Consider the following 49,702-nt stretch of genomic DNA (forward strand, 5'->3'; position numbering starts at 1 on the left):
TCGGTGTCGAGGCGACAGGGCCGAACACCTCGCCCTGGTCGCGCAGGACGGCCAGATCCGCGATCGCCTCGCCGCCGTCAGCGAGCATCACCGCGCGATCAGTGGCGATCCGGCCCGGGTCATGACCGGTGCCGCGTGGCCGAAGCGGTCTCAACACGGTGGAGTACGCGCTGGTCAGTCCGGTGACATCGGCGAGATCAGCCAGCAACCGTGCCCCGGCATGCCCGACCACCCCCGCACCGTCGGCAGAGACATGAAGCCTGGGACGAGAACCGATACCCTGCACGCAGAAAGTGCCTTCCACCTGGACCGACAGAACCCCTCGACAAGGTTCATCGTCCCAGCTCAGAAGGCACTTTCGCGTTACCGCCCGTGATCCGGACGGACCGCAAGTGAAAACCCGAGGTTAGGGCCTGCGGATCATTAACTCGCTGTCTTGATCCCGAGCGGGACGGTGATCCCTACCGCGCTCGCGTGGTCGTAAAGGTGCTCCAGGGTGGTGAGTTGCTGGTCAGCGTGATGCATGATGTGTCCAGCCGTGCCGAGGAGTTGGCGGATGTCACGGATGCGCCGGTTGATGGTGAAGGGCGTGACGGTGAAGAGGCGGGCGACGGCGACCTGCGGGAGCCCGAGCCGGTAATGGAGGAGGGTGGCCAGGAGCCGGTCGGCGAGGCCGGTGGCCGCGCCGTTTGTCCAGGTGTGCTTCCCGCTGGTCCTCGTGGAGGGCGGTGAGTGTGGTGATCAGCGTGTCCCACTCCTCGGTCGGCATTCCGGTCAGGGCCGGGTGACACAGCCACGCAAGGTCGGGGCTGGGCTGGTCGAAGGGGTCCGGTACGTCACTGACCTGGTCATACGCCTCGGGCCGCAGCGTGTAGTTCCAGTCGCCGTGCCACTCGTGGCCGTGCAGGGGCAGGGCATCCATCTGCCTGTCGCCGATCCGGACTCCGGTCTCGTAGGCGGTGGTGTCGAGTTCGGCGTGCACCGTCAGCCCGGTGCCGGTGGTCGTCGCGGCGATGCTGTTCACGATGACTTCGTGGCTTGTCAGCGGCCTGCCGCGCCAGTTCATCGTGATGTGGGAGAACAGCCGGTGCTCCACCTTGTTCCATTTTGAAGTACCTGGCGGAAAGTGACAGACCGTGATTTCCAGGCGGGGGTCTCCAGGGCCAGAGCGGCCAGTTCGGCCTTCCAGGCGCGGGTGCGGTAGCCGTTCGAGCCACCCGCGTCCGCGGTGATCAGCAGCCGCCGGGAGTGCGGATAGGCGCCGCGCCCTTGGCTGTTCCACCAGCGGCGGATGGACTCCACGGCGAACGCGGCGGTGTCGTGGTCTGTGCCCACGCTGACCCATCCGGTGTTCGCTGCCAGATCGTAGATCCCGTACGGGATGGCCTTGCCCAGCTCCGGGTCCGGGAAGTCGTGAGTCCGTACCTGGACCGGTTCGCCCTCACGGTGCCACTCGGCGCCGGCGTTCTTGTAGTTGCCGACGACTTCCTTCTTCTTGGTGTCGACGCTGACCACAGGGTCTCCCGCAGCCTGGTGCTCCTTGGCCCGCTCGTTGATATAGCGGAACTGGCCGTCGCGGTCCGGGTGCTGCCTGCCCTCGACGGTCTTGGCGTTGCCCTGCAGGCTGAAACCTTCCTCGCGCAGCAGGTCGGCCACGGTCTCCGCTGAGATGCGGTGGCCCTGCCGGGTCAGCTCGCCGGCCAGGTGGCGGGTCGACTTCGTCGTCCAGCGCAGCGGCGACATCGGGTCACCCCGCATGTCCGGCTCGACGAGGGCCAGCAGGGCAGGCCGCAGTCCAGGATCGAGATCCACCGCACGCTTGCGGCCTCCGCCCTCCCGGCGGGCCCGGCCCAACGGGCCCACCCCGGACTCCAGTTCTGCCACTCCACGCGAGACAGTGCCCTCGCGCACCCCGGCCGCACGGGCCACTGCCCGGATCCCTCCATGCCCCAGCGACCGGGCCTCCGCCCCCATAGCCAACCGGCGCTGACGCTCGTCCAGATGCGGCAACAGCGCCTGGAATTTCGCCGCCAGCCCTGCCTCGGTCCCCTCCGACATCCCCATAGCACAACAGCGACGAGCAACGACGGAAGCAACGACTTGTTTCTCCGCAGGCCCTAACTGCATGGCGTTGGTTCTAGCTCCCCAGCGGGTGCAGGACGGTCCAAGAAGCCAACGCTGTCCGCCGAAGGACGGCAGAATCCGGGACACAGAATCAGAACTTCCGCCGAGTCCCGCATAGACAGCCAGATAGCGGCGGACCTCGTGCTCGTCCAGGCCGCGAAGGCTCTGCCGCTATCAAGCCCACCTGCCAAGGCTCTGAGTCGAACCTCATTCTGAAGCAATCAGCTGCTGGGCCTTTTGTGGGCGGGAGCGGGAGGTAGAGTCAGCCGTGCCCAGACGGCTTTGCCGCTGGTGCCGGAGGGTTTCCACCCCCACCCTTCGCTGAGTGCTTCGACGATGAGCAGTCCGCGGTGGCCCTCGGCCAGGGGGGCGGGCGGCGTCAGGCGCGGTCTGCGTTGGCTGGGGTCGTAGACCACGCAGAGCAGGCTGTGCGGGCGGCGGATGAGGGCCAGCCATGCGGCGGGGTGACTGCTGTCGGGCAGGGGAGTGCGGCGCCGTCCGTGGCGTACTGCGTTGGCGACGAGCTCGGATGCGATCTGCACGGCGTCCTCGCGTACCGGGTCCAGGTTCCAGCGACGGATGACGTCGGCGGTGAACTTCCGTGCCTCTCTCAGGCACAGGGTGTTTGTGCTGATGCGGTGGGCGGCAAAGGGCGGTGCCGCGAGAGCGAGGTGGGACGTGATCCCGGCGTTGCCGCGGGCACTGCCGTGCTGACGCTGATGTGTTCGGTTTTCCATGGGTGGGTTCCCCGTAAGTGAGCGTGTCTGCGGCTCATTGCATTTTGTCCCGCTACCTGTCGCGTTAATGCTCGTTCCTGAAAGGACGGCTGAAATTTCAGCGCCCCGGGCCGCACGAACGTTCCCAGCAGTGGGTGTGAGCGGCTGCGGCCGAGGGGTCGACAGGAGACGGAGTGGCTATGACGGTGCAGCTCAACGGTGTGAGCGCGGAGACGATCACGGGTGCGGTCTGGTGCAAGAGTGCGCGGAGCAACGCGGCCGGAAACTGTGTGGAAGTCGCCCGACTGGAGGGGGGAGAAATCGCCGTGCGCAACTCCCGCTTCCCCGCGGGGCCGGCTCTGGTCTACACGTCGGCCGAGATGGCGTCGTTTCTCCTGGGCGTGAAGGACGGTGAATTCGACTTCGCCCTGTAGCGCTTTGTGAGGCTCCGGCCAATGCATGCCACCAGTTTGTCAGGCTGACATACTGGCGTCCCGAACAAGGAGGCTCAGGGGAGGTAATCGGCATGACTGGCCAGCACAGGGAAATCCGCTCCATACGGGGTTTCGCGCCCCGCCCCCACCTCGGTGCGGCAGCCCACCGCAGAGCCCTCGGCGAGCACCTGCGACGCTGCCGCACCGGCATCGGGATGACCGGGAAGACAGCGGCCCGCCACATCGGAACGTCCGGCCCGACCGTGAGCCGGCTGGAGAAGGGCGAGAGGACCGAGAACACCGGTCACCACGCCACAGCCCTGCTGCGCCTGTGCGGAGTCACCGACAGCCAGGAACTCGCCCACGCACGGACGATCGCGGCTCAGGGCGAGCAGCCGGACGCCTGGGAGGCGTACGGCAATTCCATCGCCCGCTGGGTGCAGCCCCTGCTCGCCCTCGAGCCGGCCGCTCAGCGGATCATGTCCTACGAGCCACAGCTCGTCCCGGGCTGGCTGCAGACCCCCGAGTACGCCCAACTCGTCATCCGTGCAGGCTTCCCGGACCTGTCGCACGCGGAAGTCGAAGCCCGGGCCAGAGCCCGGGCCAACCGCTTGAGCATGTTCCACCGCGACCAGGACCCGCCAGCCCTGATCGCGATCATGGATGAAGACGTGCTGCGCCGCCCGGTGGGCAGCCCGGGCGTGATGCACCGGCAGATCCAGCACCTGATCCAGCTGCTCAAGAGTGACCTGCGGCACCGCATCAGCCTCCACATCGCTCCTCTGTCGATGGGAATGACCGGCGCCGTGGGGCATCCGATCGTGCATCTGCGGTTCGCCGATGCCCTGCTGTCCGACTTCGTCTACCTCGAGCAGAGTGAAGGCGCCCGCTGCGTGGAGGGTGAGGGCGAGGCGGAACGGTACCTGTCGCGTGTCACCAGGCTCTCCGGCATGGCGAACCCTGCCGACCTCACCCTGACCCAGCTGGAGGACCGACTCGACGAGCTGGCCACCGGCCGCCAATGACATGGCCGGGGCCGGTTCAGGGAACCAGGCCGGCCCCGCCGAACTCCTCCCACTCAAAGCTCCGCTGGGGTGGAACGGCAGGCATGGCGGCAGGGCGCCACTGTGAGACTTCCACGAGGCCCGGCTCGACAACAGCCAGCCCGCTGTCCTCGAAGTAGCTCTCGACGTCAGCCCGGGTGCGCACCCGGCCCCAGTGCCCCTGGGTCTCACGGTCCATGAACGAGGAAACGTCGTCACGGATCCGCTCGCTCTGGCTGACCAACTGGCAGATGACCATCACGCTGCCGCTGGCCAGCTTGCTCCGGACCCTGCGGATGAGTTCAACGGGCCGGTCCGTATCGGGAATGCAGTGCAGAACCGAAACGAACAGCGCACCGACAGGCTCCCGGAAATCAATGAGCTGCCGCACCGGCTCACTGTCGAAGATCTGCTGGGTGTCGCGCATGTCCGCCTGCAGGACCGCGGTTCGGTCGTCGGTTTCCAGGAGCGCCCCGCCCACACTGCGCACGATCGGGTCGTTGTCCACGTACACGACCCGGGAGGTAGCGTCGACGCGCTGCGCGATCTGGTGCACGTTGTCCTGCGTCGGCAGACCCGACCCGTGGTCGATGAACTGACGGATGCAGTGCTCCTCGGCGAGGGCTTGTACCACCCGCTGAAGAAAGGCCCGGTTGTTCAGGGCGAGGTCTTTCATGCTCGGGACCTGTTGTAAGAGGTGATTGCACGCAGCACGGTCGGCCGCGAAATTGTCCTTGCCGTCCAGGAGGTGGTCGTACATGCGTGCGACGCTCGGAGTCCGGACGTCCACGCCGTACGGAAGCTGGCTCTCGGCCGCCATCATCTTCCTCGTAAGAGTTCACGGCGTGGCCGGGTCGGCCACGCACCGGAAGAGAGATAGCGTAGTGAAATTTCAGAGTGCGCACGAGACCATAATCGGCTGAGAAGCAGACGCACCACTTCCCCATTCTTCTAGGCAGCATCGCAGGGCTGCTGAGCCCCGCAGCAGGCGTCGGCCGGGCGGGCAGCCGAGTGCAGTGCGACGAGGAATTCCCCACGCGTCAGCCCCATGAGGTCGGAGGCTTGGCCGATATCCATCCTGAGATGGTCCCGCAGCACATGTGCGTCGCTGTTGCAGATCCGGTCTCCGGAGCAGGGAGTTGCGGAGTCGTCCGCGTCATCCACGCAGGCGGTCAGCAGGCGCCAGGCCATCGCAGCAGGATGGGAGCAGCCCAGCGTGGCGGACCAGTGAACCGCGAGCGCGGTGAGGGAGTCCTCCACTACCCGCTCCGCGAGCTCGTGCGTGCCCAGCCTCGCCGTGGCATAGGCGACGTAGCCAGCTCTGTACAGGTCACGGAAGGCGCGGTAGGTGATCACCATGGTCCGGCCATCACCGGCCTCGTACAGGGGAAGGGGGTGTGATGCAGTTGCAGGTCTCTGAGATGTCATCATCCTGGGCCGTCCCCACACTCAGATGGTGGTCTCGCTGGCCAGGTCACTGACACGGGGGTCATCCGTCATCAGGAAGCTGTAGTGGATCGCCTCCCACAGCGGCTTGAAGTCTGCGGCCTGACCACCCAGTGCGGTGACCAGCGCCCCCACAACTTCCCATTCCGGGACCGCATCCCCTTGCAGTACCTGGGCAACGACCTGCGCCGGCACCCACCCGTGACTGCGCCGGTGAATCTCCTCAGGTGTGGGCCGTGCAGCTGCCAGGTGTAGTCCCCGCAATGCGGCCTTCAGCGAGGCGATGCACTCCGTCACGGTCTGCCGCGCAGGCTGCTCGATTCCGTGAGCCGCCTCGCACAACAGCCTCAACTCCCCGGGTTCGTGGCCCAGGATGCTGCACAGATGACACACCAGGTCCCACGAGGGAAGGCGTTCCCCTGACAGGATCCTGGAGATGAAGGAAGGGGAGAGCATGGTGCGGTCCGCGATGACACGGATACTGATGCCGCTCTTGCGCTGCAGGTAGGAAAGCGCCGCAGCGAGCCGCTGACGTGCGGTGGCCGCCATCGGCCTCACCATCTCCCGCCCCTCAACCTGCTGGAGCCACGACACAGACCGAGGCGAGGGAAGCGGCGCAGCTCTCTGAGCGATGGCACGGTGATCCAGCAACCGCCGCACCCGGTCCGGACTCCACTTGGTGCGGGCCGTCTCAGCAGTGACGATAACCGCCTGCGCGATGTCGTCCCATTTAGCTCCCCGGGCGCGGTTCGCCCCGACCTCGGCCGCCAGAAAATAGTCGATCTCCTGCTGGACGGCGCGGGCACGCTGCACCAGCTCTCCGAGACCCTCATCCGCATACGTCGCCTCCAGCAAGAGGCCAGCCAGCCGGTGAGCCTCAGCGGCGATCTCAGACCCCAAAGACCCCCTGACCTGGCCGACGGTCGGCCGCTCCCGGTCCCGCTGCCTCTGCGCCTGACGCCGGTGCCCCTCGTCACAGTAGGACCGGCGCCTCCCTGGGCCACTGACGGATGGAAGCGGAGCCCCGCAGAAACCACACACACGACTCGCAACGTCTTTTGCCACCGCATCCTCCTTCGCGCTGATCGCCGCCACCGGCATGCCCGCTGAAGAGTTGCCGCCGGGCTCGATTACTCCCCTCCTTGAGAGGAACCTTTCGCTGCGCCGGCCGTGGCTCCTGCCTGCCTGGTGGCTACTTGGAGGCACCGGCCGGGCAGCCCTCAGTCGGCGCGAGCCCACAGCCAGGAGAACCGCGAATCACGGCAAGCCCAGGCAATCACTCCGGACCCTCCCAGTGCGTACGCCGCCGCCCAGGCCTCTTCAGCCGGGCCGAGAAGGAGAGCCGCCAGCGCAAAGACCCCCCCGAGATTCAGCGTGACAACGCAGGCACGGAGCCGTGCGAAACCCGACCCGCCGACGCTACCGTTAGCACCACCCCGAGACGCCACGGCGCCGCGGAACGCATATCGAGAAGGCATGAGATTCCTCCAGGGGAACTCGTAACTGAACGAATGCGGCAGGGGGCTTGGTTCCTAGGTTTGCGGCCGGGCCCAGGCCCCCTCCTGACCGCGACATTAGCCCGGCCGAAGCCCCAAGCGCCACGCACTCATGCCGTAATCCGATATATCTACCCGCCCCCATGGTGCGAAACGTTCATCAATTCGATTCTGGCACTCCGCTGCTCACCGGGCTGCTACTGGAGGCTATTTGAATGCGCGAATCATGGCAGGACGTGGCCCTTGTTGATCGAAACTGATCAGGGATGCGAAACCTGCTGGATGATCCGGTTCTCTGGAATTTCAGTTCGACGCCAGCCTCCCCGTCGACTGAACAAAAGACTGCCCGTCATGCATCTCTGAAGGCGTCCCCACCGGTGGCGGCTCGGCCATGGTGCGTACCTGGTCGACGAGAGGGGCGAGGTGTGCTCCTGGGTGAACACGCAGGACGAAGCGCTTCGCGAACTGGTCACTCCCGGTTTCGGGAATGCAATAGATTACCGAGAGCTACCCCGGCAGACTTCGAACCATTGAGCCTTTTCCAATCTGGCGGTCGTGACCGTGTGTTGGACGGTCCTGCACAACGACGAAGCTCCTGGGAGACAGGTCGACCAAGATCACCCGTGTCTGCCTGGAGCTTCGCGTGCTCGTCTACCCATCCACGATTGACCTGTCCAACCGCACCTTGCGGTCCCTGACCGGTCGGCTGAAGGTCAGGCGGCAGGAGACCGGGACGCGCTGGCGGCGCCTTCCCGCCTCACGACAGCCTTGCTCGCCCTGGCCCACCTGCGGTGCGGTGACACCTACGCCCAGCCGGCCGCCGGGTTTGCCATCGGAATCGCGACTGTCTACTGCTACATACGTGAAGCCGTCGACGCCCGACGACGGCCCCGACAAGTTTCCGGGCCGTCGTCGTGCACCCCCAGCTCAGCGGATTGCTTGGTTGACGCCTCTATCGCCGAGGTCGTGACGCTCGCTTCTGTCGTCGCCCTGATCTCCACCTGCCTACGGGCGCTCCAGGCCCAGCAACTTCAGCAGGTCAGCCGCCACAACTCGGTAGGCGTTGCCAAGACGCAGCACCTTGACCGGCCTACATGCGGGCAGAGGCTATCGGGGACGGCACCTTCATGGGAATCCCGCGCGAGGCGGCGTCGGCCCGCTGAGATCGGGATGCCGCTGATCACCGAATCCGGGACGGCCCTGGGACGGGGCCCTGAGGACGCAGGCGGCCCGGGCGGCTGTGTCATGCTCCTTCCAACTCCCCATGACATATCGGCGATCATCCATCTGGCCGCGCCCTTCATGCGCCGACCCAGCAACCAACCGTATCGTCGGAAGCGAAGGCCGTTTCTGACAGGACAACGGCCGGCGGTCCCGCGACCCTTCGCGCGTGACGCGGGACCGCCGCACCCGCTGACCGCCCATTCGCTGCTCCGCAACCCCCTGACTGAGAGCCAAGGGCCGCGCCGAGCACGCCTATGATCGATGTATGCCGTCGCCCCTTCCCACGTCCCTTGCTGTGTCCGACGCCATCACCCACTACCGCCAGCTGCGCGAGCTGACCATCGACGAGCTGGCCTACGTGCTCTTGATGCTTGATCACCCGATCTCAGCCGACGCCCTCGCGGAGATGGAGCGATGTGCTTGCCCCGTGACCGTCGACGATCTCGTCGCGATCGCCTATGTGCTCGACACGACCCCCGCGGTGCTGCTGTCACATATCCCCATCGATGTGCCGGAACCCGAGGGGCCCCTCGCCACCGGGCTCCCAAGCGATGTCGACCAGACCGAGCTCCGTGCCTGGCTCGAAGGGAAGACCACTCTTGATCGCCAGTCGCGACTGAGCTGGTGGAAAGAGCGAGTCGCCCGTCTCCGGGTCCGTGCAGCACACCACGAAGAGCAGCTGCAGGGTGCGTACGCAGAACTGTGCGAGCTCGGCGACCCGGCAGACCAAGAAGCAGACGCCCCGCCCATGCAGCGTCTGCAGTGGCGCATTCAGGTCGTCGAACACGCGCTCAACCAGTCCGAGGTCGCGCTGGCACTGACTGAGCATCGGCTCGACAACCTCCGAGAAGGCGCCTGACAGCTGAGTCCGGGCTACTTCTGGGCCAGTCAAAGTCGCTTATCCATAAGCGAGTTTGACTGGCCTTCTGTTGTTTGGTGGTACATTCGGTACAGCAATCTGCAATACTGATAGTGCGTTTGTGAAAGCGTTCGCAAGTGCTGATGAACGAGAAGGAGGCTCGCAAGTCGAATCGGGTGGCTCTCAGAGGGCGATAAGGGCTGACTCGCCCTGGTTTACGGATCGCCCTGGAGGATCACATCGGGACTTACCAGACGGGACTCCCTCCAGTGAGGCGGGGAGTTAGCGGTCGAAGCCCGCCGGCGAGGCCGCCCGCGCGAATTCCGCAGGGGGCAGCCCGCCACCAGGAGGAACAGATCGGTACCAAGTTTGAGGAACTTGCTCTTATCGCCCTCTCAAGAGGGCTTGCTTCGGCTCCCGGGCGTGGTCGGGAGCTGGGATCTCGGGGGCGCAGTGTGGAACTGTGGAGCCGAGGCGCTGGTCCCTTGGAAGAGGACACCGCCTGGACACGCAGGACTGAACGAGTGCAAGCGCGGGCGATTATGACTGAAGGTCAGCCACAGATTCCCGATCAACCGACGCAGGCTATGCCGCCACGGCCGCAGGTTCCGCCCGTTGTCTCGGCCGAGCAGTGGTCCGCCAGGTTCCAACAGACGCATCACCGCGAGCCGACGATGGCTGAGTACCAGGCGGCCGTCCAGGACGGGTTGATTGCTCTTGAGCGCCTGCCTCGTGATCAGTCGATGCAGCAGATGGCCGATGGGGCCAAGCGGATCGCCAACAGCGAATAGCCGGTTGGGGTCAGTTCTGCGGAGGCTGGGCCGGCGGCATGCTCGGCATCGGCGGAATCGCAGAGGACTGACGTGTTGGGAGCGGAACAAACGAAGGAAGAACACCATGAACGACACCAGGACCGCACGTGCGACGCGGACCAGGATCGCCGTGTCCGCCGCGGCCCTGGCTGCGGGCGCTCTCATGCTCACCGCCTGCAGCGGGAGCAGCGATACTGCTTCCTCGCAGAGCCCCAGCAGCAGCCAGGCCTCCAGCCTCGACGGTGCCTACATCTCCATCACCGACGGAGCGCGCGGTGGCATTGCCGCCATCAAGGACAGCAAGATCACGTACATCAACGTCACCGCCAGCGACCAACAGTGCCAGCTGACCACGAAGGCCCTCGACGACATCAAGCACGGCTCGATCGTCAAGGATGGCCAGACCAACAAGGGCCAGTACCAGATTGTCTCGACCGGCACGATCAACGACGGCCGGAACAGCGTGCTCTGGGACGACGTCAACGGTTCTGACCAGACGGGTACTGAGCCGGGATCCGGCTCGATCTCGATGTCGGACAGCAGCATAACGCTCGGATACACCTTCGCGTACTCGATTGACCAGGTGCAGCTCATCCCTGCGGACAGCGATCAGGCCAAGGCATTGATGGCCAAGGACTGTGGCCAGCACAGCTGAGTACCGCGTCGCTCAGGCAGCACAGAACCCCGTGGACACGTTGCCCATGGGGTTCAGTCTTTCTCTGACGCCTAGGCCGTGTTTTGGAAGTGGGTTCCGCTCCTCGTCCCGCATCGCGATGATCTATGAGTGGGGCGAGGGGATCTTTCTGACGAGCAGTGGACCGTGCTGGAGCCGTTGCTGCCGGTGGCGATGCGGGGCAGGCCGTCGTTGGGTCGGCGGAAGCTGATCGACGGGATCCGGTGGCGGGTGCGGACCGGTGCTCCGTGGCGGGATCTGCCGCGGGAGTACGGGCCGTGGCAGACGGTCTATGGACTCTTCCGTCGCTGGCAGCGGACGGCATCTGGCCCGTGCTTCTGACCAGGCTGCAGGCCCGGGCGGACGTGGCCGGGCTCATCACGTGGGAAGTGAACGTCGACTCCACGATCTGCCGGGCCCATCAACACGCCGCAGGCGCCCGCCGCAACGGCCAGAACCAGAAGGAACCGCCGGGCGGGATGGGCATCGAGCCCGACGACCACGGCCTGGGTCGGTCCCGGGGAGGCTTCACCACTAAGATCCACCTGGCCTGCGAACAGGGACAGCGGCCGCTTTCCCTTCTGGTCACCGCCGGGCAGCGCGGCGACAGCCCGCAGTTCACGGCCGTCGTGGAAGGCATCCGGGTCCCTCGCGTCGGGCCGGGCCGTCCCCGCGTCCGTCCACTGCGGGTGAGGGGCGACAAGGCGTACTCGTCTCGCGCCAACCGGGCTTACCTGCGAAAGCGCGGGATCCGGTGCACGATCCCAGAGCCGGCCGACCAGGTCAGGAACCGCAAGCGACGCGGGAAGGCCGGTGGGCGGCCTCCGGCCTTCGACCGCGAGGACTACAAGGCCCGGCATGCGGTCGAGTGCGGGATCAACCGGCTCAAGCGGAACCGGGCGGTGGCCACCAGGTTCGACAAACTCGCGGTCCGCTTCGAGGCCACCGTCCTGATCGCCGTGATCGGCGAATGGCTGTGACCGGCAGAGCTGTCGCTCCCGCATGCCATGCTGACCGCGACCAGAGCGAGGGGAGACGAAGCAGATGGGTGCTCAGTACTACGGCGCCGACAGCGAGAACGGCGACCGCATCGACCACCCGTCCGAGGACGCGCTGTTCATGATGATCAGCGACTCCGACAACACCTTCGTCGTCCAGCCCGACGAGGACGACTCCGTCTGGTTCGCGTCCGTGGCCGTGCTGGACGAAGGCGGCTATGAGATCGTCCGCCGCGACACCACCCGAACCGAGCACGAGGTGACCGCCTCGACCAGCATCAACGACATCGCCCGCGACCTCACCGTCTGGATGGCCGCCCGAAACATCAGCGCTCGCTAGCCCCGGCCCCGCACCGGCGTCGAATCTCTGCGGCGTGCTCCCGCGCAGCGGCCGCCTCCGTTCTGGCCCTGACGCGATCAGCCTCGAAGGTCAGCACGCAGGCCAACGCTTCCAAGGCAGCGGCGACTTCCTCCCGCCAGTCAGCGAACTCGACGGAGTCCGCCGTGGGCGGCGGATGCGACTTCACAAAGCGGAGATGGCGCAAGGAGTGCTTCAGCACGGGGGCAACCACGAGGCTTCTTTCGATCGGAACGCGGTCGACCCCCATCGTGCACCAGTTTCAAAACACGGCCTAGTCCTGGAGCTGCTGCGCCTGGTACTCCTCGATCGTCTCCGGCGGTCGGCCGTACTTCGGCGCGTGCTGCTCGACGAAGTCCAGCTCGGCCCATGTTGCCGGCTGCCTGATCCGTGACCGGACCACCACGACGAACACCGTGGCGCTGGTGGCGATGTTGAACAGACACCACCCGGCCAGCAGCGCCGTGAGCATCACCGGTAGAGAGTCCTCGATCGCCATGCTGACCGGAACGACCAGAGCTGCGCCGTTGATCAGGAGACTGCCCACATACCCCTCAAAGGTGCCGGACAACTTCGCCAGAATCCGCGGCTCGTGGCGATGCCGTACAGCGCGCAGCATCTCGCCGACGAACACCACGGTGACCACGGCCGCCCCGGTGCTCACTGCCAGTTCGCGGATCCCGGTGATCCACCATCGCGCTGAGCGCCACCAGCTACGCGGGAACTCGCCGCGAAGTCTCGATCCGAGCTTCATGCTCTTCTCCTTCTCCTCCTGCCGCGCAAAAGACGACGCACCCGGTGAGGATGACCTTGGCGATCATCTTCACCGGGTGCGTCAACCCTCCACGCTCGCCCGATCAGTCCTGCGGGTTCCCGCGCCGGCCCCGGCGGGGACCACCGGCCGGCCGCTGCTGCGGCTCCGGAGCCTCCACGCTCTGCGGGGCCGGACCGACAGCCCGGTTCGGACGGGGACGAGGCCGCGGAGCCTGCCGCGGCGAAGGAGCCGGTACAGAAGCCGACGGCCGCTGCGCCTGAGCCTGCGGGGCGGGCTGCTGCCTCGGCGGCGTCGGCGTCGAGGCCTGGATCGAACCCGGCTGACACGCTGCCTGCGTCCGAGCCTGAGTCCGCCTACCAGGCGCAGCCGGAGTCTGACCCGAAGCCGGGGCTGCCACGGGACGAGGAGCTGAAGTAGGCGCAGGGCGGCTGGTCGACGTGCCAGCTCCCAGCTGCCTCGGGGCCGGGGTGCCGCCCTGAACAGAACGCGTCGGACACGTGCTCGGAGCGGCCGGCTGTCCGGGAACAGGAACGGGAACAAGACCAGGAGTAGCGCCGCCGCTAAAGCGCTGCGGTGCGGCCTGCTGGTTGCCACCCTGCTGGTTCTGCGCCCCCTGGGAACCCGTGCCGAAGTGCGTCGGGCCCTTCTGACCGGCGACAGCCTTACGGTCTGCGCTGGTCGGAACAGGGTCGGTGCTACCCGCACCGCTCTGGCCCTGAGCGCCACGGCGGGGGCTCGACAGATCCGTGGACGAGGCCAGAACTTCACCGGGGATGACCTTGTTGCCGTCCGAGGTGTACCCGAGGTTGGACAGGCCGCCCTGGTTGCTCAGATTCAGTGCCGTCTGCTTGTCCGAGTACGAGCTGCCGGCTCCGCCATTGGCCAACTGCAGTGAACTGCCCTTGTCCTCGGGTCCGTCACCCTGACCAGGCGCACCCTGAGCACCGGCGGGACCACTGCCGCCCGGCAGAGCCTTGACGCCGGCACCGCTGCCGCCGGGACCACCACCATCCAGCACTGGGCTGTCCGGTCCATCCTGGCCGTCACCCCCGAGGGCCAGATGCTGCTGACCAGCGGTCAGCGCCATGGTGTCACCGTTCGTGCCGCCGGCGTTCGTCGACGCCGTCTTGCCTGCGGGCTTGCCCGTGCTGGGGGACGCCGGGCCGCTGGTCCGGCTGTTGAACCCGTTGGCGAGCTTGTTGCCCATGGCCATACCCGCTCCAGCCCCTGCACCCGCGGCCAGAGCGGGCATCAGCCCGCCCTTGTCCGGCTTCGGCGTGCTGTTCGTCTCGAGGAACTTGTCCACGAGCTTGGTGACCACCTCGTCCATAGCCTGCAGCACAGTCTTGCGCACCCGTAGCAGGGCGAAGGTGATGCCCGTGATCACCAGCGAGGAGATCAGAGTGAGGATGACCACGATGATCCCGCCGAGCGCAGCGCTGCCCCACAAGCCGCCCGGGCTCATGAAACTCGACACGGGTCCGACCATGATGTCCGGTACCGAGATCAGGAACTCCGAGACGAACTGGTAGATGAACAGCGTGACGAGGACTTCCAGGATCAGCGCCGTGGAGTAGACGATCACTTTGGCGATCGCCTGCAGCGCGCCCAGCGTCGCGAACGGCACGGCGGCCACCAAGCCGAAGATCCGCTTGACCGAGCCTGCCAGCATGCCGATGGCGTACCAGAAGCCGAGCAGGACGATGGAGCCCAGGACCGTGGCCGCGTTGCTCCAGTACATGAACTTCGCCGGTCCCGTGCCCACCTGGCTGACGGCCATGTGGTTCTCGCGGGTGAACCCGCTGGTGGCGTTGTTCGACGAGTACATGGTCAGCGAGCTGGGGCTGAACCCGGTGTTGAGGTAGTTGTACGCCGCCAGGGGAGACAGGTTGCACGAAGAAGGCGTCTTGCCCACCGTGAAGCCGCAGCCGCTCTTCGTCCCGGACGTCGTGAAGACCGTCGAGTCCTTAGCAGGTCTGGACGAGCGCAGGCCCGTGCCGTCGGTCGAGAACACCGGGTGATCGACGGGCTTGGGGCCCCTCTCCTCACCGAACTGCTCCACGTCGCCGTAGCTGTTCTTGTCGACGAACCAGCTCTTCTTGACATCCGAGCTCTCGTCCAGTTGCGTGATCGAGCTCTTGATCCCCGACTCGAAGTCGGAGGCTGCTATCTCGCTGCTGGCGATGTACTTGCCGATGATCCCGAAGGTGGAGAACACAGCCTTGAAGTCGTCCGAGGCACTGCCGCCGGTAACGGAGACCGTGCCGTCCTTCCACGCAGACTCGGCGTCGTTGGCCTTCGTTCCGATACTGATGCCGTTGAACGTCGTCCCGTGGGACTGCTTGTTGATCGCCAGCGCGCTCGTGCGCACCGACATCATCGCGTCCGGGCTCGCCTGGTCGCCGTTCCAGGAAACAGTGGCCCGGTCCGGAATCCCGAGGCGGTCGTTCATCATCCATGCCTCGAAGTCGACGTAGGTGCTCAGCACGACGCGCGTCGGGCCGGCGTGCTGACCGAGAACGGAGTCGTCGAACTTTCCGAGCACGCTGGAGTACATCGAGCCGACGAGCGGCAGGCCGACGCCGATGAAGACGACGCGCACGATGAGCTTCTTGATTGCCGAGCCTCGGTCCATCTTCTTGAACAGGACCAGGCCGATGAGCAGGAAGCCGATGAAGATCGGCACGAGCGCCTGCCACGCGATGTCGACGAGCAGGCCGTACCAGCCGCTGATCCAGTGCTGCAGACCCGAGAGCGCTCCGCCTCCGGTATCACCTCCGGTCATACCCTCGGCAAGAGCCGGGCTGATCGCCGCCACCGCGCTGTAGAACCACATGAAGGGGTTGATGAGCTTCAGGAACTGGATGATGACGTAGAATAGCGTGCCGACCGCCAGCGCCAGGGCGTAGAGAACCCAGACGATCGACCCTCCGATTACGCTCACGATCTGGCCGCCGATACCTGAGGACATCGTGTCCAGGCCGAGGTCAGCGTTCGCCGCCCCGAAGTGCGCGTAGTCGAGCATGCCCGAGTACTTCGCGTTGCCCTTGTCATCCTTCGCGGCCAGGGTCTCGTAGGTCACGGTCTGCGAGGACCCTGACACCTCGGCGAAGAACCAGCCCACGATGTTGCCCAAGCTGAACTCCGGGTCGGCGTAGCCGAGCATGGAACCGCCCGAGGCCGGGCTGGACGTGACCGGCTTCCAGTTCTCGTGCATGCCCTTGTCGTTCTGCGGCGAGTTCTTCTCGCTGAAGTACGAGCTCGCGTTCGAGGTCAGCTGGTAGAGGCTGTAGTTGTCGCGCTCCTTCTTGTCATCCGCGGACGCCGGCGAAGAGGCCGCCATCATGAAGACCGGCACGAGCAGCGCCGCCAGGAGCACGAGAGCGAGCCCGCGTGTGAGCCGACCCGGGCGGGCTGCACCACCGCCGTGGCCGGCCCAGGCGCGCAGCCGCGCCACCGCCGTGATCGTCCTGTTCATCGTTGCTCCTCCACTCCTCGCCCTCGTATCACTGCTGACCCCGCTCATGTCTTGACCAGCTTCTTCGGCCTGGTCTTCTCTGCTGGGCGCCTTGCGCCGTTGTCGGGCTGCCGCAGGCTCTTGCCGTCGCTGCGCCTGCTCGCGTCGTCCTGGCCCGCGTCAGCCTCACCGTCGCCGCCCTCGCTGTGCTTCCGAACACTGGTCAGGTTCGCGCCCGGTGCCGGTGCGTCGCGCATGATCGTGTCCATCCGCGCCACCTCTTCGGCCCTGGCCGCCTCCAGGCGGACCCGCCTGCGCTGGGCCTCACGGTAGGGATTGATCCCCAGCGCCAGATCCAGGTGGAAGACCACGTTGGAGACGCCTCGGCGCAGGTACGTGAGGTTCTCGCCCTTGGTTGTAATGAGCTGGGCGAGATCCGGCGGGATCCGCTGGTGCAGCTGCTTCTGGTACTCCGCCACTGTTCCGTCGCGCATCGGGCCGAAGAGTGTGTAGTCCGCGGCGTCGAACTTGTTGAAGTCGCTGTCGGCCAGCATCTTGTCGACGTCGTTGTAGCTGTAGACCACCCGGCCGCCACGCTCGTGCATGTGGTCGAACTGATCCTGGATGTACCTCTTCACCCGGTCGTCGATGTGTTCGGTGCCATGGGTGATCACGGTGTCGCCGAGCCCCAGCTTGCCAACGGCGAAGCCGACGATGTTCACCAGCTGCGCCATCGCCACGCCCTTGCCGCGGCGCATGAGCCGCGAGAAGTCGTAGACCACGCGCCGGGAGTCCCGGACTCCGTCCACAGCCGAGGCCGTGTGGTTGTTGAAGAGGTCGCCGTTCGTGCTCAGCATCGCGTTGGCGATGCCCTTGAGCACGTTGTACGCGCGCAGCTGGTCCGCGTCGGTCCTACTGGAGTTCAGCAGTGCCTTGTGCGCGGTCGCCAGGTAGGAGACGAACATCTGAAGACGTGGCACCTGGGTATGCGGGATGTTCACCACACGCAGGCGGTGCCGCTGCTCTTTGGCGTTGTGCCGCCACATACCCTGCTCGATGTAGAAGTCCGTGGCGGTGTCTTCGAGGGCACTGCGGATGATCGAGCCGACGGCACCATCGGTGGTCTCGTAGAGCTGCTCGAACATCAGCTTGAGCTTCTCCATCTGGGCGGAGAAGAGCGTCAGTTCGTCCTCCTCCTCGCCGAACATCTCGAACATGTTCACATCGCCCTGGTTCAGGTCCACGCGCGATGTGAGCCGTTCGAACGCCGGGCCGAGCTTGTCGAGGTTCGCTCCGTCAAGGACGAGGTGGACGACCTGGCCGTTGTTCAGCAGCGTGGCCTGCGAGATCTTCGAGCACCACATGTTGGCCACCCGCTGGCGGTCGAGGTACTCGCTGAGCGTGGCGTCGGCGACGATCACGTGGTGCTCGTAGGCGTCGACGTCCATGAGCACGGCGCTGTTGTTGACGTCGCCGACCATGTAGCCGACGTACTCGCCGCCCTTGTCGTTGAGGCCGTTGGTCACCAGCGAGTACGAGCCGGCCAGCTCGGTCGAGGTGAAGTGGAAGCCCTTGCCCTTCTTCTTCTCGTTGTTCTTCCACAGGCCCGAGAGCTCCTGGCGCTGCTCGCCGGCATAGGGCGCAGCCTTCAGCGTGCCGAAGCGGTCGATGTACAGGCGCGTGACCCGGTCGACCGTGTCGTCCAGGGTCGCCAGGTCGGGGGCCTTGAGGAAGAGCCGGTTGTGCACGGAGAGATAGCTCGCGCCGTCCTGGAGCTCTCCGATCGTTACCCCGAGGTCACCGGAGATCTTTGCGGCCTTGCGCTTGGAGGAAGTCGTGCCCGTCTCCTCCTGCTCGCTGGCTTCGAGTCGTTCCAGCTTCTCCGACTGCTTCGTATACGAGTCGATCCACTTGTTGTCCATCCGCCTGACCTGCTCGAGCACGATCGCGGTGACCCGGTCGTCCAGGCCGTCCGGGATCCGGTCGATGCCCCAGAAGGCTGCGAAGTTGTCGTGCGCGGCGTCGTCGTGGAAGTACGCCAGGATGCAGGCGACCGAGCTGTCGACCTCGAAGTAGTCGGAACGGAAGAGGTACTTCTCCTTCGGCTTCAGCGCGAGCAGGTGCGGATAGGCGTCGAACGTGCCCTGGAGGTGCTTGACCTCCCGGCGGCGCTGCCACCAGTTCTTTCTCGGTTCAGAGGCCTCATCGGCCACGCCGTCAGCTGCCTCAGTGCCCCGCGCGCCCTCAGCCTCAGCAGCGCCGTCCGCGCGCGGGTCATCGACCACAGATTCCGCGGTGTCATACGTCCCGTCAGGCTTCTTCCCCGGGATGCCGAGCTGTGCCCGGACCTTTGTCATCAGCGCCATGGTGTCCTTCGTTCGTTCCTGGTCGTGTCGGTCGGCCTGACGCCGTTCAGTTCAGCGACACCTTGAGACTGGGCAGTTCGTCGTCGATGCCCTGGTAGAAGACCCGCAGCATCGGCTCCACCTCCTCGCGGTAGAGCCTCGCCGCCTCCTTGATCATGAAAGTGGAGCCGCCGACCTCGGCCTGGAGGACTTGGTGTCCCTTGCGCAGTGCATCGGCGTTCTTGCCCTTGAGCAGCAGGTACTGGTGGATCGAGGGGAACTTCCCGCCCACGTGCTGCGTGAGGATGTCGTACTGCTCGTTCTGCAGCTCGATCAGGTCGGGGTCACGGATCTCCAGCGCCTGGTTGCGCCGCTCCAGGTTCGCCACCTGGTGGTGGACCCGCTGCGGTTCCTTCGTCGTGATGAAGGTGTGCTCGCAGGTCGTCTCGACCTTGCGCCAGAAGGAGTCGACCCGGTTGAGGATCTCGGTCCGGTCCTCGTCGAAGAGCAGATAGCTCGCCGAGCCGACGACCAGGTAGACCCGGCCTTCGCCGCCGTCGGAGAAGTGGATCAGCCCGTCTTCGTCGACTCCGTCGATGCCGACGATCGAGTAGAAGTCCGTCGGGTTCGAGCTACGACGGGCGAGGACATGCCGGGCTTTGAAAGGTAGATACGCCAGGAAGGCCGGCACCCGCATGATGCGCAGCTCCTTCGTCTCCATCAGCCCACCGAAATAGACGATCGCCGCCAGTCCCCAGAGGACGAAGAACGTGATGGCGACTGGGCCCGAGCTCGCGACGAACGTCGACGTGCTGAACCACAGCAGAGCGAGGAAGCCGCCGCCGAAGAAGAGCAGCTGCTTGATCGGGGAGGGCTTCGCCGCCCAACCTCCCTTGCTCAGTGTGATCTCGTGATCGAGGAAGCTCCTGTTCAGCGAACTCGGCACCTTGTAGGACAGTTTCGCCATGAACCTCTCATCTCCCCTACGATCTCAATGACCAGTGATTGCCCTATCTAAAAGGGTCTCGTATGTGAGGTGTGTGAATGGCATCCTATCTTGGATAGGGCATTCGAATCGATAGCGAAAGGCTCTTGAGTGGCGACGTGTGGCGAGTTGAACTAACGGGTCCGCCGGATGGCTGACAGGCCAGTCGCGCCGCGGGAACTGAGGTGCTCAGCCCACCGCTACCGCTTCGAATCGCGGGACGTCGCCGTCCAGGTGAGCGCGGCCAATGCATCGACTCAATCGTCCTGGTCGAGAGTCATTTGGGGCGCCGGCGTCAAGGGGTGTGGCCGGCAACGGTGCCTGTTGGGGGTGCCGCGCATCCCTGGGGGCAGTCAGTGGTGGAGAGGCCCCGCCCCGCCCGGCTATGGCGGCCGCAGGTTCTAGCCGTGGGCGAAGCGACTCACCCCACCGAACTCCGAAGCCCCGACCCAATCGAAGATGATCACGGGGCGGCTGATCGCCTGGCGCGACTTCGACGCCCAGTACACCGCCGGCGCCCTCAGCCTCAGATGGCCCCGGCCTCCCTACCCGTTGCCTCCCTCGCTGTCCCTGGGGCGTTTGCCCGGTGGCGGGGTCGCGGCGATGAAGTCGGCGCTCAGCACGTCCGCGTAGGGGGCCAACTCCTCGTGGGAGGCCACCACGGCGCGCACGATCCGGTTGATCGTGTCGGAGCGGGCCAGGCGAGCACCCCGGGCCCGGTTGGAAGACCCGGTCAGCAGCGCGCCCCGAGAGAGGTAGGTGCCGCGGGCGGGGCTGATGATACGGCCGGTGAGCGGGTCGGGCTCATACGTCCCGGCGACGGTGCACCCCACGTAGGCGTCCAGCGCGCGGGCGGCGTCCCGGTTGACGGTGACGGTGGTCAAGGCGGTGTCTTCGGCGTTCTTGGGCCGCACCTTCCAGCTGGTTCGGAAGCCCTCGTTGACCCGGTCCTCCAGGTCGAGGGCCAGGATCGTGCCGGGGCGTAGCTTTTCGTGCCCGAAGTAGCTGTTGAGCAGTAGGTAGATCAGGGCCCGGTCGCGCAGTGCGTCGCGGCCGGTTAGACGGTCGGCGGCGTGCATCATCCACCTCGGGCCGTCGCCCCTCAAGCCGGTGCGCTTGGGGTCGGTCGGCACGGGGGCCCCGGCGAGACGGGCCCGGGTGAGTTCGGTGTCGACCCCGTCGGTGACGCCCAGAGCGAGCAGGTGCTGGTAGAAGCTCGTGACGGCGGAGACCATCACGGCCCGGGTGGCGAGGGCAGCGCTCTCGTGCTCGTCAGAGATCCACGCCCCGATATTGGCCCGTGCGCAGGAGTAGGGGTCGAGCCTGTCTCCAAGGTCGCACCAGTTGAGCCAGGCGGTGGTGTAGGTGCGGTAGTGGCGGCGGGCCTCGGTGGAGAAGCCGCCGGAGGACAGCTTGTAAGGGGACCCCTCGGCGGTCCAGGTGGCGAGCTGCCGGTAGGCGTCGTGGGCATCGTCGCACGGGGCCAGGCGCTCGGGTCCACAGTCCGTCGAGTGGCGGTGCGGGGCATTCGTCACCCCAGAACCCTAGCGATCCTAAGTGTGGTAACGGACCTCCCGGTGTGAGCTGAACGGCTCCGGTCATCGTCCCCATCGCCTCCTCATGCTGTCGCTGTCGCTGCCGTGAAAAGGCGGCAGCGGGCCCCGAGGTCCGGAACCCGCTGCCGCTTGTCAGTGCCCGTCCGGCATCACTCGAACGTCGGGACGATCTTCTTCTTGCCGCCTTCTGTCTTCCAGGAGATACGGGCGTCGAAGGTCTTGCCCTGGGCCGAGACGAAGCCTGTGCCGCGGATGGTCTTGCCGGCCGCCAGGTTCTTGCGCTGAGCGTCGGTGAAGGTCACCTGGCACCAGGACCGAGGCGGCTCGTCTCCGGAGCCGAAATCAGAGGTGATCTTCTTTGCCTTCGCATCCCAGCTGACCCTGCAGCCGAAGGTCTTGCCCGTCCGCGCGCTGACGAAGTCGTCGATCTCCAGCGACTGGCCTGCCAGAAGCGCTGTGACCTCCGCTGGCGTGAACGTCCGACCAGACCACTTCGTCGGCCTGTCCGGCACCTCCAGCTGGAACCCGACGAACTTGCGGCCCCTGAAGTCGCCGACGCCGAGCGCACCGGTGGCCATGAAGGGTTTGTCCTCCTTCGACCTCGCCTCGAACGAGATCGTCTCGCCCGCGAGCAGCTTCGCCACCTCGGCATCGCCGAACGTGTGGCCCGACCAAACCTTCTTGAAGGCGACCTTCTTCGGGCCACCCGGAGCGCCCTGCCACACACCCTCGGCGCGGGCGGCGCCGACCCGCTCCTTCAGGCCCAGCTCAGCGCGCATGGACGTGGCGTTCCGCGCCATCGTGGCGATGTCCTCGCGCACCCAGTCGGCGATGACAGCCAGGCGCTCTTCGGCAGTCGCCGTCCCGGCGGCGATGTCGCGCATGTCGGCGTAGACCTTCTCGGTGAGCCCGAGATCGCCGATGCGCGTGCCGGGCAGTAGCCTCCAACTCATCTCTCCGGCCTGCGCCAGCCTGAGCTTCCGGCCCTTCTCGGTCAGCAATGGGTACTTCGCCCGGTCGTTGATGACTTCCGAGTACGTCGACGTGCGGGTTGCGCCCGTACCCACGTCACGCTTCTCCAGCTGCTTCATCAGCCACTTCATCGTCGGGTGCTCCGGGCGCTTGTTCGCGCCCTCGAAGATGAACGGCTCAGCGTTCCGGCCCAGGCCCTTGCCGGAATCGTTCCCATCGTCCTCTGCCGGGCCGTCGCCGGCGTCCGGATCGAACACGGCCCTCCAGCCAGGGCTCGTGGGCACGTTGGCGATCCCGACGAAGTCCGGGTACTTCTCCACGTGGCCCTTCTGCTGCTCGTAGAGGTAGTCCTCGGCGACCATGGCCAGGTAGTTCTTCGCGAGCATCTCGTAGATGAGCCGTCCGGCCTTGCCGTACTTGCGCTCAACCTCGTCCAGCGACGAGGGCACCTTCGGTCCCGGACGGTTCGCGCCGTGAGCGCCCTGGGGCTTCACATGCGTGGGACGGGGCCGGCGGTGCGTCAGAAGCCTGGCGTCGACGCCGGCCACTGCAGCGATCTTGTCGACCAGTGGGGCGAGGTCCTTGAACTGCTCGGGCGTGATCGTCTTGTCCTCGGTGCGCGGATACGAGACGACCTGGTCCTCATACATCTTCTGGTATGTCGACAGCGTGAGGTTCGCCTTCACGCCCTTGCCGACGAGCATCGAGGACAGGGCCGCGAGGTCCAGGAGCTTCGGAGGGGCCGTCTTCTTGTCCGCCTTGCCGTCCAGCACGACGGGGGAGGGGCCATACTGCTGCGGCACCTGGCACCGCTGGTCGAACCGCGGCTCCTCCGGCTTCGTGTACAGCACGTCGTTCTCGTCACGGAACCGGCTCTGGAAGAACGACTTCTTGACGTAGCCCTCATAGGCCTTCTGCTGGTCGCCGACGAGAGAGACCATCGCCGACTTCAGCCGGCCCTGGCGCAGCACGAGATCCTGGCCGGACCGGCGCCCCATTGCTGTGGCGATACGCGTGAACTGCATCGAGAGGAAGTCCCACTGCGAGCGGTACAGCGCCTTGCGGTAGTCGCCCTCGTCCTTCATGGACTTCACCGGCCGGCGCTGCTCGAAAGCCTGCTGGATCGAGGCCTTCGACTCGTCGGTGAACTCCATGCGGCTGAACTGCTTCCCGTGGAAGCCGAGTTCGTCGATCGCCTCCCAGAAGAGCAGATCGCCCTCGCCGGACGGATCCAGATCCGTGGCGATGACGATCTCGTCGCCGCGACCGAGCGCGGCACGCAGGGTCTTGATGACGTCCCCGACGTTCTTTTGCGGCTCGCGCTTCCACGAGAGGTCCTGCGGGTTCCACGGCAGGTTTCCCAGGTCCCACTTCTGATAGCTGTCCGCGAGCGAGGAGTCCACCATCGAGTGCGGCTGGGTGAACTCGTAGAGATGGCCCCGCAGGTTCGTGACCTCATAGGCCATGCCCTTGTAGCTGCCCTTCGACCCGCCCAGTGCGCTGGCCATGTTCCTCGCCGCGCTCGGCTTCTCTGCGACCACGATCGCAACCATGCTGACTCCCTCTCGCCATTGGCTCATAAGTGAATGAGAGCTTACGTGAAAAGGTGAGTTGAATAGGAGTTGAATCGTAGTCGCAATCCCTGTCTGCCCGTGCCCCCGGCACCGGCGGCACGTGCCGCCAGTCCCAGATGTTCGGGTGCAGGGGTGGCCAGCACGCGGTGGTTGGGCCGGGTCGGGCTCGTCGTGTGCGCGGCGAAGGAGTAGTCGGGAGCATGGAGATGAACCAGCGCCTGGTCCAGGTGGTCGCGGTGCCACGTCGAAGGACCGGACAGGCCAGCCTCGACGTCGGTGAGCTGCTGCCACGCGAGCCTCAGGGCGTGCAGCCGGGCGAGGCCTCGGGGTGTTCGTGCCGCTGCCCGCACAACGGGCGGCTCGTGCTGATCGCCCGGCTGTACACCGGGAGGTAGAGGTAGTTCACCCAGTCGCTGAGGGCGGCGAGTTCGACGCTGTACGCCTCGCCGCCCAGGGCGAGGTGAACACCGAGGTGGGGCCGTCTGCCTGCTCGGAGTCCGTTTCCGTCGCCGGAGCGTCGTCATCCGGCCAGGGTGCAGCGGGTACGGGAGCAGGTTCGGAGCCGAGGCGGTCGAGGATGACGCAGTGCTGCCTGACCTCGGACATGGTCTTGGCGAGGGTGCTGGCGAGGTTGTCGAGGTTCTCGTCGGGGACGCGGAGTGGCTCCGGGGTGGGGGGTCTTGCTGGTATCGGACATGGGTGCGTGCTCCATCTCTGGGAAGGCGACATGCCGAGGAAGGTCCGGAGAAACCGCGAATTGGTCCGGCCGGGATATCCCGGTAATGGGGCCCGTCGTGCAGCAAAGGCAACGGGGGAAGCGTGGAGCCAGCAACTGCATTGCATTGCACGGGTGGCCTGTTGCGGCGCGAAGCCGTTGCCGAGCGCGGTGAGCTGAGCCGGTCGTCCGAGCCCCGGCGTGACGGTGACCCAGCCGGGCTCCAAGCCCTTTCGTCGGGGTGCTTTGGATGGCGTGCACTGTCGCGTTGCGGGTGGGCCGAGCGGGTGCACTACAGGTTCCGTCGGTGTATCGGGCATGTCGCAGCTCGCCGGAGTGTGGGTGAGTTGTCCCTCATGGGCGATGTGATGGAGGAGTTCCGGTCCTTCCCGGTGCGGCTCCCAGCGGGGTGACGTACTGGACGGTGGTCGACTCGTCTATTGAACCAGTGCCGGTGGCGGACGAGTTCTTGGTCAACGCCCGACTGGGGCGGGATCTGGCGGAGTCCACGACACAGGCGTACGCGACGTCGGTGGCCTTGTATCTGCGGTGGTGCGCGCGGACCGGGCTCGCCTGGGTGCAGGCCACGGCCCGACTGGGCCGCTTCGTGTACTGGCTGCAGCACGAGGACGGCGGCAGTCTGGTGCGGCTGGACGATCCGGTGCGGGGCGCGCGGCGGGTCAACACCGTACTCGCGGCGGTCCGGGAGTTCATCCGCTTCGCCGTGGCCACCGGCCAGGCCGATCCGGCCGCGCTGGAACCGTTGTACGACCTGGTCCCGGATTGGGACCTGCCCGCTGACGTGCGCGGGGAGGGCCCGGCCCGGCTGCGACCACGCGCCCGGCACGGGCTGCGCGAGCCGGACTCGCTCATCGATGCGGCGTCGCCCGAGGAGATCCTGGGACTGCTGCGGGCCTGCCGCAATGCCCGGGACCGGTTCATCGTGGTGGCGATGTGGTGCATGGGCCTGCGACGCGGCGAGTTGACCGGAGTCCGACGCGAGGACGTGCACTTCGTCGCGGACGCGTCCCGGCTGGGCTGCGGCATCTTCGGCGCGCACGTGCACGTACGGCGGCGGGAGAACGTCAACAAGGCATCGGCGAAGTCGCGTCGGCACCGGGCGGCGCCAGCCGACTGGCTCACCGTGCAGGCATACGATCGGTTCATGGTGGAGCGGGACGCCTGCCGGGCCGCTCAGGACAGCGACTTCCTGCTGGAGGCACTCTCGCGCCGGGCGGCCTTGGAGCGCAAGGTTCATCCGCACATGGCCCGGCACGTTGTCTTCGCTTAGATTCCGTGTAGCGATTAGCTCCAACTGGGCTGGTGGTCTGGGTTTTTGGGCTTTGCGCTGAGCCGTGTGGTGTTTCCACTGTCAGCGCCCATGATCTTGAGTTTCTTCTCGTCCCGGGGCTGGGAGCCCTGGGACGTCGAGCATCGGCCGTTGATCCCCGAAGGGATGCCCGTGCTCGTTGACGACAGTGCACCGAGCACAGCCTCGCTCCGTGCCGACAACGCCAACCTCGCTGAGCGCAACCGCCGACTCCAGCAGCACATCCATCTCCTAGAGGAACGGCTGTCCGTGCTCCTGGGTGAACAGGCTCACCAACGCAGCGGGCTGGGCGCGCCACCGGTCACGGCAGCGCTCGAACGCGAACTTGAGGACACACGGCAGCAGAACCTGGACATGCGACGCACCCTGGAAGAACGCGAGGAGGAGCTCGGCGCGGTCCGCGAGGCATACCGACGCCTCATGGCCGACCGAAATCGGGGAACTCCGCGATAACATGCTATCCGACCCCGCGGCCTCGGATCAGGAGGCGATAGGGCTGAGTCAGGAGACTGTTAGGGCCGGTGATGACACTTCGCGCGTGATCACGCAGCTCTTCGTGGGCGTGATGGAACGCTGTCGGTAGCGAGGAACCCGTGACCAGGCTGCGATAGAACCCGGAAGCGAACGCTGCCGCGCAGGAGTCTTCTACGGACCACAGCGCGGCCACTACGGCTTTGGCGCCGGCGGCGATGAGGGCTCCAGCGATGGTCGCCTCACCGGTCTTGGCCCATGGTCCGGGCGCGGCGGCGTCGCACGCGTTGATTACGACCAAATCGACGTGTGTGAAGTCCAGGCGCGCCAAGTTGTGTGCCGTGATGGGGGTGCGGCCAAGGTGTATGGCGTTCTCTCGCGGGTCGCGCCAGGACTGCGTTCCGTGGCCGATGACGTGGAGGACTTTGTATCGCTGAGCTGCCTGTTGAAGCGTGGTGAGATCTCCGACGTTGACGGATTCCACCTGGAGGCCAAGAGCAGCCGCGATGCTCTCGACCTCCCGCCGAGAGTGGTCGAGATTGGCCCCGCTGTCCACGATAGCGACGCGTGAGGCTTCCGAGATTCGAACATCGTGCATCTCGACTCGGGACAGGCCGGTGGAGCGCGGGTCGAGGCAGACACGGGCGGTGGTGCCGGATGCGACCGCATCAACGCTCAGCTCCCAAGGGATCTGGAACAGCGTGCCCACGCAGCAGATCATTTCGTCTTCGCGTACCTCGAGACAGGGCAGCTCACGGACAAGCTGTTGAGCCGCGTCGAGTTTGGCAGACGCGGCGTTGATCACGGTGGTTATGTTGGCGAACGCCTCCGCGTTCCTTCGCCGCCGCGTCACGTCGTTGAACGCCCGCACGATGGGAAAGAAGCCCGCAGCATCAAGCTGCCCTTCATTCACGAACAGTGCGTCACGGATACCGTCAGGACCCACAATGGACGCGAACGTCTGAGGCTGTCGCCAGAGCGCCTGGTGCAGATCAGCCGAGAAGCGTGCTGTTGTACTCGCAGGGGAGTCAGTGAGGTTGACCACCCATGCACCCGTAGCACCGGAAGCCACTGCCTTCAGCCCTGCCGAGACGGCAGGGCCCTGCGTTTTGAGCTCGCGCCATTCATAGGGATGGGCGAAGAAGAGCGGCAGCAGCGCCTGAACCCACTTCTGAGGATCGGTCCACCGCGCGGGGTCGAGGAGTGAGAACGTCAGGAGGTCATCCAGATCGGCGCTCCGGGCGGCGGTCTCCCGCCATCGGCTGGCTGCCGGCATGGTCGTTGCCAGGGATGCGAGAGTCGATCGGATGGTGGCCCAGCAGTTCTGCACCACGCCAGCGAGCCGCGGATCCTGCTTGGGGGCCGCGGCGAGGCTCAGCAGATCGCTGAGAAAGACGGTCTGCAGGTGCTCGTGCGACTCCAACTCAAGGAGCGCGGTGACGAGCCAATCCGGCCAACTCAAGGAAGACGGATCGAGTTCAGCAGCCCAGGCGGCGCTTCGCAGGACGAGGTGCCATGCTTCCTCGTACATTCCGGCGCCCACCGCTTGCCGCGCGAGGCGCACCATTTCCGTGATCGCGCCCATGGACATTCTCTGGTCGCGGCGGCGAACAGCCAGCCGATGCAGCGTGTCTAACCCGGCGATGTGCATATGCATCACGGCCCGTCGGTCAGCGCCGCGTTCGGCCGCCTGCCCCTCTGAGCCGATGATGTCCAGGCCCTGCCGCAGCCAGACCTCGGCTTCACCGGCGGAATACCCGCCGCAGCGTCCGCGCGCGGTCGCGCACAGCAGGCGTGCCACAAGATTGCCAGGCTTGCCGCCAACGGCTGGCGGTGCGAAGACGGTCACAAAGGACGCCAGCGACTCACTGCCGAACGTGTCAAGAAAGACCGGATGCAGGCCGGGATCGCCGATCGCTCGCGCGCGACTGCGGGCGTACTGGACCAGTCCCACTTCCAGCTCTTCCACACTCAGCGGAGGCCGCAGCCCGTGCATAAGCGCCACGCCCAAGGCCCCGAATTCTGCAACGCCCTCGGTCAGGCCTTTGCCTATCCGCCCGTTCAACAGGTCAAGGCACTGGCTCTCGGTGGCCACGCCGCATACGGCGGCCAATCTCTGTGGGAGCAGTGCCGCGACTTGATCGAGTAGGCGTCCGGCACCTCTTCGCTCCGCGGGTTCGATCAGCTGCAGAGGAGGCAGGCGACGCAACTGCGCCAGACACTCTGATACGTCACCGGCCAAGCAGTTCGCCCAGGCCGATTCCGCAAGGGACACCGCTTCACTCATGCGAGATCCGTCCTCGTGTCATCTGGGAACTCGGACGCTATGGAAGGATGATGCGGGAGGGAACCTCGGACAACGACGCGATGATCCGCTCCAGTTCGTCGGGCGCGACATCGGCGGGAACGTCGATCTTGCTTCCTGACGCGAGCTCGATCGAGATGCGCTGCCCTGTCCTGGTCGTGCTCATTTGAAGCAGACCCGCAACCAAGGCGGTCAGGGTCGAGCCGACTGCCCCGATCACTGCGACCAGGACTGCTGTGTCGACGGCACGGAACTGCAAGGTGGACGCACGAGACTCGACGCGCAGATCTTGTGTGGCGACGCCTCTGATGCTGAGCTCGCTCAGTACCTCGCCCGCCGTCCACGAGCCGGGTTCGATGATCACGAGTTGATCCTTTCGCAGCCCTGAGGCATTTTCGCATACGTCGTCGTGTGGCGTCCCTCAAATCATGTCAGTGGTAAATGATCTGATGTGGCGCCAAGTCGTCGACACCGATCTTGGTGAGCGCGGGTTCGTCGTTAACCCGCTGGAGTACGGCAGCATCCAGTCAAATTGGTCGGGTGTTGCTGAACGCATCAACTTGTCGCGTACGGGCCAGTTCCCGGCACCTGTCGGCCACTGAGAGGCGGACAAAACCACACGTCAGCCAGCCCATCGAAGGCAAAGACCCCGATAGAAAAGCCCTCCACCCACTCCACGAAGTCGGCACGGAGCCGTCCGGCGGCGCGGGGCGGGTGAACGCCTCCCATCGGGTGATGGCTGCGGAGTATGTACCCCATCGCCGGTCTGCTCCCCGGCTCCCGGCGCCGATTCCGTCCAGAGCGGCAGGACCACCGTCGGCAAGGCCTGACACCGACCCCTACCCCGGTCAATGCTCATCGGAATGTACGTGCCCCTGGCCCTGGTGCTCGGCGCGCCGGTCACCCTGCTGCTGCGCACCTTGCCCACAGCCCGGGCCCCGGGCGCTGACCAGCGTTCTGCACAGCCGCCCGGCCCGCGCGCTCGAATACCCGGTCACCGCCCTTGTCCTGAGCACCGGTACCCTCGCGGGTAGTTCACCCCGCTGTATAACGCGACCATGAACCAGCCGGTCCTGCACTGGCTGATGCACGTGCACTTCCTCTTGGCTGGCAGCTTGTTCGCCTGGGTCATCGCCGGCCCCGACCCTGCACCGGCCAGGCCCGGCGTCCCCACGCGGCTCGTCGTCCTCGGGATCGCGGTCGCCGCGCACGCCTCGATCGCCCAGCTGATCTACGGCGGCTTCCTCATCAACGTGCACGCACCCATCGATCAGGTCCAAGGTGGCGCGCAGATCATGTACTACTGCGGCGACATCGCCGAGCTTCTCCTCGCCGCAGCCCTCGTCGCCACCTGGCGTCCCACCCGGAACCGACAGCACGTCGCTGTAGCCAGCACAGCCGCGGGCTGACCTACCCCGTACAGCACCACCATGGGTTCAGGGAGCCGAGTACGGCACCGAGTGGTCGCAGAGGAGGCTGGCCTGGGTCTCGAGGCGGGCTGGGGCGAAGGTCTGGCCAGCCAAGTGTCGAGTGGGTCCGCGATGGCGTCCTCGCGGAGGTAGACGGTGGGTTGGTCAGGATGACGCGGACCGCGGTCTTGGACCAGGCGATTCCGGACCGGTGCCGGTTGCGCTGCGGGTCGGGCGGCGCTATTCGCCGGAGCCGACTCCGGTCCATACGGAGGCGTCGAGGTAGGTGCTGTCGGAGGTGACGAGGTCGTCGGTGATGGTCCAGATCGAGCACCAGTAGGTGCGGCGGGTCGAGCCGGACTCGGTGTCGGTGAAGGTGCAGGTGCCTTCGACGGTGACGGTGTCGTCGCCGGTGTGCAGGAGGCGGGTGATCGCGGCCTGGCGGTCGGGCGCGATGACGAGGACCTCGGATTCGACTTTGTGGAACTTGTCGCGGTCGGTGATGGCGAGAACGCCGTTGACCTTGATCCGGAGGTCGTCCGGGTAGCACTGGTCGATCATGGCGTGCACGTCGGTGTTGTAGAGGTGGATGAGGCGTTCGGCCATCGCTTCGTTGGCCTGCTGGGACATGGGTGTCTCCCTCGTCGGTCACGTGCGGCGGCCGGCCGCGTCGTCGCCTTCCGCGGGGGCGGGGTTGCCGAGGCACTGGCGCAGAGCGCCCGGCGTGTGGTGCGGAGTGTCGGACGCGATCGGAGAGTTGAGGGCGTCGCGGAGGTTGAGCGGGACGTGATGCCCAGTTTGGGGAGGGCGTGGTACAGGTGGTTGCCGATGATCCGCGTTGAGAGGTAAAGCCGTTGGCCGATCTGCTTGTTCGTCAGGCCATCGGCAGCGACCCTGACGATCTCGAGCTCCTGTGGCGTCAGCCGGGGCGCGTCGGCGGCCCGCAGCTCCACCTCGGCGCGGGATGCCCCGGGCAGTGCGCCGAGATCACGGAATGTCGTGAGCACGCTGCGCAGTTGGCGTTTGCGCTTCGCCCGTCGCGCGCAGGCGGCGCAGGTGTTCGCTGTAGGCGAGCTGCACCCGGGTGTGATCGAAGGATCAGCGCCCCGTGCCCGGTCATGCGAGGGCGACCTTGAAGAGCGCCCTCGCCCGTTCGCCAGGCGTGGCGAGCGCGGCCGCGGCGGCTGCCGAAAATTGCACATGGCGACGACGCCCCCTCCCCGAGTCGAAAAAGCCGGCGCCGCGACCTCGGCGACGAGACATGCTCAGTGATAGCCGGGTGACAACCAGTTGTCACTAAACCAGCGGCTTGTTGATCACGCAAGGGGCCGTTCGTCAGCGCCGTGAGCGGCTGTCGAGGCCGTGATCGAAGAACGCGATGGTAGTGCGGACGGTGTGGTTCTGGGCCTTCTGGGGGTGCTGTCCGGTGTTCGGTCCGTACTTGCTGGTGAGGTTCTTGCGGGTGCGGGCCTTCACTCGTTGCCGTCGGCGGGCGGGCAGGAGGCCGTCCAGGCACCCCGACCGATCCTGGTCGGCGGTGACGCAGGCCGAAACTATCAAGGCGGAGGATGTCCGGCCACCGCTGTCGCGACCTAGCATCCCGGTGCGGCGAAACAACACGCCTTACCGAGGGGGCAATTCGACGTGACGGCTTCGACTGAGTATTTCGAGAATTGGGTGTCGACGTACAACCCGGCCCCGAGCGCGGCGGTGCGCCTGGCCTGCCTGCCGCATGCTGGTGGCTCGGCGAGCTTTTTCTTCCCGCTGGCCAAGGCGTTCGGTCCCGACGTCGAGGTGATGGCGGTGCAGTATCCCGGCCGCCAAGCCCGGCGGAGCGAACCGGGCATCGACAACGTGCCCGAGTACGCGGACCGTATTTTCGCGGCGCTGCGGCAGCTGGCCGACCGGCCGCTGGCGTTGTTCGGCCACAGCATGGGCGCGGTGCTCGCCTACGAGGTGGCGCTGCGGATGCGGGAAGCGGGGCTGCCCGCGCCTGCGCGGTTGTTCGCCTCGGGCCGGCGCGCGCCCTCCCGGTACCGCGACGAGCAGGTGCACAAGGGCACGGACGCGCAGATCGTGGCGGAGCTGCAGGGCCTCGGTGGACCCAACCAGTCCATGCTCGCCGATCCGGAATTGCTCGCCCTGATCCTCCCGGCCGTGCGCGGCGACTATCGCGCCGTCGAACGCTATCGGCACGACCCCGATGCGCGCCTCGACTGCCCGGTGACGGTGCTCGTCGGCGACGAGGATCCTCGCGTCACCCTCGACGAGGCGCGGGCCTGGGCGGAGCACACCACCGGGCCGACGGAGCTGGAGGTGTTCGGCGGCGGGCACTTCTACCTCGTCGACCACGCCAAAGAAGTGATCGATCTCCTGGCGCGCCGACTGAACACGCGGGGAGCCGAGCCCATCCGCTGAGCACGCTCGCGGCCGACGTGCGAGCGCGGCCGGCCGCCGTGCCGATCCCGGGAGTTGATTCATGACGGACACGCGAACCAGCGCGCTGCTGGCCGTGCTGGCCAAGGGCGTGCGCACGATCGAGTTGGGACACCCGCTGTTCACCGGCATGCCCTGCTCCCCGAACCATCCGGGTTTCCGGATGACGCTGGCGCGCCGACACGGGGACCTGCGCCGGCCGGACGGCGGCTCGGCCAGCAGCGAGATGATCGTCACCGGCGGGCACGTGGGCACGCACATCGACGCGCTGTCGCACGTCAGTCACGACGGCAGGCTGCACGGTGGCGTGGACGCGGAGACGGCCCAGCGCGGCGGTGCGTTCACCGAACTCGGCGCCGAACAGATCCCGCCGCTCGTCGCGCGGGCGCTGCTGCTGGACGTTGCCGCAGTGCTCGGGGTGGACGTGCTCGAGCCCGGCTACGGCGTCACGCGGAAGGATCTGCTGGATGCTGCCGAGCGCGCCGGTGCCCTGCCCGGCCCCGGCGACGTCGTGCTCGTGCGGACCGGATGGGCGGCCCACTTCGCGAGCCCGGAGACCTACCTGGGTCACGCGACCGGCGTTCCCGGCGTGGCCGAGGACGCGGCCGAATGGCTGGCCGCGCAGGGCATCGTGGCCACCGGCGCCGACACGACGGCCTACGAGCGGATCCCGCCGGGCGAAGGCCACCGGACGCTGCCGGTGCACCGCCTGCTGCTGGTCGAGCACGGCATCTACCTGATGGAACACCTCAACCTAGAAGAGATTGCCGCGTCGGGTCTCACGGAGTTTCCCATCGTGGTTTCGCCGTTGCGCATCGTCGGTGGCACCGGTTCCCCGATCCGGCCGATCGCGGTGGTGGGCGCGTGACCCCGGCCGAACGGCTGGGCGCGCTGGCCGAGGCCGTCGCGAACGACGGACTGCCTGCCGACCGGCGGAGCAACGTCGCCGGCCGGGTCCTGGACCTGCTCGGCAACTGCCTCGCCGCGCTGTCGGAGCGGCCAGCCGAGGCCGTCGCGGCCACGGTGGGGGAGTGGGGCGGTTCGCCGCAGGCCACGGTGATCGGCTCGGCCACCCGCCTGCCCGCGCCGTCGGCCGCGCTGGTCAACGGCACGCTCGCGCACGCACTGGACTTCGACGACACACACCTGCCTTCGGTGCTGCACCCGTCGGCCGCGGTCGTGCCGGCGGCACTCGCCGTCGCGGAGCAGACCGACGCGTCCGGGCCCGCCTTCTGCGACGCCGTGGCCGTCGGGGTCGAGGTGACCTGCCGGCTGGGCATGGCCGGCTACGACGAGCAGAACGCGAACTCGGTGTTCTTCGACCGCGGCCAGCACGCCACCGCGATCTGCGGCACGGTCGGCGCCGCCGTCGCGGCCGGGATACTGCGTGGGCTGAGCGCCGCTCGGCTGACCTCGGCCATCGGCATCGCGTGCAGCATGGGATCCGGGATCATCGAGGCCAACCGGACGGGCGGCACGGTCAAACGGGTCCACTGCGGTTGGGCGGCGCACGCCGGGGTGGTGGCCGCGGCGCTCGCCAGGAACGGGATCACCGGGCCGCCGACCGTGCTGGAAGGCCGGTTCGGCCTGCTGCGTGCGTTCTGCGGCGACCGGTTCGACCTCGAAGCCGTGACCCGGGACCTCGGCGAGCGGTGGGAGAGCGACCGGATCTTCGTGAAACCCTATCCCTGCAACCACTTCACCCACGCCGGGGTGGAGGCCGCGTTGCGGATCCGGCGGCGCGATATCGATCCCGCCATCATCACCGAGCTCACCCTCGGCGTGCCCGAACCGGTGCTGCGCACCATCGCCGAGCCGATCGAGGACAAACGTCGGCCGCTGTCCGGTTACCACGGCGCGTTCAGCGGGCCGTATACGGTGGCCGCCGCGTTGCTCGGAGGTGGCGGCCTCGGCCTGTCCCACGCCGACTTCACCGACAACGCGGTGGCCGATCCGGCCCGCCTCGCGCTGGCCGCGAGGGTGACTCCGGTGGCCGACCCGGAGTGCACGCGGATCTTCCCGCACCAGTTCCCGTCCGTGCTCACCGTGCGGCTCGCCGACGGCACCGTGCTCGAGGAACGGGTCCGGCACAACCTGGGCGGCCCGGAAAATCCTTTGTCCGCCGCGGACTTGACGGCCAAGTTCCGCATGAACGCGCGGCGCGCGGTGGATGACGCGGTGGCCGGTGAACTCGCCGCCCTGGTGACAGGGCTGGCTTCGGACACCGGACCGGCGGCGATCACCGGCCTGCTGCGTTCGGCGACCTGATCCCGCCGGATTCCTGCGGCAGGCCGGGTGGTTCGAGGCGCGGGTCCGGGCTCTCTCGGGGCGGTGTCGTCGACCGGTGTTCCAGTTGCCGGGCCAGATCCTGCCAGAACAGCGAATACGCCCGGGCCAGCCTGGCCACGGGGACCGACCAGTGGTCGGGGATCGCGCAGACGACGTCGGACCGGGTGTTGAGCGCTTCCCGGTTGGCCCGCATCCAGCGGATCAGGAACCGCCCGCGGTCGTTGAGCCGGATCGAGGGATCCGCCATCAGGTCGGCCAGCACGGCCTCGGTGATCTTCTCAAGGTCGCTGGGCTCGGTGGGGTAAGGGGTCGCTGGTGCACCGGGCTCGCCGCCTCGGGCCTGGACCGGCGCCGGTTCCCGGCCCTCGGCAAGCCGGCGCCGCACGTCGAGCACGGTGTTCGGCGAGACTCCGGCCTCATGCGCGATTTCCCGCGCCGACGCGGTCGGGCGCTCGGCGAGCAGCCGACTGGCCCGCAGTCGCCCCTCGGCGGCGTTCACCGGTCGGACACGGCCGTCGCGGCCGACCCGGCTGCAGGAACGGGGCCCGGGTTCGGGAAGGTCGCGGCGCCGCGCCCGGACGGTCGACTCCGCCAGCCCGGTGACCCCGGCGATCATGCGGTTCGACCACCGTGGGTGGGTGCGCAGGATCCGTGTCGCGGCGGCGATTCGCTCCGCGCGCGAGAGCGGCAGCCCGTGTGCGGTGTTGAGCCGGACGGCCACGGCGAAAGCGTCGTCGTCCGAACCGTTGTACACAATGGCGGAAATGTGGTTCCGCTCCTGCGCCAAGGCCGCGCGGACGCGGTGGATTCCGTCGAGGACCCGGCCCGATTGTTCGTGCACGACGATCGGTGGCAGTTCTTCGGTGATCCCGGCGAGGATCTGCACGTGTTCGGTGTTCACCCGGTCTTGCCGTAAGGTGAAATTGAGGTTGAGTGAGCTGATGGGAATGCGGCGGACGGTGCTCGTGACCAGTTGGTCCGACAGCCAGGCAGCCGGTTCGGAGTCTGCGAAGGCCGGCGAATCGTCACCCGGCCAACAGGTCGTCTCGTCCTGGGACATGGGACTCCTGGTCGTGTCGGAGGGCCCGCGGTTCGCGCGTGATTCAGTGGACGTGGCGGTATTGCCAGCATATTTGCGCCACCGCGACCTGCCAACGCCTGCGAGGGCCCTGCGGCTCGAAACAGCCAGAACTGGTGATGTCGCCGCCGCCACTACCTGATCTGGTGGATTCGAACTCCGCGGGAGCTACGGGAGATAACCGGCTCGGTGTGCCGGACGTTCCGTTATGCCGGCGCCAGTGTTCAACTGCGCGGAAAACGCAGTCGAAAACCGCGCCCGAGAATGGCGCGGCGTGCACAACCTTGACCTTCCTTGGTGGGCTTACGTAATTTCGCTGTGATCCACCGATGCCCCAGAGGGGAGGGTCTGCATGGCGAGTCCGCGCGACAGAACCGAATGTGGCAGGTCGGCCGTGCCCGCTCCCGTGGCACCTCTGGCCGGGCTCACCGTGATCGACGCCTCCACGCTGTTCGCGGGACCGTTCGCGGCGAGATTGCTCGGGGACTTCGGCGCCGAGATCATCAAGGTGGAACAGCCCTCGGGTGATCCGCTGCGCCGCTTCGGCCATGCGCACGACGACGTCCCGCTGCTGTGGAAGGTGCTGAGCCGCAACAAGAAGAGCGTTGTGCTGGACCTGCGCGAGCCTGAGGACGCGCAGCGGTTCCGCCGGCTCGCCGCCGGGGCCGACGCCCTCATCGAGAACTTCCGGCCGGGCACCCTGGAACGCTGGGGCCTCGGCCCGGAGGTGCTCGCCGAGACCAACCCGCGGCTGGTGCTGGCCAGGGTCACCGCCTTCGGACAGGACGGCCCGTACGCACGCCGCCCCGGCTTCGGCACGCTGGCGGAAGCCATGAGCGGGCTGGCGGCGATGTCGGGTGAACCCGACGGGCCGCCCGCGCTCCCGGCGTTCCCGCTCGGCGATGCCATCGCCGGCCTGCACGCGGCCCTCGCGGTACTGATCGCGCTGCGCGCCCGCGACGTGATCGGCACCGGTCAGATCGCGGACATCGCCATCACCGAGACGCTCATCGGCTCACTGGGAGCCCAGCTCACCGTTTACGAACACCTCGGCCTCAAGCCCGAACGGGTCGGCAACCGGTCCAACAACAGCGCGCCTCGGGGCGTCTACCGTTGCGCGGACGACCGCTGGGTCGCCGTCTCCGCCCCGGCGCGCACGGTCGCCGAACGCGTCGTCCGGCTGGTCGGCCGCCCCGATCTGGGCGCTGAGCCGTGGTTCGCCACCGGAGTTGGCCGGGCCGAGCACCGCGAGCTGATCGACGACGCGATCCGGCCGTGGATCGCCGCCCGGTGCCGGGACGAGGTCGTGGACGCCTTCGAGGCGGCCGAAGCGGCCGTTGCTCCCATCTACGAGGTCGACGACGTGCTGGCCGATCCGCAGTTCCGGGCGCGCGGTCTCAGCGTGGACGTGCCCGACGCCGAGCTCGGCTCGGTGCGCATGCCTGGGGTCCCGTTCCGGCTGTCGGCCACTCCGGGCCGGATCGACTGGGCCGGTCCGCCGATCGGCGCCCACACCGAGGACGTGTGCGGCTCCGTCCGGTCCGCCCGCTCGACGGCCGGGGAGACCGGGTCATGACCGACGCCCACGGAAAGCACCGGGTGTTCCGCAGCTGCCTGTACGTGCCCGGCCACCACCCGGACCGGATCGCGCGCGCCTACGACACCGAGGCCGACGCGGTGATACTCGACCTGGAGGACGCCGTCCCGGGCCCGCGCAAGCCCGAGGCTCGCGAGATCGTCGCCGAGGCCATGGCCACGCTGGCCGCGAAGCCCACCTACGTGCGGGTCAACCCCATGTCGTCGGGCCTGTGCGAGGACGACATCCGCGCGGTCGCGGGTCCCGCGCTCGCCGGGGTGCGAGTGGCCAAAGTGGACTCGCCCGCCGACGTCCGGCGCGTCGCCGAGGTGCTGCGGGAGCTGGGACACCCGGCGAAGATCCATGTGCTCATCGAATCGGCTGTCGCGCTGGAACGCGCGTTCGCCCTGGCCACCGCGTCGCCCGAGGTGACGATGCTCGGCCTCGGCGAGTCCGATCTCCGGGTCGACCTCAGCACCACCGCCGAAGGGCCGACCATGGACACCTGCCGGGCCCGCGTGATCGTGGCCGCGCGTGCGGCCGGCCTGCCTAATCCGTGCCAGAGCGTCTACGCCGAGCCTCGCGATCTGCGCGGGCTGCTGGTCACCAGCAAGCACGGCCGCCGGCTCGGGTTCCTTGGTCGTATGGCGATCCACCCGGCGCAGATCCCCGTCATCCACGACGTCTACACCCCGACCACGAACGAGATCGACGACGCGCTGGAGATCTGCGCCGCCGTGGACCTCGCAGCGCTGGAGAGCAGGTCGATCACCATCACGTCGCAGGGGAAGATGGTCGGCCCGCCCGTGCTCGCCCGGGCGAAGCAGGTCCTGGAGCTGGCCACCGCGCTCAACCTGGTCACGGACGTCGCGTGGCCGGTGGAGCAGGCACGAACTTCGGAATCGGTGGATTACATCCGGAACAGCGGAGGTTCTTCATGACTGGCGTCCTGACCGACAAGCGGTGGGCGGTGCTGGACCCGGCTGTCCGCCCGACCGACCCCGAGGGATACCTCAGGACCGCTCTCGAATGGCACTTCGGCGCCGACACCGGCTCGCGGTTTTGGCTCGAGCGCGCCAAAGCCCTCGACTTCGACCCGATCCGCGACGTGCGCGGCTACGAGGACCTGACGTTGTTCCCCAACGTCGTCGACGAGCTGCGGGGGATTCCCGTCGAGGACCTCATCCCGCGCGGTTACGGCCCCCACCCGCCGGCGCCCAAGGTGTTCGAGACCGGCGGGACCACCGGCGCGCCCAAACGCGTGATCCTCATGCCCGACTGGTTCGAGAGCTCGATCGACCGGATGCTCGCCGGTCCCGTGTTCGCCGAGCGGGAACCCGGCAACATCCTCATCGCGACGCCGACCGGGCCGCACAAGATCGGCGGCCAGTACGACGACGTGGTGAAGAAGCAGAACACCATCAAGTTCTCCATCGACGTGGACCCGCGCTGGGTCAAGAAGCTGATCAGCCGCGGTGAGCAGGACCAGGTGAAGTCCTATGTGGACCACGTGCTGGACCAGATCGAGCACGTGCTCGAAACCCAGCACGTCGGCCTCGTGGTGATCACCCCGCCGATCCTGCGCGCATGTGCCGGCCGTCCCCGCCTCGTCGAGCTCATCAACGCCAAGGTGGCCGTGGTGTTCTGGGGCGGCGCGCACATGACCGCCGACGAGCGGTTCGAACTGTCGCGCGTGCATTTCCCGCAGGTGCGCATGGTGAGCCGGTACAACAGCGCCATGATCCTGGAAGGGGCGGCCGAACGCACCGGGACCGGCGCAGGCGACCAGGTGATCTACGACCCGTACACCCCGGTCGTGATGTTCCGGGTCGTCGACCCCGAGACCGGGGAGACCGTGGACTACGGCCGGCGCGGCCAGGTCGTGATGAGCCACGTCAGCAAGGGCGTGTTCCTGCCCAACAACCTCGAGCGGGACTCGGCGATCCGGGTCCGCGGCCCGGAAGGGCAGTTCGGCGATTCGGTGGCCGATCCCCGGCCGGTCGAGAAGTTCGGCGGTGAACGGGTGATCGAGGGCATCTACTGAGTCGGCCGACGTTTACCGAAAGGACGAAAGAGGGATGTCGATTCTGCTGAACGCGGAACCCGGAGTGTCGCGCGCGCCGGACGAGGAGCCGTGGCTGCACGAGCTGACCGTGTCGGAGGCGGCCGAGATCGACAAAGCGTTCGCCACGCTGCTCGCGAGCGGCAAGTCCGACTTCGCCGCCGGCGAGGCCGATTTCCCGTTGCCGAGGGTGGGGCCGAAACTGCGGCGCATCCTGCGGTCGATGGAGGACGAGCCGGGTTTCGCGCTGGTTCGCGGGATCCCGGTCGCCGGGAAGAGCGAGGACGAGGTCCGCCGCCTGTACTGGGGGCTCGGCATGTACCTCGGGGTGCCGCTCATCCAGAACAACTCCGACTCGCACATGGTCGACATCCGCGACGAGGGCCGCGCGGGCCGGCTGCGGGTGCACAGCTCGAACCAGCACATCGGGTTCCACATCGACTCGACGGACATCGTCGGGTTGCTGTGCCGGCGAGCCGCCGCCCGCGGCGGTACCAGCCTCGTCGTGAGTGCCGAAGCGGTGCGGCGGGAGATCTCGTGGGTGTACCCCGACCTGCTGCCCGCGCTGTACGAACCGCTTCCGTTCGCCGACGTCGCCTCGCCGGACGAGCACCACCCCGATTTCTTCCTGTGCCCGGTGTTCGGCCGTCACGAGGGGCGGACCACGACGCGGTTCTACCTCCGCCGGATCCTGCGCAGCCAGGACAACCCCGCGGCGCCGCGGCTGACCGACCGGCAGCGGCGCGCCGTCGAGGCGGTCGAGGAGATCGCGGCCCGGCCGGACCTGGTCACCGCCATGGAGTTCCAGCCGGGGGATCTGCAGCTGATCAACAACCACCTGGTGCTGCACGGCCGGACGAGGTTCGACAGCGAAGAGGCGGACACCGGGCGGCACCTGCTGCGCATGTGGTGGTCGGTGCCGTCGAGCAGGCCGCTGCCGCCGGAGTTCGAGGCCGCTTGGGGCACCAGGGAACCCGGCACGCTGCGGGGCGCGGCTCGGCGCTGGCAGCTGCACGGGGAGTTCGGCGAGTTCCAGCGGAGGCAGGCCGACGAGTTCGGGGTCGTCATCCCCGCCTGACTGTCCACAACGGCCGGCCGAAATGACAAAGCGGCGGCCGGCCCGGGTGACTCCGGTCCGACCGCCGCTCGGAAACGCACTCTCCCCCCCCCCCGACATTTCATGAAAGCATCCTCATGGCTCAGCAGATCACCGCGAACCAGAAAATACTCGACTACGTGCGGGCCACTTCCCTGCGTGACGACCAGGTGCTCGCCGGGCTCCGGGCCGAGACGGCGACGGTGCCGGCGGCACAGGCGCTGCAGGTGATGCCCGAGGAGGGACAGCTGCTCGCCCTGCTCGTCGGCCTCACCGGCGCCCGCGCCGTGCTGGAGATCGGCACCTTCACCGGCTACAGCACGCTGTGCATGGCGCGCGCCCTGCCGACCGACGGGCGGCTGGTGACCTGCGACATCGCGGCGAAGTGGCCCGACATGGGCAGGCCGTTCTGGGAGAGGGCGGGGGTGGCGGACCTGATCGAGGTGCGGGTCGGCGACGCCCGTGCCACGCTCGCGGCGCTGCGTGAGGAGGGCGCCGAGTTCGATTTCGTGTTCGTCGACGCCGACAAGTCCGGATATCTCCACTACTACGAGGAATCGCTACCCCTGCTGCGCCCGGGCGGACTGATTGTGGTGGACAACACGTTGTTCTTCGGCCGGGTCGCCGATCCGGCCGTGACGGACATCGACACCGTTTCGGTGCGCGAATTGAACACCCGGCTGCACACCGACGAACGAGTCGAAATCTGCTTGCTGCCGATGGCGGACGGAATCACGCTCGTCAGAAAAAAGTGAGTGGAAGCGCGCCAGGTTGCCGGGTGGTGTCATTCAGTCGATTCCCAGAACTCACACATGCGTCACTTTTCCGGGAAAAATAGGGGGCATTCAGGGGGAGCGCCACACTCGCGGATCATGCTGAAGACGAGGGAAGAGAAACAGGGCGGGACGGTCTATTGACCGAGCGTTCCCAGTGGAGGAAACATATGTTGCGCGAAGAGGTCGAAGACTTCTCGCTCGCCGTTCTCGGCGCGGGCACGATGGGTCTGGGGATCAGCGCGCTCGCCGTGGGGCACGGCGTACCGGTCACACTCGTGGAGACCGACGCGGCGAGAGCCCGGCAGGCGCCGGCCGCGGTTACCGTGCAATTGCGCATGGCCCAGCTGATGAACGCGCTGCCGGCGGACCGCGAGCGCGGCGAGCTGACCGTCACCGGGTCGCTCGTCGGCGCGGCCGGTGCCACGGCGGTGATCGAAGCCATCACCGAGGATCTGACGCTCAAGACGAAAGTGCTCGCGGAGACCGCCGCACTGACCGGCGCCGAGGTACCGCTGGTCTCGAACACGTCCTCGATCCCGATCGATGAGCTGGCCGGACACCTGCCGGACGCGGCGCGGTTGATCGGCACCCACTTCATGAACCCGCCGTACCTGATCTCGACGGTCGAGGTCGTCAGGGGCGCGAGCACCGGCGAGGCGACGCTTTCCGCAGTCACCCGGCTGCTCGGCGCCTTGGCGCGCAAACCGGTCGTGGTCCGGGACGGGCCAGGTTTCGTGACCAGCCGCATCCTGCACCCGATGATCAACGACGCGGCCCGCGTCGTGCAGGAGGGCACCGCCACGGCCGAAGCCGTGGACACCTTGATGCGCGAATGCCTCGGACACCGGACCGGTCCGCTGAGCACGGCGGACCTCATCGGCCTGGACAACCTGGCCGACTCGCTGCGGGTGCTGGCCGAGCGCACCGGCGATCACCGGGCGGCACCTTGCGAGCTGCTGCTCGACAAGGTCCGCGACGGTCACCTCGGCCGTAAGACGGGCCGCGGTTTCTACGACTACGGGAAGGCACAACCGTGAAGACATCCTCCGAGCCGGTGGCCGAGCACCTGCAGGCGTTCCTCGCTGAGCGCACCAGGCAGACCTGGGCGCGGGACACGGACCTCTTCGCCACCGGCGGCCTGTCGTCCATGTTCGCCATGGAGCTCGTGGTGCACCTGGAGTCCACTTTCGACATCGTGATCGCCGGTCCGGATCTCGCACTGGACAACTTCCGCACCGTCGACGCCATGACCGCGCTGGTGCTGCGGCTGCGGGAAGCCGAGCGGTGAGCGACGACCTGGCCGGGCTCGTCGCCGACCGGGTGGGCGACCGCGCGGCGGGCTGGGACGTCGCTGGCGAGCTGCCCCGCGACCTGCTGGCCGAGCTGGGCGGGCTGGGCGTGCTGTGTGCCCAGGTCGGCGTCGAGCACGGCGGCGCGGGACTGGACAGCCGGGCCAACGGCGAGCTGACCGCCGCGGTCGGCGAGCTGTGCGGTTCGCTGCGCAGCGTCATGACCTCGCAGGGCATGGCCGCGTGGGCGATCCGCCGACTGGGTACCGCCGGGCAGCGCGACCACTTCCTGCGCCGGCTGACCTCGGGGGAGCTGGCCGCCGTCGGGTTCAGCGAACCGGGCGCGGGCAGCGACCTCGCCGCGATGACCACCACGATCACCGACGGCGGGTCCGGCGAAGTCGTGGTCTCCGGCCGCAAGGTGTGGGTCACCGCTGCCCACTACGCCGATCTGCTCCTCGTGTTCGGCGGCTACCGGGGCGGCACCACCGCCGTGGTGGTGCCCGCGGACACGCCGGGCGTGCGGGTCGAGCGAGTGCCGCACCCCAGCGGGTGCCGTGCGGCCGGGCACGCCGGCTTGGTCCTCGACCACGTCCGCGTGCCGGCCGACCACGTGCTGGGCGGGGTCGGGCTGTCGTTCCCGCTGGTCGTCACGGCGGCGCTGACCTACGGCCGGATGTCCGTCGCCTGGGGCTGTGTCGGCATCCTGCGTGCGTGCCTGGCGGCGGCCGTCGAGCACACCGGCCGCCGCGAGCAGTTCGGAACTCCACTCGCCGGGCATCAGCTCGTCGGCCGGCTGCTCGCCGAACTGTACGTCGGCGAGCAGATCGCGACCCGCGCCTGTGAGCACGCCAGCGCGTCGTGGGACGAGGGCGCGCCCGAGGTTGCCACCGACGCGGTACAGGCCAAGTACGTTGCCTCCCGCGAGGCCACCGTCGGGGCCTCCCGCGCGGTCCAGCTCCTTGCGTCCGCCGCCGCGTCCGACGGCCACGTGGTGGCCCGCGCGTACCGGGACGCGAAGCTGATGGAGGTCATCGAAGGCACCACCGAGATCTGCCAGCTCCTGCTCGCCGAATACGTGCGGGGCCGGGCGGGCACAGTGAGGGGACGGCAATGACCGCGACGCCGATGGTGAAGTGCCTGATCTGGGACTTGGACGACACGCTGTGGCGCGGCACCCTGCTCGAGGATGACGGCGTGCGGCCGTTCGAGTGGGTGCGGGAGGTGATCACCACCCTCGACGGACGGGGTGTTCTGCAGTCCGTCGCCAGCAAGAACGACCACGACCACGCCTGGTCGAGGCTGGAGGAGTTCGGGCTGGCTGAGTACTTCGTGGTGCCGCACATCGGCTGGGGCCCGAAGTCGGAGTCGGTGCGCGCCGTCGCCGAGCGGCTTAACTTCGCGCACAACACGATCGCCTTCATCGACGACAACCCGGTCGAGCGTGCCGAGGTGGCACATCATCTGGCCGACGTGCGGTGTTACCCGGCCGAGGAGGCCACGGGGCTGGTCCGGCGGCCGGAGTTCAGTCCCGCCGTCGTCACCGTCGACTCCCGCCGGCGGCGGCAGATGTACCGCGCCGGGTTCGAGCGTGAGGCCAGCCGGGCGGAGTTCACCGGCCCCGACGAGGAATTCCTGCGCACGCTCGACCTGGAGATGACCATCGGGCGCGCCACCGAGCAGGAGCTGTCCCGCGTCGCGGAACTGACCCTGCGCACCAGCCAGATGAACGCCACCGGCGTGCACTACGACGACGCGACGCTGCGCGGTCTGCTTGCCGATCCCGGCCACGAGGTCCTGGTGGTGACGATGGCGGACCGGTTCGGTCCGCACGGCGCCGTCGGCATCGTGCTGCTGGCCCGGCACGAGCGGGTCTGGCACCTCAAGCTACTGGCGACCTCGTGCCGGGTCGTGTCACTCGGCGTCGGCTCCGCCCTGCTGAACTGGCTGTCCGACCAGGCCGCCCGCGCCGGTGTGCACCTCGTCGCCGACCTCCGCCGCACCGACCGCAACCGCATGATGGAGATCGCCTACCGGTTCGCGGGATTCACCGAGCACGAGTGCGCCTGCGCAGCCGGTCTGCCGGCGCCGGGCGTCGACGGTGTCGAGCGCCTGCATCTCGTGCCGGCCCATCGTCCCGTGCCGAGCACACTGAGCCTGACCTCGCCCGACCTGACCAGCGCAGCAGCAGGTCCGCACGCAGTTCCACCGGCAGCTCCTCGTGCCGTTTGACGGAGAGCTTGCGGAAGACGCGGGTGAGGTGCTGCTCCACCGTGCTCGGCGTGACGTACAGCTTGAGCGCGATCTCGCGGTTGGTGTACCCGGCGGCCGCCAAGAACGCAACCCGGCGCTCCGAGCCCGTGAGCGACCGGATCCCGTCCGGCTGCGCCGGTTCCACGAGATCGTCGAAGCCCGCGCCCAGCTTGTCGAGGAATGGCTTGGCGCCACAGGACTTCGCCAGCTGCCGTGCCGGCGCGCGGTGCGCCGCGCGTGCCGGTCATCGCCGAGGGCGTGGTGGGACTCGCCCAGATCACGCAGGGCCCGCGCGAGCTCGAAGTCGTCGCTGGCGTCATCGAGTAGACCGACCGCCTCACCGAGCAGCTTAGCTTGAATTTAAAGGTTTCCCCTCGGTTCTTCGGGTCGGGGGGTGTCTGTTTTGTGTCGGTGTTTGCCGGCGGGGTGGCGTGGTGCGGGGCCGGTGGTGGTGCCTGGTGGGCGGCCTGGGCCGGGCCAGGAAGCTTTCGGCGCGCTGGCGGGAGTGCCCAGTGTGCGCCGGAGGCGTGGATAGCCTCGTCGGACGCGTCCCGGGGTGAGCTGGTCCGGTGTCAGGTGTCGTTCCCAGGGGCGGCGGAGGTCGTCGGCGAGGGGGCGGGCGAGGCGTAACTGTGTGTAGGTGGCGAGGATCAACCAGACCCAGCGGTCGGCTTGTTCGGGGTGGCGCAGGCGGGGGCGGGTCAGGCCGAGGGTCTGCTTGAAGAACCTGAACGTGTGTTCGATGTCGAATCTTCTGAGGTAGGTCTGCCAGAGCCGGTCGATGTCGTCGAGGGTGTCGGGGTGGCTGTGCCACAGCCACACAGGCTTCGGGACGCGGTTTCCCGGGAGGCGTTCGACGGTGAGGTGGATGAGGCTGCCCTCGACGGTGGGAATCTGTCCGGGGTGGTCGGCCCAGGCGCCGCGGCGTTCGGGCCGTGGGTGCAGCCGGCTGAAGGAGCGAGCGGTGACGGTGCCGTAACGGGTGTGGGTGCTGGTCGTCTCCCGGGCTGGGGTGGGTGGGTGGCGGGGTCGGTGAGGCGGAGGACGTCGCCGTGGCGGGGCGGACGTCCGGGATGCTCCCCACGGCGCATTCCCGGCGGGCCGTAGAAGGTGCGGTTGGAGCGGATGCGGCCGAGCAGGCGGACCGGCTGGTCGCGCAGGAGCCAGGTCAGGCGCACGAGGTCGTAGCCGGCGTCCAGGACGAACAGCACCGGCACGTCACCCTTCCGCCACTGCCCGGCCCGCTCCAGCCGGCCCGTCAGATCACGGATCTGAGCGGCCGTGACGCTCGTGGCATCACCATCCGGGCCGAGACGGACGGCGTCCAGCGGCGCGGTCCACGACGAGCGGCCCCCGCCCAGCGCGGCGGCGACCTGATACGGCCAGCCCGGGACGGTCTGACGCTTGCCGTCACACCGGCAGGGGCGGTAACAGTGCAGACGCTGCGGTGAGCATTCCGCGTCCGGGCGCGGCCACGGGGTGACATCCAGCGCGATCGCGATCTGCCCGCCCGCACCGCGCGGCAGTTCCAGCCCGTCCAGCGTCATCCGCAGTCAGGCGACATCGATGCGGCCCTCGGCCAGCGCGTCATACATCGCGCCGTGCCCGCGACGATGCACTGCTTCGAGCGAAAGTTCCGGCAGCGACACCACCGGGCCGCCCGCGCACAGCATCGCGTCCGCCACCTCGAACAACGCGTCAGCCCGCCGGGTCAGGCAGTTGTAGAACTCGCGGCGAAACCCGGACAACACGCTCAACACCTCGACCCCCATGGTCTCTTGCTGCAAACTGTCCCTCACGGCCTTTGGTGGAAACACATGATCAAGCAGAGGCCGTTCCGCTGTGAGGCGAACGGCGAACCCTTCCAATAAACGATCTTGGTGATCACCAACGCCGCCTCGAAGGCAACAATCGGCTCGTCAAGCGCGAAGCATGTGATGCCTTCGGCTTCCGGAACCGAGAAAACCAACGCCTGTAATCGCGCTGTGCAACCACTCGGCGGAGTCGGCCGGAAGTGCACCCCCGCTGAATTCGAAGACCCTTTATAGGCTCGGTCGGCGCCTTGTTGACCTCTGCCGCGCTTTTATCCGTTTACTGCCGGTGAGACGACGAGTTCTTGTAATGGTCAAGATATGCCTGCATTGCGGAGTCGAGTGGCTCTGCGCTGTTGCCGTGGATGGCGCGCCAGAGGCGGTTCTCAAGCCAGAACCGGTAGGCGAAGTGCTCAAAAGAGGGAGCAACCAGAAGATCGCAGCTCTCTGGGCGGCGCGGTCGCTCAGGTCGCTCTCCGGCTTGTAGTAGGCGGGGAGGCTTTCCGCTTCGTACTCGCTTTCGTAGTCGAGGTGGGAGTTGACGACGAACACGTGGCCGGACGGGCGCCAGTACAAGTACCAGTTCGCGTATCCATGAAGCCGAATGGGCAAGAGGTACGCGCCATGCTCGATGGGGCTGTGCAACAGCCAATCCGAGCCGCCGTAGCCGGCGGTCACTGATACCTTGCCCAAGGCGTCACGCAGATTCGACGGTATAGAGAAGTTGATGAAGTCGTGCGGCAACGCCATGTCTTTGGCAGCCAGTTCCTCGTCCAGCGCCTGCATCTTCTCGCATTGCCAGGGGTCGACCTCGCCGCCCAGGCCGCCCAGCCACTGGAACTCTCCGGTGAACTGGGAGCTGTCCAGAGGCGGCAGGGTGTCGTAGGGATATCGCTCGTAGATGCCGCGGCAAGGACGTACATCGCCGAGGTCTGTCCCATACCAAGCTGCACGTATGGCAAAGCCCATATTGACTGCTCCCTTCATCATGAGCACGCCTCCGGCACACCCTGTGCACTCCCGTCGGCGCACCGAAAGCCACCCGCCCCGGCCCCGACCGCCCACCAGGCACCACCACTGGCCCCGCACCCGCCAGCAAACACCAAAACAAAAATGGACATCTCCCGGGCTCGAAGAACCGAGGGGAAACCTTCAATTTCAAGCTAAAGGTTATGACCAGTGCCAACTTATTCGTTCGAGTGCCGCACGCACATGTTCGCTTGGTACTTCAACATTGAGTACGTCCGCGAGGGCTGAAGTGAGTCCAGCGATCTGTTCGGGGCTCAATTTCCGCAGACTTCTCGGTGTTACGCCTGGCGCAAGTCCAGCCCTCGCAAGCGCCTCATAGGCGTCTTGGCCACATGCCTCTACACCGAGCGCCCTACCGACCTCAGAAAGTTCACGACCTACGGTCGTCAAAAAGTCCGGATCATCAGCCGGAATTGCGCCACCCTGATCGAGGAGGCGGGCGAGATCGGTACATCCCAGGTAGACCCGGCGACACGCCCCGGAACCCATGGATAGTCCGGCATCGCGTGCGATCCGGTAAAGCTTTTGTTTGAGGAAGGCGTCAGCCCGTTCGGCGTCGTCGCGGATATCCGCCAGGGCGTGCAGGCGGGGGTCGGCTGAGGATGGCAAACCGCGCAGCGCGTGGCTGATGGCACGGCCGTTTTCGATGCGGAACCGCCGGAGGGTGCAGAGAGATCCTTTGGGCAGCTCAAACGTTCCACCGTCTGGCCACCACCCTTCGTCAACGACCTCGACTGCAGCCGTGAGCAGCGGCTGCACCATGCGTTCCGCTGCCTCGGGGTCGAGCGGGCACAGGTCGGTCAGCCGGTCTCCCACCGCCGCCACGGCGTGGCGCGGACCGAACATGCGCAGCAGGTCGTGGGGATCAGGTATGCCGTCGGTCAGCTGTTCGCCAGCCTTGACCTTGCTTCCGGCGGGTATGCACAGCGTTCTGCCGTTGAGTGGGCCGAAGAGCCATCCGGTACGCGAACCCGAGGTGCACTCGACGCCCCCGCACAGCGTGTACGACCAGTCCGGCGTGTAGCCGTCCGCAGGGGTGGCTTCCTCGGTGAGCAGGTAGCGCGATCCGACCTGGTTCAGGTAGCCGTCGATGAGGGCGGTCCATGCGGCGGGCTCGGGCGGCGTCGCCTGGAGGATGTCGGTCACCGCTTCGGGGCGATGCGTCGCTGCCACTGCTCGGACCAGCTGCTCGGTATCCCGCTCTGGGCACCCGTACGCGGTCAGCACGTGTGTCAGGTCGTCCAGCAGCGAGCGCAACAAGCCTGGTTTGTTGCCGGCCCCGGGGTTCGTCGACCGTTTGCCCACCATTGCACCCCCACTCCCCGCGCGATCGCTGTGGAGATCGTCAGACATGATCGGCACGGTAACCGCCCGCACCCGCGCCGACCCACCTCAGACGGGCACCGGGACCGGAATTGCGTACTTCTACGCACGCCTGTGGTCCCGCGACCAGGCCCCAGCCCTGCAGCCAGGCAACCCACGCCACCGTACCGGGACCGCGCCACGTACGCGGCCCGCCCGGCACCGGGTCCGCGTTTCCTGCTGCCGTCGGTAACCCGTGCACTGTTTGTCCGATCTGGCCCTGCACACTGTCCCCACGGCCTTGGGATTGATCGACAGTTGACTTCAGCGAGAAGGCACGATCACGCAAAGGGGCCGCCCCGCTGTCAGGCGAACGACGACCCCCACCAAGAAACGATCTTCGTGGGGGTTTAATTTCAAGCTTAGAACTCGCGCGGATTGGCGGAAGGGGGATACCGGCGGGGTCCAGGCAGGGGCCTGCGCCATGTGCGATGGTGACACTTCGTGTTCGCGTGCCTGCGCTCGCGTCCTAGCCTCGATCGTTCATGAGTCGTCGTCGGTTCGCTGACGGGGACTCTGTGCTTGCGAGGTGCCGAACTTCGTGGGCTGGGGCAGGTTGGCGGCCCGG

General features: G+C 67.3%; 40 protein-coding genes and 7 pseudogenes. 24 read left to right on the forward strand and 23 right to left on the reverse strand.

Features of this window, described 5'->3' with window-relative positions; all coding sequences use genetic code 11:
- From ACIQCZ_RS38535 to ACIQCZ_RS38545, 3 genes and pseudogenes are all read right to left on the reverse strand, one after another.
- A pseudogene (locus ACIQCZ_RS38535) lies at positions 1-304 on the reverse strand (IS1380 family transposase); the annotation flags it as partial.
- A 296-nt stretch (positions 305-600) separates the two neighbouring features.
- Positions 601-2,058: pseudogene (locus ACIQCZ_RS38540) on the reverse strand (ISAzo13 family transposase); the annotation flags it as partial.
- Between the two features lie 287 nt (positions 2,059-2,345).
- On the reverse strand, positions 2,346-2,861 hold the full coding sequence (locus ACIQCZ_RS38545; RefSeq protein WP_402290216.1) for an ATP-binding protein: 516 nt from the start codon (positions 2,859-2,861) through the stop codon (positions 2,346-2,348).
- 179 nt (positions 2,862-3,040) lie between these two features.
- On the opposite strand from ACIQCZ_RS38545, the gene ACIQCZ_RS38550 reads away from it, so the two are divergent.
- Both ACIQCZ_RS38550 and ACIQCZ_RS38555 read left to right on the forward strand, forming a co-directional pair.
- Entirely contained in the window at positions 3,041-3,274 is a 234-nt protein-coding gene (locus tag ACIQCZ_RS38550; RefSeq protein WP_402290218.1) for a DUF397 domain-containing protein, read from the forward strand.
- Positions 3,275-3,366: 92 nt separating this feature from the next.
- Positions 3,367-4,299 carry a helix-turn-helix domain-containing protein gene (locus ACIQCZ_RS38555; protein WP_402290221.1) on the forward strand — a complete coding sequence of 311 codons (933 nt, stop codon included), beginning with the start codon at positions 3,367-3,369 and terminating at the stop codon, positions 4,297-4,299.
- 16 nt (positions 4,300-4,315) lie between these two features.
- On the opposite strand, the gene ACIQCZ_RS38560 is transcribed toward ACIQCZ_RS38555, so the two are convergent.
- From ACIQCZ_RS38560 to ACIQCZ_RS38570, 3 genes are all read right to left on the reverse strand, one after another.
- Positions 4,316-5,137: an SAM-dependent methyltransferase gene (locus tag ACIQCZ_RS38560; protein ID WP_402290223.1), complete on the reverse strand. Its 822-nt coding sequence runs from the start codon at positions 5,135-5,137 to the stop codon at positions 4,316-4,318.
- A gap of 131 nt (positions 5,138-5,268) precedes the next feature.
- Positions 5,269-5,676, reverse strand: a complete 408-nt coding sequence (locus ACIQCZ_RS38565) for a hypothetical protein (protein WP_402290225.1) — start codon at positions 5,674-5,676, stop codon at positions 5,269-5,271.
- 90 nt (positions 5,677-5,766) lie between these two features.
- The gene (locus tag ACIQCZ_RS38570) at positions 5,767-6,618 is read right to left on the reverse strand and encodes a helix-turn-helix domain-containing protein (RefSeq protein ID WP_402290227.1); all 852 of its coding nucleotides are present in this window, start codon (positions 6,616-6,618) and stop codon (positions 5,767-5,769) included.
- 1,284 nt (positions 6,619-7,902) lie between these two features.
- Between ACIQCZ_RS38570 and ACIQCZ_RS38575 the strand changes: the two are divergent.
- The 6 genes and pseudogenes from ACIQCZ_RS38575 to ACIQCZ_RS38600 form a co-directional block, all read left to right on the forward strand.
- A pseudogene (locus tag ACIQCZ_RS38575) lies at positions 7,903-8,135 on the forward strand (transposase family protein); the annotation flags it as partial.
- Between the two features lie 643 nt (positions 8,136-8,778).
- Positions 8,779-9,342, forward strand: a complete 564-nt coding sequence (locus tag ACIQCZ_RS38580; RefSeq protein WP_402290229.1) for a DNA-binding protein — start codon at positions 8,779-8,781, stop codon at positions 9,340-9,342.
- Between the two features lie 485 nt (positions 9,343-9,827).
- Entirely contained in the window at positions 9,828-10,133 is a 306-nt protein-coding gene (locus ACIQCZ_RS38585; protein WP_402290231.1) for a hypothetical protein, read from the forward strand.
- 106 nt (positions 10,134-10,239) lie between these two features.
- Positions 10,240-10,809 (forward strand): hypothetical protein, encoded by a 570-nt coding sequence (locus tag ACIQCZ_RS38590; protein ID WP_402290234.1) that lies wholly within the window; start codon positions 10,240-10,242, stop codon positions 10,807-10,809.
- A 129-nt stretch (positions 10,810-10,938) separates the two neighbouring features.
- A protein-coding gene (locus ACIQCZ_RS38595) for an IS5 family transposase (RefSeq protein WP_402290236.1) occupies positions 10,939-11,807 on the forward strand; the annotation gives its coding sequence in 2 pieces (ribosomal slippage) (positions 10,939-11,140 and positions 11,140-11,807; 870 coding nt in all).
- A gap of 64 nt (positions 11,808-11,871) precedes the next feature.
- The gene (locus tag ACIQCZ_RS38600) at positions 11,872-12,165 is read left to right on the forward strand and encodes a hypothetical protein (RefSeq protein ID WP_402290238.1); all 294 of its coding nucleotides are present in this window, start codon (positions 11,872-11,874) and stop codon (positions 12,163-12,165) included.
- A gap of 292 nt (positions 12,166-12,457) precedes the next feature.
- Here ACIQCZ_RS38600 and ACIQCZ_RS38605 read toward each other — a convergent pair whose 3' ends face one another.
- The 7 genes and pseudogenes from ACIQCZ_RS38605 to ACIQCZ_RS38635 all read right to left on the reverse strand — a co-directional run.
- Positions 12,458-12,937, reverse strand: coding sequence for a hypothetical protein (locus ACIQCZ_RS38605; protein ID WP_402290240.1), 480 nt, complete (start codon positions 12,935-12,937; stop codon positions 12,458-12,460).
- Between the two features lie 103 nt (positions 12,938-13,040).
- Complete coding sequence (locus tag ACIQCZ_RS38610; protein ID WP_402290242.1) at positions 13,041-16,124, reverse strand: hypothetical protein; 3,084 nt, start codon at positions 16,122-16,124, stop codon at positions 13,041-13,043.
- Positions 16,125-16,480: 356 nt separating this feature from the next.
- Positions 16,481-18,628, reverse strand: coding sequence for a hypothetical protein (locus tag ACIQCZ_RS38615; RefSeq protein ID WP_402290244.1), 2,148 nt, complete (start codon positions 18,626-18,628; stop codon positions 16,481-16,483).
- Positions 18,629-18,827: 199 nt separating this feature from the next.
- On the reverse strand, positions 18,828-19,727 hold the full coding sequence (locus ACIQCZ_RS38620) for a hypothetical protein (protein ID WP_402290247.1): 900 nt from the start codon (positions 19,725-19,727) through the stop codon (positions 18,828-18,830).
- Between the two features lie 563 nt (positions 19,728-20,290).
- Entirely contained in the window at positions 20,291-21,280 is a 990-nt protein-coding gene (locus tag ACIQCZ_RS38625) for a hypothetical protein (RefSeq protein WP_402290250.1), read from the reverse strand.
- Positions 21,281-21,450: 170 nt separating this feature from the next.
- Positions 21,451-23,826: a DNA topoisomerase gene (locus ACIQCZ_RS38630; protein WP_402290253.1), complete on the reverse strand. Its 2,376-nt coding sequence runs from the start codon at positions 23,824-23,826 to the stop codon at positions 21,451-21,453.
- 122 nt (positions 23,827-23,948) lie between these two features.
- Positions 23,949-24,544 (reverse strand): annotated as a pseudogene (locus ACIQCZ_RS38635) (DUF4913 domain-containing protein); the annotation flags it as partial.
- Between the two features lie 472 nt (positions 24,545-25,016).
- Between ACIQCZ_RS38635 and ACIQCZ_RS38640 the strand changes: the two are divergent.
- Complete coding sequence (locus ACIQCZ_RS38640) at positions 25,017-25,853, forward strand: tyrosine-type recombinase/integrase (protein ID WP_402290255.1); 837 nt, start codon at positions 25,017-25,019, stop codon at positions 25,851-25,853.
- Between the two features lie 90 nt (positions 25,854-25,943).
- Entirely contained in the window at positions 25,944-26,345 is a 402-nt protein-coding gene (locus ACIQCZ_RS38645) for a hypothetical protein (protein ID WP_402290257.1), read from the forward strand.
- 4 nt (positions 26,346-26,349) lie between these two features.
- Here ACIQCZ_RS38645 and ACIQCZ_RS38650 read toward each other — a convergent pair whose 3' ends face one another.
- Both ACIQCZ_RS38650 and ACIQCZ_RS38655 read right to left on the reverse strand, forming a co-directional pair.
- Positions 26,350-28,458, reverse strand: a complete 2,109-nt coding sequence (locus ACIQCZ_RS38650; RefSeq protein WP_402290260.1) for a CHAT domain-containing protein — start codon at positions 28,456-28,458, stop codon at positions 26,350-26,352.
- 229 nt (positions 28,459-28,687) lie between these two features.
- Positions 28,688-29,032, reverse strand: coding sequence for a hypothetical protein (locus ACIQCZ_RS38655; RefSeq protein WP_402290262.1), 345 nt, complete (start codon positions 29,030-29,032; stop codon positions 28,688-28,690).
- 487 nt (positions 29,033-29,519) lie between these two features.
- Here ACIQCZ_RS38655 and ACIQCZ_RS38660 point away from each other — a divergent pair.
- A pseudogene (locus ACIQCZ_RS38660) lies at positions 29,520-30,077 on the forward strand (cytochrome c oxidase assembly protein).
- Positions 30,078-30,317: 240 nt separating this feature from the next.
- Here the strand turns inward: ACIQCZ_RS38660 and ACIQCZ_RS38665 are convergent.
- The 3 genes from ACIQCZ_RS38665 to ACIQCZ_RS38675 form a co-directional block, all read right to left on the reverse strand.
- On the reverse strand, positions 30,318-30,707 hold the full coding sequence (locus tag ACIQCZ_RS38665) for a nuclear transport factor 2 family protein (protein WP_402290264.1): 390 nt from the start codon (positions 30,705-30,707) through the stop codon (positions 30,318-30,320).
- Positions 30,635-31,279, reverse strand: a complete 645-nt coding sequence (locus ACIQCZ_RS38670; RefSeq protein ID WP_402290267.1) for a LuxR C-terminal-related transcriptional regulator — start codon at positions 31,277-31,279, stop codon at positions 30,635-30,637. Before ACIQCZ_RS38670 ends, ACIQCZ_RS38665 begins: the two co-directional genes overlap by 73 nt.
- 133 nt (positions 31,280-31,412) lie before the next feature.
- Positions 31,413-31,637 carry a hypothetical protein gene (locus tag ACIQCZ_RS38675; protein WP_402290270.1) on the reverse strand — a complete coding sequence of 75 codons (225 nt, stop codon included), beginning with the start codon at positions 31,635-31,637 and terminating at the stop codon, positions 31,413-31,415.
- 117 nt (positions 31,638-31,754) lie between these two features.
- On the opposite strand from ACIQCZ_RS38675, the gene ACIQCZ_RS38680 reads away from it, so the two are divergent.
- The 3 genes from ACIQCZ_RS38680 (at position 31,755) to ACIQCZ_RS38690 (ending at position 34,781) form a co-directional block, all read left to right on the forward strand.
- Positions 31,755-32,495 (forward strand): thioesterase II family protein, encoded by a 741-nt coding sequence (locus ACIQCZ_RS38680; protein ID WP_402290273.1) that lies wholly within the window; start codon positions 31,755-31,757, stop codon positions 32,493-32,495.
- 94 nt (positions 32,496-32,589) lie between these two features.
- Positions 32,590-33,381, forward strand: coding sequence for a cyclase family protein (locus ACIQCZ_RS38685; RefSeq protein ID WP_402290276.1), 792 nt, complete (start codon positions 32,590-32,592; stop codon positions 33,379-33,381).
- Positions 33,378-34,781, forward strand: coding sequence for an MmgE/PrpD family protein (locus ACIQCZ_RS38690; RefSeq protein WP_402290279.1), 1,404 nt, complete (start codon positions 33,378-33,380; stop codon positions 34,779-34,781). The genes ACIQCZ_RS38685 and ACIQCZ_RS38690 overlap by 4 nt, the downstream gene beginning before the upstream one ends.
- Here ACIQCZ_RS38690 and ACIQCZ_RS38695 read toward each other — a convergent pair.
- Entirely contained in the window at positions 34,753-35,703 is a 951-nt protein-coding gene (locus ACIQCZ_RS38695) for a hypothetical protein (protein WP_402290281.1), read from the reverse strand. The two genes, ACIQCZ_RS38690 and ACIQCZ_RS38695, sit on opposite strands and share 29 nt — an antisense overlap.
- Before the next feature lie 529 nt (positions 35,704-36,232).
- On the opposite strand from ACIQCZ_RS38695, the gene ACIQCZ_RS38700 reads away from it, so the two are divergent.
- The 9 genes from ACIQCZ_RS38700 to ACIQCZ_RS38740 all read left to right on the forward strand — a co-directional run bounded on the left by ACIQCZ_RS38700 (position 36,233) and on the right by ACIQCZ_RS38740 (position 44,911).
- Positions 36,233-37,456: a CaiB/BaiF CoA transferase family protein gene (locus ACIQCZ_RS38700; RefSeq protein ID WP_402290284.1), complete on the forward strand. Its 1,224-nt coding sequence runs from the start codon at positions 36,233-36,235 to the stop codon at positions 37,454-37,456.
- The gene (locus ACIQCZ_RS38705; protein WP_402290287.1) at positions 37,453-38,397 is read left to right on the forward strand and encodes an HpcH/HpaI aldolase/citrate lyase family protein; all 945 of its coding nucleotides are present in this window, start codon (positions 37,453-37,455) and stop codon (positions 38,395-38,397) included. The genes ACIQCZ_RS38700 and ACIQCZ_RS38705 overlap by 4 nt, the downstream gene beginning before the upstream one ends.
- Positions 38,328-39,500, forward strand: a complete 1,173-nt coding sequence (locus tag ACIQCZ_RS38710) for a phenazine antibiotic biosynthesis protein (protein ID WP_402290290.1) — start codon at positions 38,328-38,330, stop codon at positions 39,498-39,500. The genes ACIQCZ_RS38705 and ACIQCZ_RS38710 overlap by 70 nt, the downstream gene beginning before the upstream one ends.
- A gap of 34 nt (positions 39,501-39,534) precedes the next feature.
- The gene (locus ACIQCZ_RS38715; RefSeq protein ID WP_402290293.1) at positions 39,535-40,596 is read left to right on the forward strand and encodes a TauD/TfdA family dioxygenase; all 1,062 of its coding nucleotides are present in this window, start codon (positions 39,535-39,537) and stop codon (positions 40,594-40,596) included.
- Positions 40,597-40,712: 116 nt separating this feature from the next.
- Positions 40,713-41,369 (forward strand): O-methyltransferase, encoded by a 657-nt coding sequence (locus ACIQCZ_RS38720; protein WP_402290295.1) that lies wholly within the window; start codon positions 40,713-40,715, stop codon positions 41,367-41,369.
- Positions 41,370-41,557: 188 nt separating this feature from the next.
- Positions 41,558-42,427 carry a 3-hydroxyacyl-CoA dehydrogenase family protein gene (locus ACIQCZ_RS38725; protein WP_402290312.1) on the forward strand — a complete coding sequence of 290 codons (870 nt, stop codon included), beginning with the start codon at positions 41,558-41,560 and terminating at the stop codon, positions 42,425-42,427.
- Complete coding sequence (locus tag ACIQCZ_RS38730) at positions 42,424-42,678, forward strand: acyl carrier protein (protein WP_402290297.1); 255 nt, start codon at positions 42,424-42,426, stop codon at positions 42,676-42,678. Before ACIQCZ_RS38725 ends, ACIQCZ_RS38730 begins: the two co-directional genes overlap by 4 nt.
- Entirely contained in the window at positions 42,675-43,796 is a 1,122-nt protein-coding gene (locus ACIQCZ_RS38735) for an acyl-CoA dehydrogenase family protein (protein WP_402290300.1), read from the forward strand. The genes ACIQCZ_RS38730 and ACIQCZ_RS38735 overlap by 4 nt, the downstream gene beginning before the upstream one ends.
- On the forward strand, positions 43,793-44,911 hold the full coding sequence (locus tag ACIQCZ_RS38740; RefSeq protein WP_402290303.1) for an HAD-IIIC family phosphatase: 1,119 nt from the start codon (positions 43,793-43,795) through the stop codon (positions 44,909-44,911). Before ACIQCZ_RS38735 ends, ACIQCZ_RS38740 begins: the two co-directional genes overlap by 4 nt.
- Positions 44,912-44,954: 43 nt before the next feature.
- On the opposite strand, the pseudogene ACIQCZ_RS38745 reads toward ACIQCZ_RS38740, so the two are convergent.
- Positions 44,955-45,077, reverse strand: a pseudogene (locus ACIQCZ_RS38745) (hypothetical protein); the annotation flags it as partial.
- 35 nt (positions 45,078-45,112) lie between these two features.
- On the opposite strand from ACIQCZ_RS38745, the gene ACIQCZ_RS38750 reads away from it, so the two are divergent.
- Complete coding sequence (locus tag ACIQCZ_RS38750; protein WP_402290306.1) at positions 45,113-45,259, forward strand: hypothetical protein; 147 nt, start codon at positions 45,113-45,115, stop codon at positions 45,257-45,259.
- A gap of 33 nt (positions 45,260-45,292) precedes the next feature.
- On the opposite strand, the pseudogene ACIQCZ_RS38755 reads toward ACIQCZ_RS38750, so the two are convergent.
- From ACIQCZ_RS38755 to ACIQCZ_RS38765, 3 genes and pseudogenes are all read right to left on the reverse strand, one after another.
- Positions 45,293-46,704 (reverse strand): annotated as a pseudogene (locus tag ACIQCZ_RS38755) (NF041680 family putative transposase).
- Between the two features lie 270 nt (positions 46,705-46,974).
- Positions 46,975-47,739 (reverse strand): hypothetical protein, encoded by a 765-nt coding sequence (locus tag ACIQCZ_RS38760; RefSeq protein ID WP_402290308.1) that lies wholly within the window; start codon positions 47,737-47,739, stop codon positions 46,975-46,977.
- Positions 47,740-47,913: 174 nt separating this feature from the next.
- Positions 47,914-49,125 (reverse strand): hypothetical protein, encoded by a 1,212-nt coding sequence (locus ACIQCZ_RS38765; RefSeq protein WP_402290310.1) that lies wholly within the window; start codon positions 49,123-49,125, stop codon positions 47,914-47,916.
- Between the last annotated feature and the right edge of the window lie 577 nt (positions 49,126-49,702).

Source organism: Streptomyces sp. NPDC093149 (assembly GCF_044754145.1).
Lineage (GTDB): Bacteria > Actinomycetota > Actinomycetes > Streptomycetales > Streptomycetaceae > Streptomyces.

What these genes read in the sequence shown, in the direction of transcription:
- ACIQCZ_RS38545 (WP_402290216.1), bottom strand. Translation starts at nt 2,861, where the DNA reads ATGGAAAACCGAACACATCAGCGTCAGCACGGCAGTGCCCGCGGCAAC.
- ACIQCZ_RS38550 (WP_402290218.1), top strand. Translation starts at nt 3,041, where the DNA reads ATGACGGTGCAGCTCAACGGTGTGAGCGCGGAGACGATCACGGGTGCG.
- ACIQCZ_RS38555 (WP_402290221.1), top strand. Translation starts at nt 3,367, where the DNA reads ATGACTGGCCAGCACAGGGAAATCCGCTCCATACGGGGTTTCGCGCCC.
- ACIQCZ_RS38560 (WP_402290223.1), bottom strand. Translation starts at nt 5,137, where the DNA reads ATGGCGGCCGAGAGCCAGCTTCCGTACGGCGTGGACGTCCGGACTCCG.
- ACIQCZ_RS38565 (WP_402290225.1), bottom strand. Translation starts at nt 5,676, where the DNA reads ATGGTGATCACCTACCGCGCCTTCCGTGACCTGTACAGAGCTGGCTAC.
- ACIQCZ_RS38590 (WP_402290234.1), top strand. Translation starts at nt 10,240, where the DNA reads ATGAACGACACCAGGACCGCACGTGCGACGCGGACCAGGATCGCCGTG.
- ACIQCZ_RS38600 (WP_402290238.1), top strand. Translation starts at nt 11,872, where the DNA reads ATGGGTGCTCAGTACTACGGCGCCGACAGCGAGAACGGCGACCGCATC.
- ACIQCZ_RS38605 (WP_402290240.1), bottom strand. Translation starts at nt 12,937, where the DNA reads ATGAAGCTCGGATCGAGACTTCGCGGCGAGTTCCCGCGTAGCTGGTGG.
- ACIQCZ_RS38610 (WP_402290242.1), bottom strand. Translation starts at nt 16,124, where the DNA reads ATGCTCGGCTACGCCGACCCGGAGTTCAGCTTGGGCAACATCGTGGGC.
- ACIQCZ_RS38620 (WP_402290247.1), bottom strand. Translation starts at nt 19,727, where the DNA reads ATGGCGAAACTGTCCTACAAGGTGCCGAGTTCGCTGAACAGGAGCTTC.
- ACIQCZ_RS38630 (WP_402290253.1), bottom strand. Translation starts at nt 23,826, where the DNA reads ATGGTTGCGATCGTGGTCGCAGAGAAGCCGAGCGCGGCGAGGAACATG.
- ACIQCZ_RS38645 (WP_402290257.1), top strand. Translation starts at nt 25,944, where the DNA reads ATGATCTTGAGTTTCTTCTCGTCCCGGGGCTGGGAGCCCTGGGACGTC.
- ACIQCZ_RS38665 (WP_402290264.1), bottom strand. Translation starts at nt 30,707, where the DNA reads ATGTCCCAGCAGGCCAACGAAGCGATGGCCGAACGCCTCATCCACCTC.
- ACIQCZ_RS38670 (WP_402290267.1), bottom strand. Translation starts at nt 31,279, where the DNA reads ATGTGCAATTTTCGGCAGCCGCCGCGGCCGCGCTCGCCACGCCTGGCG.
- ACIQCZ_RS38700 (WP_402290284.1), top strand. Translation starts at nt 36,233, where the DNA reads ATGGCGAGTCCGCGCGACAGAACCGAATGTGGCAGGTCGGCCGTGCCC.
- ACIQCZ_RS38705 (WP_402290287.1), top strand. Translation starts at nt 37,453, where the DNA reads ATGACCGACGCCCACGGAAAGCACCGGGTGTTCCGCAGCTGCCTGTAC.
- ACIQCZ_RS38715 (WP_402290293.1), top strand. Translation starts at nt 39,535, where the DNA reads ATGTCGATTCTGCTGAACGCGGAACCCGGAGTGTCGCGCGCGCCGGAC.
- ACIQCZ_RS38720 (WP_402290295.1), top strand. Translation starts at nt 40,713, where the DNA reads ATGGCTCAGCAGATCACCGCGAACCAGAAAATACTCGACTACGTGCGG.
- ACIQCZ_RS38725 (WP_402290312.1), top strand. Translation starts at nt 41,558, where the DNA reads ATGTTGCGCGAAGAGGTCGAAGACTTCTCGCTCGCCGTTCTCGGCGCG.
- ACIQCZ_RS38740 (WP_402290303.1), top strand. Translation starts at nt 43,793, where the DNA reads ATGACCGCGACGCCGATGGTGAAGTGCCTGATCTGGGACTTGGACGAC.
- ACIQCZ_RS38750 (WP_402290306.1), top strand. Translation starts at nt 45,113, where the DNA reads ATGGCTTGGCGCCACAGGACTTCGCCAGCTGCCGTGCCGGCGCGCGGT.
- ACIQCZ_RS38765 (WP_402290310.1), bottom strand. Translation starts at nt 49,125, where the DNA reads ATGTCTGACGATCTCCACAGCGATCGCGCGGGGAGTGGGGGTGCAATG.